The organism is Anaeromicropila populeti (genome assembly GCF_900112775.1).
GTDB classification, from domain to species: domain Bacteria; phylum Bacillota; class Clostridia; order Lachnospirales; family Lachnospiraceae; genus Anaeromicropila_A; species Anaeromicropila_A populeti.
This window is the reverse complement of the sequence record NZ_FOYZ01000009.1, coordinates 57672-102739: the sequence shown is the minus strand read 5'-3', so window position 1 is coordinate 102739 and position 45068 is coordinate 57672. Positions and strand designations below refer to the sequence as shown.

The window sequence follows — 45068 nt, the reverse complement described above, 5'->3', positions numbered from 1 at the left end:
GTAACACCAACACCAGTAGTAACACCAACACCAGTGGTAACACCAACACCAGCAGCTGGTGCAGTAAAACCAGTTGTTGAAGTGAAATCATCATTTGGATCAACAGTAAGCCAGACTTACAAAGTTACTTCAGCAGGAACAGAAGGTGTAGACTTATCTAAGCTGGTAATTCGTTACAACTATACAAAAGATGGAAATAAAGAGCAGAAATTCTGGTGTGATAATGCTGGAATCAGCTTAAATGTTGCTCCATGGTATGTGAGCTATACAACAAATGTGACAGGAACATTTGGAGATGGTTACTTAGAATTATCCTTTAAGGATGCTTATGTATTACAACCTAACACAGGTAACTTAACAATTGGTGCACGATTCAATCAGGCAGATTGGTCAAGTTATACTAATTTCCAGGAAGGTACTGTAGAAGTATACTATGATGGAGTGTTAATGAACTAGTTATCATTAAAATTTAAAAAGCCTTATACTTGCTGGAGATGGCAGGTATAAGGTTTTTTTATGGTGTGCATGTGGTAAGAAATATTGTGGCTAAAGGACAGCTGTACACTTTGTTGTATAGAATCATTGAGCAAATCAGAAAATTGTGGTATGATACTCTTTATGAAGTGATAACAATAAAGGGAGAACATGTTATGAAAAGAGTTCAGGTGCTGCTCTCCACATACAATGGGGAGCAATACATTCGAGAGCAGTTAGACAGTATTTTGCAGCAGGACTATGAAAATATTCAAATATTAATTAGGGATGATGGTTCTACCGATCGTACCGTATCTATTTTAGAAGAATACAGCAAGGAATATTCTAATGTAACATATTATGCGGGAAATAATGTAGGAGTAATTAATAGTTTTTTTGATTTAATCAAATGTGCAGATGAGACAGCAGATTACTATGCATTTTCTGATCAGGATGATGTATGGCTGAAAGAGAAAATCACCATGGCAGTAGATAAACTGGAAGAAAAGTTAAAGGCAGAAAAAAAAGTAATACCATTGTTGTACAGTAGTGTTACTACATTAGTAGACAAGGATTTGAAAATATTACCCTATGGAAGCATAAAACAAAATTATAAAGCCACATTTGGAAATGCACTGGTGGAAAATATCTGTGCAGGCTGCACCTGTGTAATCAATCATGTACTCTGGGAAATATTAAAAGACCGGCTGCCTCAATTTACTATGATGCATGATTGGTGGATCTATTTAACAGCAAGTTTTTATGGGAAGGTTATTTTTGATACAAAATCCTATATATTATACAGGCAGCATGGAAAAAATGTTCTTGGTGGAAGAAAAAGTTATTTGCAGGAATTATCCTTGAGATTAAAAAAATTCAAGAAAAGTCAGGGCAAGTTCAGCCGTCAGGCAGATGAATTCATTAGAGTGCATCAAATTTCATCAAAAGGAAAAGGTGCTCTTGCCTATTATGTAGCTGAATATAAAAAGAATTTAAAATACCGTTTGAAAGTAGTAACTTCAAATCAGATTATCCGGCAAAGGAAAATGGATGACCTTGTGTTTCGATTACTATTTTTGACGGGTATGCGGTAAAAATCAAATAGAAGAGGTAGAGATGATGGCTCAAAATAAAATATTAGTAATTGCAGAAAAACCATCTGTAGGAAGAGATATTGGGAGGGTGCTGAAATGCAGTAAAAAGCTGAATGGTGCATTGGAAGGCAACCAGTATATTGTGACATGGGCGTTAGGGCATTTGGTGACTTTATCCGATCCAGAACGATATGATAATAAATATAAAGAGTGGCGAATGACTGATTTGCCAATGATTCCAGATAAAATGCATTTGGAAGTAATCAGAGAAACGAGTAAGCAATACCAGGCAGTAAAGGCACTTATACAAAGAGGCGATGTGCAGGAGATTGTAATTGCAACAGATGCCGGACGAGAAGGAGAGCTAGTTGCAAGATGGATTTTATCGAAAGCAGGGAATCAGAAGCCAACAAAGCGTTTGTGGATATCATCTGTAACCGACAAAGCTATAAGAGATGGTTTTGCGAATTTGAAGCAAGGAAAAGATTATGACAATCTGTATTATGCTGCTGTGTCAAGAGCAGAAGCGGACTGGCTGGTAGGCATGAATGCAACCCGTGCACTCACTTGTAAATACAATGCACAATTATCTTGTGGAAGAGTTCAGACGCCTACTCTGGCAATGATTGCAAAGCGAGAAGAAGAAATTAGAAATTTTAAACCTCAGGCATTCTATGGAATTAAGTTATGTGCTGGTAAAAACAGTGGAAAGACCGATTCGATGACATTCACTTGGCAGGATAGGAAATCAAAAAGCAGCCGGTCATTTGAAAAAAGTAAGATAGAAAATTATATAAAGGATTGTACAGGGAAAAGAGCAATAGTGGAAAAGGTGGATAAGTCCTTTAAGAAAAAAGAGGCTCCCCTATTATATGATTTAACAGAACTTCAAAGAGATGCCAATAAATTATACAATTTTTCAGCAAAGGAAACCCTTACGATTATGCAGAGATTGTATGAGAACCATAAAATTGTAACCTATCCGCGGACAGATTCACGCTATCTCACAACAGATATGACAGATACTTTAAAAGAGCGTTTGCGGGCTTGTGGGACAGGACCTTACCAGAAGCTGGCTGCTGTCTTGTATCGTGGTAATATAAAGGCAAAAGCTTCTTTTGTAAATAATCAGAAGGTCACAGATCATCATGCTATTATTCCTACAGAGCAGTTTGTTCAGTTAGATCATTTAACGAATGAAGAGCGGAAGGTTTACGATTTAATTGTCAGACGTTTTATGGCTGTGTTATACCCTCCTTTTGAGTATGAACAGACAACAGTTACGCTTACGATAGGAGAGTATGCTTTTATAGCAAAGGGAAGAGTGATTAAAAATCCTGGCTGGAAGATGGTTTATGAGAGTCAGAGCATGGAAGAGGATGATTCCATGGCTTTGCAAAAGCTTACAGAAGTAAAAGAAGGGGAACAGCTAGAAGTATATTCTATCCAAATAACCGAAGGAAAAACAGCACCACCTGCTCCGTTCAATGAAGCAACATTGCTTTCAGCAATGGAAAATCCAGTGGCATATCTGGAGAATAAGAACAAGGAAGATATTAAGACACTGGGGGAAACAGGTGGCTTAGGAACAGTAGCTACAAGAGCAGATATTATAGAAAAGCTGTTTCATACATTTTTGTTAGAAAAACGAGGAAAAGATATTTTTATTACTTCAAAGGCTAAACAGCTTTTAGAACTAGTGCCAGATGACTTGAAGAAACCAGAAATGACAGCAGACTGGGAAAGAAAACTTTCAGGAATTGCTTCTGGAAAATTGAAGCGTACTATTTTCATGGAAGAAATTAAAGATTATACAAAGGAAATAATTGATGAAATTAAAACAGGAGATGGAAAGTTCCGTCACGAAAACCTGACTAGTCACAAGTGTCCAAACTGCGGAAAGCGATTGCTGCTAGTGAAAGGAAAGAATAGTACCATGCATGTTTGCCAAGATAGAGAATGCGGTTATCGGGAAACAATTTCAAAATTATCCAATGCACGCTGTCCAAAATGCCATAAGAAAATGGAACTAAAGGGAAAAGGAGATGCTCAGGTATTTATTTGCTCCTGCGGATATAAGGAAAAACTGAATTCGTTTAAAGAAAGAAGAAAGAATGAAGGGGCAGGTGTTTCTAAAAAAGATGTGCATCATTATATGAATCAGATGAAAAAGGAAGAAGAAAAGGGAACAACTGCATTTGCAGATGCACTTTCCAAGTTGAAGTTATAAAGCTGATACAAAAATAGCTAAATGATACGTAAATTTTCACTTAAATAAACAAATATACCGAAATGTAAACTATTTGTGCCGAGATGAATGAATAATATGGCTGAATATGGTATAATATAAAATATTTCATAGTATTTTAGAGTGGAGGTTTTTGTATGGAATTTAAGGAAATATTAAATACTAGTAAAATGTATGATGATATGTCAAAGAAGTCCAACGAGGTTAGAAATAGGGCATATATGTTGTCAAAACAGTACAATGCCTGCACAGATGACCACGAAAGAGAAAAAATACTGGATCAGCTTTTCTTTAAACATGGGAAAAATGTTCGGTTTGAAAATGGTTTTTTCTGTGAGTATGGAATTAATATCTCAATTGGAAATGATTTTTTTGGGAATTTTGATTGTTTAATTTTTGATTGTGCATCTGTTACCATTGGGAATAATGTTTTATTTGGACCGCGCGTTGGTATTTTTTGCGGTAATCATGCCACTCATCCAGAAGAGCGTTTGAAAAAGGGCTGTTATTCTAAACCAGTTGTCGTCGGAGATAATGTCTGGATTGGAGCAGGATCCATTGTTACTCAAGGAGTTACCATTGGTAATAATTCAATAATTGGAGCGGGCAGTGTAGTTACAAAAAGCATTCCGTGTGATGTAATCGCAGCGGGAAATCCATGTAAGGTAATACGCGCTATTACAGAGGCTGATCGAACGGGTTACAATGGAGAAGAGTATATGCTTTAAGGTAAAAATGCCAGTACTATTGGAAGTGCAGAATTTGTAATAGTACTGGCAGACAAATCTAACAGTCAGGAAATATTTCTTTGATTTTCTCTATCAACTGACGAGCGTCTTTCTGATGTGTAATGAGAGAAGGATGCCCAGAAGCAATTCCATCCTCCTGTACATTATGATAAGGCTGCTGGTAGAAGTAAATACCAGTCAAACCTCCAGACAAAGCAGTTTTACAAGCTTCCTCCACATATTCGTAGGACTGTGTACACAATGTTCCGCAAGTACACAGAATTTTAGCACCTGGGTAGTGTCCTTTTAGGAATTTTAAAAATGAAACGTAGGCTTTCACAAATCTTTCAGGTACACCGTCTTTATCCATATGTCCAGAATCATTTGTTCCAAGATTAATAACGATTAGTTCTGGAATAAAGTCTGAAAAATCATACAATGCTTCTTCATCAGCCCACCAATTAGTATAGGGATAAACGCGGGGAATAACGCCGTTTTCATCTCCTGTCCATTCTAAATAAACGCCATATCCAGAAACAGAAAAATAACGTGCGTTAAAATTCAGTTCCTTTGCTGTCAGATAAGCATAGGAAGCCATGCCATCTTCCTCGCGGATATGATACTCAGATTCTGGTTCTCCATATACCCCATACCCACAGGTGATAGAATCACCTATAAATTCAACTTTCATCCGTGTATCCTTTTCGTTGGGAAGAGGAAGCAGCGTGCCACCGCATACTTCTATACTTTGAAGCTTGGCATAAGACATAGAAGCTTCTGTAATTTTAATAAGAGAGATTTTATGTTCTTTCACATCATCAAAGGAAGCAAGGGTATAGACTGCTTCGGCTTTATTCAAAACAATTGGTTCTTCTGTTATTAAAACGTCATCCAGGAACACCCGCAAACGTGCTTCATTTACCTCACCATTTAAATTGGTTCCAATTTGGGCAGTAACGGTAGTCAGACCATTACCTTTTACAATGAAATCAACCTGTGAATTGGTATATCCTAAATATTCATATCCATCTTTTTCCAATATTCTTCCGTAATAACGGAAATAGTTTTTGTCTAAAATGTTAATCATAATAGCGAGCCTCCCTAATTTGTTAATACTTAAATTATAGTGTGTTTTCAGCAAAAATCAATATATGAAATGAACTATAGGATATGTTTTTTGTGTTTGACAAAGCAATTAATTAAACATATAATTAATATGATATTCTTAATAAATGGAATAAATTTATCTTGAAAGGATGTGGAACGTATGGAGCTTGAACCGAGTAGTTATAGGTATAGATATAAAGTAAAATACATTCGTAATCTACATAATGAGGGAATTTATTCCAGATAACCCTAGGATAAACTTACCCCTTATTGTGCAGTAGAAGGAGTAAGCATGATTAATATTTATAAGACTTTTGAGGATGGGTTACATCAAATTAAGAATTATGAGGATGGCTCATGGATTGCACTTACTAATCCAAATGCTACAGAGCTTTTAGAAATTGCAGAGGCCTATCAAATCGACGTGGATCATGTTAAGGCTGCCCTTGACGAGGAGGAGCGTTCACGTATCGAGACAGAAGATACCTATTCTGTGATTTTGGTAGATATCCCAAGTATTGAAGAGAAGAATGGAAAAGAGCGCTATGTTACGATTCCATTGGGTATTATTGTAACAGAAAAAGTACTTGTGACAATCTGTCTGGAAGAATCACCAATTCTAAAAAGCTTTATGGATGGCAGAGTCAGAGGGTTTTATACCTATAAGAAGACCAGATTTATTCTGCAAATCTTATACAGAAACGCCAGTGTATTTCTTCAATATTTAAGAAGTATTGATAGAAAAAGCGAAGAGATTGAAGAAAAACTTCATATTTCTACAAAAAACAGTGAATTAATTGAACTGCTGGAGTTGGAAAAATGTCTTGTCTATTTTACAACATCCTTACGTGCCAATGAAGTGGTTTTGGAGAAACTGTTAAAAAGTGATAGTATTAAGCAGTATCCCGAGGATACAGAACTTTTAGAGGATGTTATTATTGAAAATAAGCAGGCAATTGAGATGGCCAATATTTATAGCGGTATTTTAAGCGGCATGATGGATGCATTTGCTTCCGTTATTTCCAATAATCTTAATATTGTCATGAAAACTCTGGCAACCATTACAATTGTAATGTCAATACCGACCATGGTATTCAGCTTATTTGGAATGAACTTTAAAAACATTCCTCTTGGGTCAAATCCAAATGGTTTCTTGTATATAACACTTGGGACATTAGTGCTAACCCTAATTGTTGCATTTTCTTTTGGAAAAAAAGATTTGTTTTAGGTTAACAGGCAGAAAAGAAGAGAGGTTATGAAATGAAACTATTGAATAAACTTGAGCGGAAATTTGAAAAGTATGCGATACCAGATTTTATCCGTTATGTTATTTTTATTTACATTTTAGGAACAGTAATTGGAGTGCTAAATCCTAATTTATACTGGATGTATCTGCAATTTGATTTAAATCAAATCTTAAAAGGCCAAGTATGGAGAATTTTCACCTTTTTGCTGGCACCAGGAGGAGTATCCTTTTATTCTCCGTTGTCCATTATTTTCTTTGTGTTTTTTATTTATGCTTACTTGATGATAGGAAGGTCTTTAGAGCGGGCATGGGGATATTTTCGGTTTAATCTTTATTTTATCAGCGGGGTTTTATTCAATATAATAGCCGCTCTTATTTTACATTTTGGGTATAATCAGCCGTATGGAGTTGGTTTAGAATATGTATTCCAATCCATGTTTTTTGCCTTTGCTGTATTATTTCCAGAAGTAAGATTTTTAATTTTTTACATTATTCCAGTTAAGGTAAAATGGCTTGCAATTTTAGAAGGAATCTTTTATATTTGGTCAGTAATAGATTTTTACCAAAGAGGGGATTATGCATATGCTATTGCAATTATAATGGCAGTTGCAAACTTTTTAATTTTCTTTTTTGCCACAAGAAATTATAAGAAGATTTCTCCGAAACAGCAAAAAAGAAAAATTCAATACAAAAGGCAGGTCTACCAAGCTTCCATAGGTCCTAAACACAAGTGTGCTGTGTGTGGGAGAACAGAACTGGATGATGAGAATTTAGAATTTAGATACTGCTCAAAATGTAATGGGAATTATGAGTATTGTAAAGATCACCTGTTCACTCATGAACATGTGAAATAGTAATGTAGGGGGATTATTTATGAACAGCATAGTATTGGTATTAATTTGCTATACAATTATGTTAGCTTGGGGCTACCGGTATATTGCACAGAATATGAAGGGAAACTGGAAAAGCAGTAGTGCTTCAAAAGCAGAAACAGATGAAAAAGTAGCAATCGGCTTTTTGTTTGCAGCAGCATTTCTTGCACGTATCATTTTTGCTGTTGCAAATAAAGGGCATGAGCAGGATATGGGTTGTTTTATTGGATGGTCTGATATGGTTTTTCAAAATGGATTTGGTAAGTTTTATGAGCTGGATGCATTTACAGATTATCCACCAGGATATTTATACGTATTATACTTTATTGCATTTTTAAGAAAAATTTTTAACATTAATATTTATGGAACATTTGGATATGTACTAATAAAGATGCCGGCAATGCTCTGTGATTTGGCCATTGCATATTTTATTGTTAAAATTGCAAGACAAAAGTTTAAATTGACGCCGGTACTGATATGTGCAGCATTCTTTTTATTCAATCCAGCTATTATTTTAAATTCAGCAATCTGGGGACAGGTTGATTCGGTATATACAATATTTGTAGTTTTGGTTTGCTATTTTATTATGAAGGAGCAGCTTCCCAAAGCATATTTTGCATATGCGCTGGGAGTATTAATTAAACCACAGATATTGATTTTTACGCCAGTACTTCTTTTTGCCATTATTAATCAGGTATTTCTTAAAGATTTTAATTGGAAAAACTTTGGAAAACAGCTGGGGCTTGGATTGACTGCAATTGGTGTTTTAGTGCTGCTTTCCATGCCATTTGGGCTTAATAATGTTTTCTCACAATATACGGAAACACTTGGTTCCTATGAATATGCATCTGTCAATGCCTATAATTTCTGGACAACATTAGGGCTTAATTGGTCTCCACAAGATAATATGCTGGGACCACTGGCATATAAAACATGGGGAACCGTTGGTATTATTGCGGCTGTAGCAGTGGCTGCTGTGTACTTCTTCCGCAACAGGAAGGATAAAACAAGCTACATATACTCCGGTATTATTATATATGCCATGGTATTCACCTTTTCGGTAAGAATGCATGAGCGTTATATGTACCCTGTACTGGCATTATTAATTTTAGCATTTGTGATGCGTCCGCGGAAGGATATATACTATTCCTTTTTACTATTTTCAATTGCTCACTTTTTAAATGTTGCACATGTATACTATGTATATGATTACATGAATTTTAATGCAAAAGCTGCAGTACCGATTGTAACAGGTGTTATTACAATGGCGGCACTGGCATATTATATGGTTTGTATCTTTAGAAAAGGTTCTGGGGCAGAAAATGTGGAAGAAGAACAGCTGGCACTTAGTTTTATGCCGTTTTCTTCAGATAGCAGAAGGTCAGAAACAAGTTCATCTTATTCCCAACAACGGAAAAAGGAAATGACCATCGAAAAAACACAGCCAGTATCAAAGTTACTAAAGAAGGATTACCTTGCCATACTAATTATAACAGTAGTTTATGGGTGCTTTGCATTGTATGATTTGGGTTCTAGAGTTGCTCCAGAAACCTGTTGGAATCTTGAAAAATCACAGAACACAGAAATTGTTTTGGATATGGGAGATTCTGTTTATGTAGATAAAATAAGATTCTTTCTAGGTAATTACGATACCAGGACATTCAAGGTAGAGTATACCGACGACAAGAATGGCACATGGAATGCACTGGCAGATCTGACTATGAACAATGTTTTATACTGGGGTGAAAGCCAGATTGGAATGACTGCCAGGTATTTTCGTCTGACACCAAATGAAACCAAGTCAGAGGTGTTTGAAATTGCATTTCAGGATGCAGAGGGGAATTTTATAGTACCTGTCAATAAAGACGAGTATACGGAACTGTTTGATGAACAGGAAACAGTTCCAGCAAGAAGTTCCTTTAGAAATTCTACCTATTTCGATGAGATTTATCATGCCAGAACAGGGTATGAATTCCTTATTGGTTCAAAAGACTGCTATGAAAACACACATCCACCTCTAGGAAAAATATTTATTGCATTGGGAATGCTGATTTTTGGAATAAATCCATTTGGATGGAGAATTATGGGAACTTTGTTTGGGATTGCCATGCTTCCATTTCTCTATGTGTTTGCAAAACGCTTTTTTAAAGAAAGCTGGCTTGCAACTATTGCCACAGTATTGTTTGCATTTGATTTTATGCACTTTTCCCAGACGCGTATAGCAACTATTGATGTTTATGTTACATTTTTTATTATTTTAATGTATTATTTCATGTATCAATATACGCAAATGAGTTTTAATGACTCTTCCTTAAAAAGAACCTTTATACCACTTGGTTTATGCGGTTTCTGTATGGGGCTTGGAATTGCGTCAAAGTGGACTGGAGTGTATGCAGGAGTTGGTCTTGCTGTTATATTCTTTTATACATTGTATAAAAGGTTCCGGGAATATTTATATGCTAAAGAGAATTATAATGGTACTACTAATGGAATAAAACATAGTGATATTGCCAATAAGTTTTATAAAAATGCAGGATTTACTATTTTATTCTGTATAGCTGCTTTTATAGTTGTTCCAGCAATTATTTATACCTTGTCCTATATTCCATTTTATGATGGACAACAGGAAGGCTTAGTAGCTAGAATGCTTACCAATCAGGAAACAATGTATAGTTATCATTCTAATCTTGTTTCTACGCACCCGTTTTCCTCACGCTGGTATCAGTGGCCTATTATATCCCGGCCAATTTGGTACTACGATGGGTATATTTCAGAAACAATTCGAGAGGGAATTAGTTCTATGGGCAATCCTCTTGTTTGGTGGATGGGGATTCCAGCATTTTTCTATACGTTAATTAGTGGCTGGAGAAATAAGGATAAGAAAGCAGGCTTTTTGATTATTGCGTATCTAGCAGAATACCTGCCATGGACCCTTGTATCCAGAACAACTTATATTTATCACTATTTTACCAGTGTTCCATTTGTGGTACTGTTAAATGTTTATATGTTTCATGATTTGGTTAAGAAAAAGATTCTTATTAAACCGTTGATTTATTTTTATGTAGTGTGTGCAGTTGGTTTGTTTTTGTTGTATTATCCTGTTTTATCCGGTCATCCAGTAAACAGAGAATTTGTAAAACATATCTTATGCTGGTTTCAGAGCTGGGTATTAATTAGTTAACAGGTGGAAAAACAAATGATGAATTTGTAAAAATATAAATGAGGTGAAGGTATGGTACGATATTCTATTATTATTCCCGCGTATAATGAAGAAGAGGTTCTGGACGAGACGTATAAGAGACTTACAGAGGTTATGAAATCTACGGAAGAGGAATATGAACTGATTTTTATCAATGATGGCAGCAGGGATAACACATTTAAAATGTTACAGGATTATTGTAAGAAGGATTCCAGTATTAAGGTGGTTAATTTCTCCAGAAACTTTGGACACCAGATTGCAGTTACGGCTGGAATGGAGTATTCCAGCGGACAGGCAGTAGTGATTATTGATGCGGACTTACAAGATCCGCCAAGAGTTATTTTGGAAATGATTGCAAAATGGAAAGAAGGCTATGATGTAGTATATGGAAAACGTCTGGTACGGAAAGGGGAAACATTTTTTAAAAAGTTTACTGCCAAATGTTTTTATCGGATACTAGATCATATGACTACAGTGGATATTCCTGTAGATACAGGGGATTTCCGTTTAATGGATCGAAAGGTTGTAGATGTAATGAATTCTCTTTCAGAGAAAAACCGTTATGTCCGCGGTCTGGTAAGCTGGGTTGGATTTAAGCAGACAGCAGTAGAATATATGAGAGATGGCCGTTTTGCAGGGGAAACAAAATATCCATTGAAAAAAATGTTGAAGCTGGCAGCGGATGGTATTTTGTCCTTTTCCTATAAACCCCTTCATTTTGCAGGGGTGGTTGGCTCCATGCTTTCATTTGCTAGTTTTATTTATTTAATTATTGTAGTGATTCAGAAGCTATTTACAAGTACTACCCAGCCTGGATGGGCATCGCTAGTTGCAGTAATACTGTTTTTTAATGGTGTTTCTCTTATTCTTCACTGTATAACAGGAGAATATGTTGGAAGAATTTATGAAGAAACAAAAAACAGGCCATTATATATTGTTAGAGAAGCGATTAATTTTGACGAGAGTGTTGTGGCAGATATTAGGAGGAAATAATAGGTACAATGAATAATAATTTAAAACATGTGATTAAAGATATAAATAATGGAAAGAATTTAGAGGAAAATCTACCCCTATATTTCAATTCATTATTTGGGAAATATTATGAACAGTCTATTTTAAATGTTGCTATGGAGTACTATACAGTACTCCAGCAACAAGCAGATGGATTGTTTAATGGGACGGAAGAAAAGAGAACGGTTGACTTTATGAATGGAATTGTGAATCTGCTCTTTGTACAGTGTGCTACAGTGGATAAGTACCAGGAGGCAGCATTGCAGCTGGAAATGCACAGGGCAGAGGTTATCCGGAAAATGGAAGTATTAACTGCATATATCGATCAGGTATTACTTTACGAATATGTCTTAAACCGTTTAGAAAAAAAATATGTAGAGCAAGTTCCTGAGGTAAATGAGGAGATATTTGTTCAAAAATTAGTACAATACATTTTTGGTACAAAAGAAAACTTTATTATTAATGAAAGAATTAAGGAAACGATAGGTCAGCTGCCTGTAAGAATGGCACGTTCTAAATATTATGAACTGCTGAAGAATAGTTTAACATTGTATAAAGGTGCAGATAAGTCTTCTGTTAAAACTTATTTATATATGTTACGAACCAGTGCTAATTTATATAAGCCAGAAGGGATGGAACAGTATTTTACAGAGATAGGAGAAATGGTAAGTAAATTTCATCAGGTAGATTATGATACACTTAGCAAAGAGGAACATAAACAGTTATCTGAAACGGTTATAAAGGCTGCTGATATGCTGAAAGCAATGATGGAGGAATATGTCTGCCTGCAAACGCTGTTAAACGATTTATATGTGTATGTACTTGCATATCCCTATGGAGATTTTGCTGAAAATGACAAAACTGGTATCTGTAGAGATATTATAAAGGAAGCAGCAGAGTATATGCAAGGGGAAGCTGTTGAGGAGTCCGAAAGCATAGAAGAAAAGCTGGTACAGCTGGAAGGGTTACAAGAAACTCTGTTAGAAGATATTGTAGTTCTAGAAGGAATACTGCCTGTCATTGGGGAAAGCTATGGTTCTCTATTACAGGGAATGATGTTAGAGCATCAGTATAAAAGTTTAGAGAGAGTGCAGCAATTGATGTCTACAAGTTTGTTTATGGAATTTACAGAAGAGGCAGAAGAGACAGCAGACGAAGCGTATATTTCCGAGGTTACCAATGAACTGATTGAAGAGTTAACTCTCCTTTTTAAAAGCCGTCCGATTCGTTTTATTCGTGCAGTCATTGCTAACACCATTGATAAAATGCCTGTATTTTTTAATTCTGCTGATGAAGTGACGGAATATATCCAAAATAGTCTGCAATTATGTAATGATGTATCTGAGAAACAAGCAGCTATAGAAATTTTGAATGAGATTATCGAAGAGAGTGAATTGTATTAAAGCATATTGATGGGTGGTGCTTACATGATAAGATGGTGTCAGAAGCTTTATCTGGATTTTGCAGCGGAGAAAATAGAAAAAAAACTTCGGAAGCGAATCGAGAGAGGAAAATTAAATTTATTTGTGTATTGTATTACCCTTGCTCAGAATGAAAATAATCTGTTTGAGATTATCCGGACAGATGAACTGTTATTTCATTATTATAGAAAGAAAGATATATATATTATTGGTTTAGCTGTAAGCAGAGATAGTGCAGTAGAATTGGTTGCCGAAATAATTGATGAAATGTATCAGAGTACAGGAACTTTTCATCCTAGGGAATATTTCTCGTTTTCGTAATTCTGCGCAGTAAAAGGTTAGGATGTGAGAGTGTTTGCCTATAGTATTTCTGATATTAAAGATAGTAGGAATTGTTATTGGTTGTATATCAGGCTTAGCTGTTATGCTGATTCTTTTAATTCTGCTGGTTCCGGTACGATATCGAATTAAAATTAAAAAAATAGAACATGTGGAGAGTTATTTTACCGTATACTGGCTGTTTCATATTGTAAGTATGAGAGGTGAGCTGGAAAAGAATACCTGGAATTATTGTCTGCGTATATTTGGGATACCATTGAAACACAATAAGGATAGTAAGATAAGAAAATGTAAGGCTGCTGAAAAAAGTGACAATGGGAAAACAGAGAAGGAACAGGATGAGGTTGGTGAATCGGGGCAGAGTGAAGGAGCGGATGGAACAGAAAAAGCAGCTGTGGAGAGTGAAAACAAGGAAAAGAAGCCATTTTTTTTAAAGAGAATAAAAGATAAGTTTATGAACATTTATCAAAATATAAAAAATTCGATTAAGAATTTTTTTACTTTCTTTAAAAAGGTTTTAGATAAGAAAAAAAGCTTGTCTGATTTTCTAAAAGAGGAAATTAACCGATTGGGGATCAAAACATTTTTTGGGACACTATATGAAGTAATTCGATATGTAAGACCACAAAAAATGAAAGGAATTATTTATTTTGGAACAGGAGATCCATGTTCTACTGGACAGGCACTGGGGATATTTAGTATACTATATATCAGATATGGTAGTAAATATTTGAAAATTGTACCGGATTTTAACGAGAAAGTTTTAACAATGGATTTGTGCTTATTCGGTAAAATGAGAGTGCTTCGGTTTGCCAGGGTTCTTTGGAAACTATATCGAAATGAAGAATTTAAAAATTTTATAGGCAATGTAAAAACCTTAAAGGAGGAGTTTTAATGGCTGATCAAAATAATTTTAGTAGTACATTTGATTCACTATTCAAGGGAATGGACAGCTTTTTAACTACAAAAACAGTAGTTGGGGACGCAATTAAATTTGAGGATGGAACGATTATTCTGCCATTAGTTGATGTTAGTTTTGGCGCTGCAGCTGGAGCATTTACAGAAGAATCGAAAAAGAGTAATGGAGCCGGAGGTATGGGTGGAAAGATTACACCAAGCTCTGTATTAGTGATTCAAAATGGAATTACAAAATTAGTAAATGTAAAAAATCAAGATAGTATTACTAAAATACTGGATATGGTTCCTGATTTCGTGAATAAATTTACAAAAGGTGGAAAAGATGAAGAAACACCTGTGGAAGAAGTCGAGAATTTTGAAGATATTATAGAAGAGTAATGAACATTTTTTAAAAATTGCTTGCATTATTCCTGCTATTTTGATAAAATGATTTTGTTTGATGTGTAGCAACTGGAAAGTTACACTTAGGAAACGTAAGGAGGTGCTTTGGTAATGGCTAAATGTGCAGTTTGTGGAAAGGGAGCTCATTTTGGAATTAAAGTGAGTCATTCACATAGAAGAAGCAATAAAATGTGGAAATCAAATGTTAAATCTGTTAAAATTAATGTTAATGGCGCAACAAAAAAATTGTATGTATGTACATCTTGTTTGAGATCAGGGTTAGTTGAGCGTGCTTAATGAGAAATTAGACAGGAGGTGTCATAAATAGCGATTTAATCACTATTTTGACACCTTTTTCTGTTTAATAAGCCCATTAGCTTAATCCTTTCTTGTTTTAGATTTCATGTTTAACAGGAAAACAGATTATATCCAAGTAATAAACATAGAATAATAATGCAGATAGCTAATAAACCATTGGTGATGAACAGCATCATAGTCATTCCAATGGCCATCCAGAAGAGGATGAATCCCAGCATACGTCTCATATTAACCTCAACGGAAAATATTTGTTAGTTTATTATATATAAGATACAGAAAAATATGATTTGAAATTTCGTGAAAATAAATTCGTGTGTTCTATATTTCTTTTTTTAAATAAAAAGGGTATAATGTAGTTAGAGAATAAAATTGTAGAAGTGGAGGGTTTGCCATGAAAAGTCATATTAGTACAGATATGGGTGAGATCATCATTGACAATGAGGTAATTGCTAAATATGCTGGTTCGGCAGCGGTGGAGTGTTTTGGTATTGTTGGTATGGCTTCTGTCAATATGAAGGAGGGCTTGGTAAAACTTTTGAAAAAAGAGAGCATCCGTCATGGGGTAAATGTTTATGTGGAAGATAATTCTATTTTTATAGATCTGCACATTATTGTTGTTTATGGGGTGAGTATTGCAGCAGTTGCAGAAAATCTGATCGAAAATGTAAAATATAAAGTGGAAGAATTTACTGGTATGAGTGTAATGAAAATAAATGTTCTTGTGGAAGGCGTAAGGATTTTAGACTAATTGAATAGAAAGTGATCATTAAGGAGGATTTAAAAAAGTGGCTATGAAATCAATAGATGCAGAACTGCTTCAAAAAATGTTTCTTGCTGGGGCAAAGAGCATCGAGCTTAAGAAAGACTATATTAATGAGTTGAATGTTTTTCCAGTACCTGATGGGGATACTGGTACAAATATGACATTAACGATTATGTCAGCCGCAAAAGAAGTAAATAGTATTGATAATCCTACCATGGGAAAAATAGCAAAAGCAATTTCTAGTGGATCATTAAGAGGTGCAAGAGGAAATTCAGGTGTAATTCTATCTCAATTATTTCGTGGATTTACAAAAGAAATTGTTGATAAACAGGTTATTACAGTTCCAGTTATGGCAGATGCTTTTGAACGTGCAGTGGAAACTGCTTATAAGGCAGTAATGAAACCGAAAGAGGGAACGATATTAACGGTTGCAAAGTCTGGTGCACAAAAGGCAAGAGAGTTATCAGGTAATACGACAGATTTAATTACTTTTTGCACAGATGTTCTGAAGGAAATGGAAAGAGTTTTATCTCTTACACCAGAGATGCTTCCAGTACTAAAAGAGGCTGGTGTTGTAGATTCAGGAGGTCAGGGTCTGATTACCATTCTGTCAGGTGCCGTTGACGTATTAACAGGGAAAGTTACGGCGGTTGATTTTGATTCTAAAGCACAAAGTATATCTGTCCAGAATAGAATAGATAGTTCTAAAATTTCAACATCAGATATTAAATTTGGATATTGTACTGAGTTTATTATCATGTTGGAAAAAGAGTATAACATGAGCAGCGAAGCAGAGTTCAAAAACTATTTGGAAGGAATAGGTGATTCTATAGTTGTTGTTTCTGACGACGAGGTTGTAAAGGTTCATGTACATACTAATGATCCGGGACTGGCAATTCAAAAGGCGTTAACCTATGGTTCCCTCACTAGTATGAAGATTGATAATATGCGGGAAGAGCATCAAGAAAAGGTGATTAAGGAAGCGGATAAAACTAAAAATGAGATTCAGTCAGCAGAGATGAAACAAGAACCAAGGAAAGACGTTGGTTTTATTAGTATTTCAGCTGGAAAAGGGTTGAATGAAATATTTAAAGGACTTGGTGTTGACTATCTCATAGAAGGTGGACAGACTATGAATCCAAGTACAGAGGATATGCTGAATGCCATTGAGAAGGTAAATGCAGATACAATTTTTATCTTACCAAATAACAAAAATATTATCTTGGCAGCAGAACAGGCAAAAGAACTGACGGAAGATAAAAATATTATTGTTATTCCATCTAAGACAATACCACAGGGAATTGCAGCAATTATTAATTTTGTTTTTGATAAAACGCCTGATGAAAATGCAGTTCATATGACGGAAGAAATGAAAAAGGTTAAATCTGGGCAGGTTACTTATGCAGTCAGAGATACCACAATTGATGGTAAGATGATAAAGCAGGGGAATATTATGGGGATTGATGACAATTCTATTGCTGCGGTGGGTGATGAAATACAAGCCACCTCACTTGAACTTATAAATTCCATGATGGATGAGGATTCAGAACTGATTAGTCTGTATTACGGAGAAGAAATATCGGAGGAATCAGCAAATAGTTTAGCAGAAGCAATTATGGAACAGCATCCAGAGGTAGATGTAGAGGTTCATAGTGGTGGGCAGCCAATTTATTATTATATGCTTTCTGTGGAATAATGAAATGTTTGATATCACTATGTCTAATAGATTAATTAAAGGAGAAATGCAGGGAAACTTGTATTTCTCTTATTTCATTTGATAGAACAGTAAGAGGTGAGGATATGAAACAGGAAGACCGGATTTCAGTGATAAAGGGAATTGGAGAGAAAACAGAAACAGGAATGGCCAAGCTTGGAATTTTTAAGGTAGGTGACCTTTTAGAACACTATCCCCGAAATTATGATGTGTATGGGGAAATAAAGGAAATTGAAGCACTAGAAGAAGGAGAAACAGCAGTGATTGAAGTGGCTGTTGCCAATTTGCCACAGCGTAAAAAAGTGAGAAACCTGCAAATGATCCAATGCTGGGTAAGCGATTATTCTGGAAGATTATTAGTGACGTGGTTTAATATGCCATTTCTTCAAAATAAAATAAGGATGGGCAATCATTATTTATTTAGAGGAAAGGTAATTCGAAAAAATGGTATGCTGGGAATGGATCAGCCGGTTATTTTGTCAAAAGAAGAATATGTTAATCAAAAAGATGTATTACAGCCTGTATATGCATTAACAGCGGGAATAACGAATAATATGGTGAAGAAAGCCATGAGCATAGCAATAAAGGAAACATTATTAGATAAAGATTATCTTCCTGCTGAGATTCGTAAGGAATGTAATTTAATAGAAGAAAAAAGTGCGCTTCGGAAAATTCATTTCCCCAATCATTTGGAGGAACTGATGGAAGCACGAAAAAGAATTGTTTTTGATGAATTTTTCTTATTTACATTGGCACTTAATTATTTGAAGAAGCAAAAAGAGCAGAAATCCAGCAATTTCAAAATGCTTTCAACGGAAGCATGTGAGGAGTTAATGAAACGACTTCCATTTTCTCTGACAGAGGCACAAAGGAAAGTGTGGGAAACGATAAGGAATGAATTGCAAGGGGATAGCCAGATGAATCGCTTGGTTCAGGGAGATGTTGGTTCAGGAAAAACCATTGTGGCTGAGCTGGCGCTGCTGATGACTGCAAAGAACGGTTTTCAGGGGTGTATCATGGTTCCAACAGAGGTTTTGGCAAAACAGCATTTTCAATCCCTTTCTCAAGACTTAAATGGTTTTGGTGTACGAATTGTATTGCTGATTGGTTCCATGACTGCAAAAGAAAAAAGAGAGGTATACAGCTGTATTAAAAATCACGAGGCAGATGTGATTGTTGGAACCCATGCTTTAATACAGGAAACAGTGGAATATGCCTGCCTTGGACTGGTTGTTACAGATGAACAGCACCGGTTTGGAGTAAAGCAAAGAGAGGCACTATTTAATAAAGGTCTAGAGCCGCATATTCTGGTAATGAGCGCAACACCGATTCCAAGGACATTAGCGCTTATTTTGTATGGTGATCTGGATGTCTCCACCATTGACCAGCTGCCCAAAAACAGACTGGCAATTAAAAATTGTGTGGTAGCTACAGATTACCGGGAAAAAGCATACCGTTTCATTGAAGAACAGGTAAAAGCAGGGCATCAGGCATATGTGATTTGTCCGATGGTGGAAGAGAGCGAAGTGATGGATGCAGAAAATGTTATTGAGTACACAGAAAAGTTACAAAGCGTTATGCCATCCTATCAAATCTCATTTTTGCATGGGAAAATGAAGGCAAAAGAAAAGAATCAGCTGATGGAGCAATTTTCAAAAGGTGAGATACAGGTGCTTGTTGCTACAACGGTGGTAGAGGTTGGAGTAAATGTTCCCAATGCGACAGTAATGATGATTGAAAATGCGGAGCGGTTCGGACTGGCACAATTGCATCAGTTAAGAGGACGTGTTGGCAGGGGAGGATTTCAGTCCTATTGTATTTTTGTAAATGGTTCTCAGAGCAAGGAAAGCAAAAAGAGGCTGGAGGTTTTGAATTCTTCTAACGACGGTTTTGTAATTGCTAAAGAGGATTTAAAATTAAGAGGACCAGGTGATTTATTTGGAATCCGTCAAAGTGGAATGGTAGAATTTAAAATGGCAGATGTTTATCAAGATGCAGAAATTTTATTAAAAGCAAATGAAATAGCAAAGCGGTTTACAGAGGATGAGGTTAAACTACTATGCAAAAAATATGAGGGAATAAGATCAAAGCTTCAGTTGTATACCAGTGATTTGTTTTTGTAGGTAAATTTTACTAAGGACTCTATTGTTAAATTTCATGGGTATGAGTTGTCAAGTACTTTTATTTTGGATATAATAAGGATAGAATTGTGGAAAGGAGAAGTAAATATGGTCCAGCTTTCATTTTCAAATCAACAACTATATGAAATAGGCAGGCTTAATTATGGAAAGCTTATTGATTTTTGTACACTTTTACAAGAACGGGACTACTGGGAAAAGCCACAATCTATTTTGAACATGCCGATACAAGCTATGTTAGATGCGTATTTACAAGCTGTTCTAATTAAGATTTCCATAGATGCAGGTCGTTTTAACGAAGAAGAAAAGAACTTTATTTGTTCCCTTACCAAAACTAATCCTTTTAAAATAGATTTAAAAGCAGAAATTGATGGAAAATCCAAACAGTCTGTGGACAGATTGACAGCTACTCCTCCAATTTTTTTACAATTGTGCGATCTTATGGATAAGGAGCAGGGAACAAAGATAGCAGGACAGGCATTTGACTGCATTTTAAATATTATTCTGGCACTGGCCTATCTCAATAATGGCAAGACGACAAGTGTACTAAAGCTGGTGGAGGAATACTACAAGAAGGTTTGTGTATTTCTAAATTCAGAATTAATACGAAAAGTACTAACACAAAAGTATATTTTTCGGAAAATATGCAATGACAGACTGGATTGTCAGTATTATCAGGAATTCTTTATTGGATGTCAGGAAAAAGAATGTGATTTTTCAGTATTAAAGGAAAAGCAGAAACGTAGAATTGAAAAAATTAAAGAAGAAATGCAGCATGAAAAAGAAGAGAATTTACTAGAACGCTGGATGGAAGAATTAAATGAACTGATTGGTCTAGAAAAGGTTAAGCAGGAGATGAATTCTTTAATTAATTTAATTAAAGTAAAAAAAATGCGTGAACAATATGGACTGCCTTCTACAGAAATGTCTTATCATATGGTTTTTACTGGAAATCCAGGAACAGGAAAAACTACAGTGGCAAGGTTGGTTGCTAAAATATACAAGGAATTAGGGATTTTGACAAAGGGTAATCTTGTTGAAACAGACCGCTCAGGTTTGGTGGCTGGATATGTAGGACAGACCGCCTTAAAAGTGAAAGAGGTTGTGGAGAGTGCAGTTGGCGGTGTATTATTTATCGACGAAGCATATTCTTTATCGAATCAAGGGATTGGTAATGATTTTGGTGGTGAAGCAATAGATGCACTGGTAAAGCTGATGGAAGATAACAGAAATGATTTAGTTGTTATCGTTGCAGGATATTCAAATGAAATGAAGCAGTTTATTCATTCAAATCCAGGACTAGTTTCCAGGTTTAATAAATATATTGATTTTGTCGATTATTCAAGTGAGGAGTTAGGAGAAATACTTGCCTTTTTTGCAAAGAAAAGCGCAATTACGTTTGATGCAGATGCTGTTCAATGTGTAGAAGAACAATTTGAAAGATTAGCAGGTGAAAGCAAGCAGGCTTTTGGCAATGGTCGTGGAGTTCGAAATACATTTGAACGAATTCTTGTAAATCAAGCCAATCGGATTGTGTTATGCAAGAATCCTACACAGGAGCAGTTAAGCACTATTATAAAGGAAGATGTACAGGGAATAATCGTTTAGAGAGGGGAAGTACAATGAGAAAAAAATATATTTTTATGTTTTCGGGACAGGGATCACAGTTTTACCATATGGGAGAAGATTTATATGAGAACAATTTGGATTTTCGAGAGAATATGCTTGAACTGGATAAATACGCCAGGGAGCTGACAGGAAAATCTGTTGTAGAATGTATGTTTCAAAAGGAAAAAAGAAAATCAGATTCCTTTGATGATTTACCCATGACACATCTTGCTATTTTTATGGTGGAATATTCCATGGCACAGATTATGCAAAAGCAAGGAATTCAGCCAGATTATGTGCTTGGTATGAGCCTGGGAGAATTTGCTTCGCTGGCAGTGTCCAAAGTAATAACTGCTGTTGAGGCAATGCATTATATCCACACCCAGGCAGAAGTAATCATAAAAAATTGTGGATATGGTGGTATGATTACTATTATTGATGATTATCATATTTTTGAACAATATCCGGAACTTTATAATAACAGTGAGCTTGCTGCTGTTAATTTTGCTACTCATTTCGTAATCTCCTGTAATGAGGAAAATATTCATTTTATAGCAAAGTTTCTAAAGGAAAAATCAATTCTTCATGTGGTTCTTCCAGTCAAATATGGGTTCCATTCCTATTACATGGACGAAGCAAAGTGGGATTACATAGAATTTTTAAAGGATAAAAAATTTGGAGAACCAGTTGTTAAAGTTGCATCTTGTTATTACGGAGGTTGGCTGGATCAAATTAGTCAAAGTTTTTTGTGGGATGTTGTACGTGGAAAAATGAATATAGGAAGTGTGGTTAAACTGTTAGAAGATAATACTAGTGAGGGTGAAAATGTCTATTTGGATTTGGGACCGAGTGGAACCATGGCGACAATTGTGAAAAACTGTCTTTCTAAAGATTCACAATCAAAGGTCGAAGGTATTATTACACTATTTGGGAAGGAAACAGATCGATTTAATAAAATAATTGAAATCTATGGACAATAGTACTCCCATTTTTTAAAAATCGAACTTGAAATTACCAGTTTATTATTTATCACGCTACATATACTATTCCTGTAACAAACAACAACAAAGAATTATTTCATTATAGTACGAGCAACAAGTACTGAAATAAGGAAATGGAGGAGTTTATTATGTCATCAGGAAGAAACAGAGTAGAAGTACCAGAAGCTATGGAGGCCTTAGACCGCTTTAAGTATGAGGTGGCAAACGAAATAGGTGTTCCATTAAAACACGGCTACAACGGTGATTTAACTTCCTATCAGAATGGTAGTGTAGGTGGTATGATGGTGAAGAAAATGATCGCTGAGCAAGAGAAAAGAATGGCAGGGAAATAAACAAAACCCATTCATAAGGTAGTTGTAAAGAGTAGGTAAGGAGATTTATAGGACTCCTTACCTATTCTTTTCTTAAGATTGGGTATTGAAAAGTGTTACAATATGATATAAACTATTATTATTGTTAAATTTAGTGAACTAAGGAGTTTAAGATGCGAGTAATAGCCGGCTTAGCCAAAAGAATACCATTGATTACACCTGTTGGCCTAGATACAAGACCTACTACAGATCGAACAAAGGAAACTTTATTTAATATGTTACAGCCTTATATAGTGGATTGTAATTTTTTGGATTTGTTTAGTGGGAGTGGTGCAATTGGAATTGAAGCGTTAAGCAGAGGTGCAGAAGAAGCTGTTTTTGTTGAAAATGGACAAGAAGCTTTAAATTGCATTCGGACAAACCTTACCAAAACAAAACTAATGGACAAGGGGAGAATTTTAAATCTTGATGTTTTATCAGCATTGATAAAGCTTGAACATCAAGGAGGAAAATTTGATATCGTTTTTATGGATCCGCCTTATCTGAAAGGTGAGGAAGAGAAAGTGCTGACTTACCTGAAGGATTCCTGTCTGATTGACAAGAATACTTTAATTGTAGTGGAAGCAGCATTAGAAACAGATTTTACTTATTTGGAAGAGTTACATTTTTATATAGATAAAATAAAAAAATACAAAACAAATATGCATGTCTTTATTTATCCGGAGGCATCAGACTGAGAGACTAGCTGGCCTGAAAGATGATATGACATAAGGAGATTATTATGAAAATTGGAATTTATCCTGGAAGCTTTGATCCAATTACATTAGGACATCTGGACGTAATAAAACGGTCATCTAAAATTGTAGATAAATTAATTATTGGAGTATTAAACAATAGTGCGAAGAAGTGTCTGTTTACTCCAGAGGAACGGGTTGAAATTATTAGAAGAGTTACGAAGGATATGGATAATGTAGAGGTAGAGTCATTTCAGGGACTGCTGGTGGATTTTGCTGAATTGAAAAAGGCATGTGTACTTGTCAGAGGATTAAGAGCAATTACGGATTTTGAATATGAATTGCAAATTGCACAGATTAATCATAAGGCTAATCCAAATGTGGACACCATTTTTTTTACCACTAATGTGGAATTTTCTTATATTAGTTCAAGTCTTGTAAAAGAGTTTGCCAGTTATGGGTCGGATATTAGTCCGTTTGTACCCGAATTAGTAGTAGATGAGTTAGAAAAGAAGTTTAACAAAATATCAGATTAAAGGAGCGTTACATATGGGAGTAAGTAAGATTGAACAGTTAATCGAGGATATTTACGAATTTGTAGAGAGCTGTAAAATGCAGCCATTATCATCTACAAAAGTAATAGTTCCTAAAGATGAATTGTATGACTTATTAGATGAGTTAAGACTAAGAACTCCAGATGAAATAAAAAGATATCAGAAAATCATTTCAAATAGAGATGCTATTTTATCAGATGCAGAAGAAAAGGCGACAAAAATGCTGGCAGAAGCGGAAGCCCAAACTAATGCATTAATTAATGAACATGAGATAATGCAGCAAGCTTATTATCAAGCTAACCAAGTCGTACATGAGGCGGAAGAAGAAGGGAGCAGGATGATACAGCAGGCTAATATGGATGCAGAGGCAATACGTCAGGGCGCAATTGCGTATACCTCTGATATGCTTACGCAACTGGAAAATGTTTTGAATAATGCCTATGAAAGTACAAAAAATAAGTATGAGGGTGTTTTGAATTCTCTTAAGGGAAATCTTGAAATTGTAATAAATAACAAAAAGGAATTGTATCTGGAGTCAGAGCCAGCTGGTTCCTATGAAGAAAATACTACTAATTATGATACAATTCCAAAGGATGAATTTGATTTTGATGAAAATACGTTTCTAGAAGATATTGATTAATAAAAATGTGAGAGTTCCGCTTAAGAACCCACAAAAAAGCTTTGCGGCTGAATATTGTTTTATAGATAGTCCTGAATCTGAAATAACACTGTTGGTTTGTGCAATACTGGATAAGCCTCCAAAGCCTGTTATGAAATTGATGAGGACTATTTTTTTTGTAAAGGAAAGACTACTTATACTGATGAGGGCAATACCGTTGGTAATCTCCAGGAAACCAGTAAACAATAATCTCATAGCAAAGGGCAGTATGGTCATGGAAATGAGTAGCTGGGCCAGAATGGAGAATAAGATAATATATCCTCCTATTTTTACTAGTACTTCAAATGCTTCTTGAATAGCACTGTCTATTGTTTTAAAAATTCCACCTTGCATCGTTTGGTTACAGGACAAAGGAGTAGATAGGATCGGACAAGGAATGTGTTGATTGGATTTCTTGCAAAATAGATTATGGAAAAAACGAAAGAATAGCGCACCTGCCAGAGTACTGCCTAACAGCACTCCTAAAATGAGGTAGGCGCTTTTTTCACAGTTAAGACATTCTATGGCTATAAAGCTGATTACAAACATAGGGCTTACATTATTGCAGAAGCAAAGCAAAAATTGTCCTTCCTGTAAGCTGATTTCGTTGTTTTTAACCATTTCCGCACAGATTTTTGCACCAACGGGATAGCCAGAGAGCATTCCAACAATAATAGGATAACAACCTTGTCTGCTTACTCCTAGTATTTTTCCAAGTATAGGATAGAAAAGCTTTGTCAGGCAGTTTGTTACTTGAAATTTCAACATTAGGTTTGCGATAATCATAAAAGGCAATAAGGTAGGAAAAATGGTATTAAACCAGAGCAGAAGGCCATTTTTTGCACCAATAAGTGATGTCCCTGGATTTAGTACCAGCAAAAGGAAGAGCAAAATAGTAAGTAATGTTACACTGTGTTTTTTTATCATAAACAAAATCCTTAGAAGTTTTATGCTTGCTTTCATTTTATGAAAATAAATTACATCCTAGCACTAGTTTAGAATTTCTCATTAGTAAAAATTAACATGCTGTGGTATACTATTTTAAATGCTTTAGTAAGTATGATAAATTAGGAAGTATAGAGAGGATGGATAAGGAATGTCAGTGGGTTTAAAAAAAAGAAGTCAAATGGATAAGGAGTTTCAATGGAGAATAGAAGATTTATTTGAAACAGATTCCTTATGGCAGGAAGAATACGAAAAGATTAAGGAACTGAATGCAAAAGTAAGAGAGTTTCAAGGACATCTGGGAGATTCTGCGGAGAAACTGTATCAGTATCTTAGATTGTGTGATGAAATAAATAGGTTGCTGGAGAGAGTTTATGTATATGCAAATCAGAAATCCCATGAAGATACTACCAACACTACTTATCAGGATTTGGCAGAAAAGGCTTCCAACCTGATGATGGTAGTGAATAGTACAGGCTCATTTGCCATTCCAGAAATTCTGGTTATTTCAGAGGAGAAAATGGAGTCGTTTTATAAAGAAAACCAACAACTTCTTCTATATAGGCGCAAAATAGAACAGATTTTTTTGGATAAGCCACATGTTTTGCCAAAAGAAATGGAGTTGCTGCTGGCTGAGGCAAGTGAGATGGGAAATGTACCACAAAATACATTTTCTATGTTTAATAATGCCGATTTAAAATTTCCTGTAATAAAAGATGAAGAGGGAAAAGATATTGAAATTACGCATGGACGTTATATTCGTTTATTAGAAAGTCCAGATAGAAGAGTACGCAGGGAGGCGTTTTTGGGATTATATCAGACGTATGAAAAATTCAAAAATACTCTGGCTGGTTTATATAGTGGAAATGTAAAAAAGGAAATTTTTTATGCAAAGGCACGGAAATATAATAGTACATTAGAAATGGCACTGGATGGCAGCAGAATTCCTTTATCCGTATATGAAAACTTAATTGAAGCGGTGCATGAGTCACTTCCTTCTATGTATCAGTATATGAAGCTTCGTAAGAGAGCGCTTGCTTTAGAGGAATTGCATATGTACGATATTAATACTCCTATTGTTACGGACTTTAATATGAAGGTACCCTTTGAGGAAGCAAAGAAATTAGTAGCTGAGGGATTAAAGCCTTTGGGAGAAGAGTATTTGAACATACTTACTGAGGGATATGCAGATGGATGGATAGATGTTTATGAAAATGAGGGAAAAAGAAGTGGCGCCTATTCATGGGGAGCCTACGGAACACATCCGTTTGTTTTATTAAACTATCAAGATAATCTGAACAATGTGTTTACTCTTGCCCACGAGATGGGTCATGCCATTCATTCTTATTATTCAGACGCCACTCAGCCATATCCCTATGCGGGATACCGCATTTTTGTGGCAGAAGTTGCATCTACCTGTAATGAAGCTTTGCTTATGGCGCATCTGATAAAGAATGCAAAGGAGGAGAGAGAAAAAGCATATTTAATTAACTATCATCTAGATCAATTTAGAAGTACCCTGTTTCGTCAGACCATGTTTGCTGAGTTTGAAATGATTACTCACAAAATGGCAGAGGATGGCCAGCCCCTTACGGTAGATACACTTTGTTCGCTTTACTATGATTTGAATAAAAAATACTTTGGTGAAGCCGTTATGATTGACAAAGATATTGAAATGGAGTGGGCGAGAATCCCTCATTTTTACAATTCGTTTTATGTTTATCAGTATGCTACTGGCTATTCAGCTGCCATTGCACTTTCTGAAAAGATTCTTACAGAAGGTCAGGAGGCGGTAGAAAAATACGTGAAAAACTTCCTCAAGGGCGGAAGTTCCAAGGATCCTATTGACTTATTAAAGGGTGCGGGGGTAGATATGAGTACAAAGGAACCTGTGAAGGAAGCTCTTAACGTATTTGCAGGTTTGGTAGAACAATTAGACCAGCTTATAAAATAACTGGAGACTGCAAAAATTCATTGGGCAGCTTCGTATTAAACTTAGAATAAACAACCTGATTATAGATGTCTGATGCAAAAATATCTTCTTCTAGCAAAGAATAAGCTTCTTTAGAAAGAATTTTTTTTGCATCAGCCATTTTTGTAATAATAGGAAAATTACTGGATTTTGCTTCTTTCAAAATGGCTGATGAAGATTTTTTCAGACCAAGAACACGTAAATATGGAGAAAAAGCCCTGGAATCGGAAGGATTAAATTGGTTTTGTTTGATTCCCAGTAAAATATGCATAAATGTTCGATATATTCTTGTCAAAGTATATCGTTTTGATTTCAAACAGAAAGCAAAATCTGTGTAATTCTGGTAATTAACCAGTTCCTTTTTGATTCCTCTTGCCAAATCTTCCGACACATCTAAGAATTCAATTAGCTGGCTGGTTTCCAACATTCTTAATTTATAGTATAGCATTTGAGAAAAATCCTGCTCATGGACAGGGTATGTTTTACCTTCTGATTCAGAAAGTATTTCATAAACAAAACCAGGCAGACTGGTTTTTAGCTTGTAAAGTGTTTCAGTTTTAAAATATTCTTGACGAATGGCTGTTGCAGAATTGATGGAAGTTTCTTGCATATCTTGTAATAGCTCTGCATCATGATAGTGATTGGCAATGCGTTTCATGGTAAATGGTTTGATTGTACTATTAAAAATTTTTAATGCTTTTAAATATTCAATACCCAAAATATTATTTGGCTGTTCAAGCATTGTATTTAATGGAATGTCATCTGATTGGCCCAGGCAGGTAAGGAGTGCCTTTTTTCTTGCTACTGGATAAGAAAAGCCATCTTTTACGGACTCTGCAATTAGTTGATGGTATTGCTTATCGTCAGATACAATAAATTCAGCAACTTTATTTAGTTTGTCCAGTGCTCCAGTTTCACTGCCAAAGCAAAGAGAGGATACATTCCCAAGATTATTTAATATGGCTACGGAGCCTTTGGCAAAATTTTCTGCACTGCTTGTTGCGTAACGGACGGGAAGTTCAAGTACTAAATCAGCACCAGCCTTCAGTGCCATCCTAGTTCTAGAATATTTATCAATAAACGCAGGGCCACCTCTCTGAATAAAATTACCACTCATTACGACAACAACATAGTCAGCACCTGTGAGACGTCTGGTTTCTTGCAAATGATATAAATGACCATTATGAAATGGATTATATTCTGTAACAATTCCAGTAATTTTCATGTGATATCCCTTCTTCAAATATGTTTTTTTCTTATATTATAATCGGAATTATGAGAATCTACAAGTTGAACATGTAATTGACAGATTGATACAAAATGCTTATAATGGTAATGATTACTAGATATTATGGTATTATATCTACATGACAGGGGGAAGAGTCTATGAGTTTTGCAATTATGACAGATAGTGCAGCAAATTTGCCAGAGGAAATGATTGATAAATATAGCATTGAAGTGTTGCCACTTTCATTCTTTGTGGATGAAGAAGAGTATTCTGGATATGTAAAAGGGCAGAATACAGATTTAAGTCAATTTTATCAAATGATGAGGGAAAAAGTCCATGTAAAGACATCGCTGGTGAATATCGAAAGTGCAGGATTAGCATTTGAAGAAGTGCTGAAGTCTGGAAAGGATGTACTATATCTGGGCTTTTCTTCTGGGCTTAGTGGAACCTACCAGGCCGTTTCTATTGTACTAGAGGAGTTGAAGGAAGCATATCCAAACAATAAAATTTTTTATATCGATACATTAAGTGCCGCATTAGGTGAAGGACTTCTGGTGCGGTATGTGATTGATTTACGAGAAAATGGGAAGACTATTGAAGAAGCATATCAATGGGTGGCAGATAATCGCCTAAAGCTTTGCCATTGGTTTACAGTAGAAGATCTGTTCTTTCTAAAAAGAGGAGGACGTCTTTCTACAGCAGCAGCTATTTTTGGTTCCGCACTGAGCATAAAACCAGTTATGCATGTGGACAATGAGGGACACCTGATTGTAATTGAAAAAGCAAGAGGACGGAAAAAGTCATTAGACAGTTTATATAGGTATTTGGAAGAGAATATTGTAAATCCAGAACTCCAATATGTGGCAATTAGCCACGGAGATTGTTTAGAGGATGCAGAGTATCTTGCAGATAAAGTGAAAAATAGATTTCATGTCAAGGAAATGATTGTGAATATACTAGATCCTGTTATTGGAGCACATTCTGGACCAGGTACAGTTGCTCTTTTTTTTCTTGCAGAGCGTCGGTAAATTGGTTAGAGTTTGAGAGTTTTTTAACAATAAATTGAGAATAATTTAACAAGCGCAATTGTACTTAATTTAGTACCAAAATTAGCTTCTGGACATCTTGTATGCAATAAACAATTGGTATATAATGAACCCGAAAAGTAAGTTACTTATACAAGTACACAATATAAATCAGTTTGCAATGCGAGGATAAGTAGTTGCAAAAGAAGTGCGTTATAGAAGGTGCATTTTTTGAAAGGAGCTAATTAAATGAATTTTATTGAAACAATAAAAGAGAGAGCAAGAAAAGACAGAAAGACAATTGTTTTACCTGAAACGAATGATATAAGAACGATTCAGGCAGCAGTGAAAATAATGGAGGAAGATATTGCAGAACTGGTTTTACTGGGAAACAGGGATAAGGTTCTGGGGAAGGCCGCAAAATATGGATATGACTTGTCGGAGGTTACAATTGTAGATCCAGAGAAAACTGCTAAATTGGATGAATATATAGAGGTTTTAGTGGAAGCCCGTAAAAGCAAGGGCATGACATATGAAGAGGCAAAAAAGATTTTATTATCAGATTACTTGTACTTTGGTGTTGTAATGGTTAAGGCAGGAGATGCTGATGGAATGGTTGCTGGTGCTTGTCATGCAACTGCCGATGTGTTAAGACCATCTTTACAAATATTAAAAACAGCTCCAGGAACAAAGTTAGTTTCGGCGATTTTTGTTATGGTAGTTCCTAATTGTGAGTACGGATCAAATGGTATCTTTATTTTTGGTGATGCAGGGTTGAATCAAAATCCAAATGCAGAAGAGTTGGCTCATATTGCTGGTACTACTGCATACAGTTTTGAGTTATTGGTACAGCAGGATCCATATGTAGCAATGATTTCTCACTCTACAAAAGGAAGTGCTAAGCATCCTGATGTGGATAAGGTTGTAGAAGCAACCAGACTGGCTAAGGAAATGTATCCAGAAATTAAACTGGATGGAGAATATCAGGTGGATGCGGCAATTGTTCCTAGTATTGGTCAGTTTAAGGCACCAGGAAGTGAAATTGCTGGAAATGCAAATGTGTTGATTTTCCCAACTCTGGATGCTGGAAATAATGGTTATAAGCTGGTTCAAAGATTAGCAAAGGCAGAGGCGTATGGTCCGCTTACTCAAGGAATTGCAAAGCCAGTGAATGATTTGTCCCGTGGATGTTCAGCAGAAGATATTGTTGGTGTTGTAGCGATTACAGCAGTTCAAGCCAGTGCACAGCGTTAAGCTAGAGAAGGAAAGAGGTTTTATAGGTTATGAAAGTATTAGTAATAAATTGTGGAAGTTCATCGTTAAAGTACCAGTTAATTGATTCTGTGACAGAGGCTGCTGTGGCATCTGGAATTTGCGAGCGTGTAGGAATTGATGGAAGGTTTACGTATAAACCTGGTGATGGAGAAAAAATAATTACAGATGTGGAAATGAAAGATCATTCAGCTGCCATTCAATGTGTCTTAGATGCTCTGATTCATGAGTCTTATGGGGTAATAAAAAGCTTACAGGAGATTGGGGCAGTAGGCCACAGAGTGGTTCATGGTGGAGAAAAATTTGCTTCCTCTGTTGTAATTACGGATGAGGTAGTAAAAGCAATTGAAGAATGTAATGAGTTGGCTCCACTTCACAATCCAGCAAATCTTATTGGAATAGATGCCTGCAAAAAGGCGTTATCAGAAGTACCAATGGTAGCTGTATTTGATACGGCGTTTCATCAGACAATGACAGAAGAGGCATATATGTATGGACTGCCAGTTAAATATTATGAAGAATATAAAATAAGAAGATATGGTTTTCACGGTACAAGTCACAGTTTTGTATCAAAAAGACTGGTTGAAGTTGCGGGTTTGGATTTAAATGATTCAAAGGTTATTGTGTGCCATTTGGGAAATGGTTCCAGCGTATCTGCGGTGAAAAATGGTAAGTCTGTTGATACCAGTATGGGATTGACACCATTAGAAGGATTGATTATGGGAACCAGAAGCGGAGATTTAGATCCCGCAATTATTGAATTTATTGCAAAAAAAGAGGATAAAACTATTTCAGAGGTTATGAATGTATTAAATAAGGAATCTGGTGTTTATGGCATGTCAAACAGACTTTCCAGTGATTTCAGAGACTTAGATAAGGCATCTAATGAGGGAGATGTTTATGCAAAACGTGCGGTAAAGGTATTTTCCTATCATGTTGCAAAATATATCGGTTCTTATGTTGCCGCTATGAATGGTGTAGATGCCATTGCGTTTACAGCAGGTGTTGGTGAAAATGATCATGTGGTTCGTGCCCAGACAATTTCCTATTTGGGATACTTGGGAATACAGCTAAATCCAGAGAACAATAAAGCCAGAGGAAAGGAAATAATGATTTCTACTCCTGATTCAAAAGTAAAAGCATACATTATACCAACTAATGAAGAATTGGCTATTGCACGGGAAACAGTAGCTTTAGTTTAGACTTTGTATAAAAAGAGCAGAATTAAATGTAATTTGGTTGACTTTTGCTTATCGGTGTGGTATAACTAAGAAAGTGTGGAAAAATCCTTGTGGAAAACCTAAATAAACAGGGTTATGGAGATAATTTATGTTAATTAGTTTATCAGAGATTATGTCAGTGAAGGGCAAAGTCCTACACATCACAGTTCCGATTGAAATGGAATATTTTAAACTGGATGGAGCTGAGTATTCTTTTGCGAAGAAAAATCCAATTGATTTAAAAATCTCTTGTGAAGGGGAACGAATGATTTCACTTGAGTGCAGCACAGAGATTTCACTTATGCTTCCATGTAGTAGATGCCTTGAAGAAGTTGAAACGAAGTTTGACATTCACGTTTCAAAGAATTTGGATTTTCATGAAACTGAAAAGGATAGAATTGAAGAATTAGATGAAACCAACTATGTGATTGGTTATGATCTGGATACAGAGTTATTATTATATAATGAAATATTAATTCAGTTCCCTTTAAAAGTTTTATGCTCAGAAGATTGTAAAGGCATTTGTTTTGTTTGCGGAACAAATTTGAATAAAGAGAATTGCCAGTGCGATAAAGCTGTAGGTGATCCGAGAATGTCGGCATTTCAAGATGTCTTCAAGAATTTTAAGGAGGTGTAAATATGTCAATCTGTCCAAAGAATAAATCTTCAAAAGCAAGAAGGGATAGTCGTAGAGCAAATTGGAAAATGGCTGCTCCAAATCTTGTGAAATGTAGTAAATGTGGAGAGTTAATGATGCCACACAGGGTTTGTAAAGCTTGTGGTTCATATAATAAGAAGGAAATTATCTCTGCAGAATAATTTCCAGTTTTATAATTATAAAATGAGATTCTCACAGAGTCCTCACGCATGTGCGTGAGGATTTTTTAATTAATATTGATTTTATGTTCATTTTCATGTACAATAAACTGGAAGGATTATGTAAAGTTAGTGCATATAGAATAGTTAAAAGTGGTTATGAGACTTAGGAGGATGGGTATGAAGGGCCTTGGAAAGAAGAAATTTTCAAAAATTCTTACTGTTATGTTGGTTATTTTATTAACAGTCAATCTATTCAAGAATGATTTTTTATTAAGTTCGTTTTCGTTGAAAACGCAGGTTGCATATGCGGAAGGTGAGGGAGGAACAGAGCCGACAGCAACACCGGAAGCCAGCGAAGAACCAGAAAGCTCAGAAGAGCCGACAGCAACACCGGAAGCCAGTGAAGAGCCAGAAAGCTCGGAAGAGCCGACAGCAACACCAGAGGCCAGTGAAGAGCCAAGCAGTTCAGAAGAGCCGACAGCAACACCAGAGGCCAGCGAAGAACCAGGTAGTTCAGAAGAGCCGGCAGCAACACCGGAAGCCAGCGAAGAACCACAGGCTTTGAGTTTTGAGGACGAACTGGATGATTATCACTATGTTAGTGGTCAAACTATTAATATTACATTTGTAGAACCAGAAAAGGAGATTGAACTTACATCCAGTGACTCAGATTTAGCAGATATTAATGGAGTGGATGGAACAGAAGGAAGTTTTAATGTGACTTTTGGCGAAGTAGAAGGGGAGTCAGAGGAGGTAACCTTATATGCAAAGTATGTGGGTGAGGACGATTCTACAAAAGCAGAAGTTACTTTAATGGTTGTTACAAATAAGATTATTGTAGGTATGGGTGATGTCAGCCGTACGTTAGGAGGTTCAACAAAACAAGCAATTGTTGATTACATAGAGGGAAGATTAGAGAACACAGAGTATTCTGTGGAATATGATGCAGATAATAATATAATTGTACTAAAAGATAAAACGGGAAGTATTGTATTTGACACAAAGATTTTCCCAAATATTTTTTATTCAGATGTTGTCAACGAACCTTGCACTGTACAAAAAGTTAAATTTCGTGGTATGCAGGGAGGACTTCCACAGCAGACATTATCAATGGAGCTGGGCGTTTTCAACTTGCAGTTGGGTGTTGTAGGCTCTTATTTATCCGTTAATACTCCAGAACCGTGTTTTACAACTAATTTAGATGGAAGCAATGTAGCAGAAAATAAACTTACTATTACGCCAGTGGAAGGATGTAAAATTCTATCTACCAGTGAAATGATAGAGGATATTCCCATTAAAGATAGTGCAAATAATACGTTAGTTAGTAATGGAAAACAAATAAAAGCCACGAATGACAATGGCGATTCTCTTACCTGTGCAACGGTGCTAAATGGAGGATATTTATATTTTGAAATTCAAGATATAGAAATAACTTCTTTATTAATAGAATGTGCAGTTGAGAATTTTTCTGTTGAGAACGCGCAAATGATAGAAGTATTATATGGAGAAACAGAAACATGTTTTGAAAAGGATATAAATGGTAATAATTTCTATGAATATGATGATGCCAACGAAGCAGAGGCATCAAATGAAACGAGATTAGTGGTGAAGGTAAAGGATAAGAATGCTCAGTTTTCAACTGAATCAGTTCTAAATAATAATTTGAGGTTATCTTGGGAAAATAATAATATAGATATGAAGTTAGATAATCTGGAATGGCAAGTAGAATCAGTTGTCAGTGAAAAAGAAATAATAGTTTCTACTCATATTCCAGATGGTTACTATAAGACAATAAGTGTCCGATATTATAAAAATGGCTATGAAACGGAAGAATACTGTGAAAGTGACACTTTGAAGAGTAATGATTCTAGTACGATTACTACATTAAAGGTTGATACAGAGCCTCCTAAAATTACTGTAGAAGCTGATAGAAGTGATTTTTCAGAGACAGATAACCGATATTTAAGTGCAGATATAACCGTTACGGTTGAGGACACTACTGTTTCTAAGGCGATCAGTGAAGTGTTTCAATATTATAATGAAACGGTTGATGACGTGATTTTATTAAATAATGTGCAAAGGGAAAATATTAGTGAGAAATTTGAAAACAATAAGAGGTTTATCAGTTTTGAGGTAAATTATGATGATACAGCAAAGGATTTGCAAAGATTCTTAGTAAAGGTAACAGAAGATACGAACAAATGGGGCGAAAGCAGATATTGTGCCAGTAAAAGCTGTATTATAAATTATGTTACTATTGAGCCTTCAATTGGTATTTCTTTAAATGACAGTGATATTGATGAAGAAGAATTGAAAGACGAAATTGGAAGAATAACAATTTATACAAAAAGTAACTCACCTAAAGTAAAAATAAAGGTTACGGATGATGACCTATTAAAGGATTCAGAAAATTCCTATGTTAAGATATATAAGTGTACGGGAAGTGCTGACAACTTACCTGACACTTTGGATGGTCTTATCTATGAACAGACACTTGGTTTTGGAGAAGGAGTAGATCTGAATTCCCCTTATAAAATGTATTCATCTGACGAAGTAGCGTTGGATAATAATGCAAATTATCTAATAAGCGTAAGCTGCGATGATGAAAAAAATGATTTTCATACAACAAAGGTTTACCAGATTATTTGTGATTCCAGTGCTCCTGAAAGTGTATACGTATCGTATCCTTTTAAGACTACGTACAAAGAATTATTAAACAATATTCCAATTAATCCTATTATTGAGGAGTCGGTTGTCAACCAAATGATAGTTGTTGCTTATGACAGCCAGTCAGGAATAGCAGATATTACGGCTTCTTATAATAAGGTGAATGGAAATGGTACTTTTAGTGAAGGTATTACTTCCTCTGGTGTAGACGCAAATGGAATGAGCTATACTACGAAAGCGTTTACTATGACAGAATACCAAACTGGTACGCTTACAGTTACAGTTACAGATAAGGCAGGGAATAAAACATCAGAGCTTGTAGACAACGAGACAATTATAGATAATACAAAACCAGTTGTGTGGGTAAATAATACGGCATTAGATGAAGAGAATGTTGAAAAAACCAAACAGCATTTCATTGGTGACAGTTCTGAAATAATGATTCAGGTACGCGATTATTGTATTAAAAATATTGAAGATAATCCTAAGGTTACTCTTTATAAGACAGGAGATGGGACACCACATGTATTAGAGGATTTGGACTGGACATCTGGAACAGGTGGTACATATGTGCAGTATTTAGAGACAACTATTTCTGGAGAGGAACTAACAGAATTAGGAGATGGTGAGTTTGAACTGGTTATAGATGCATCAGATGAAGCTGGAAATGTTATAACTGATAGGAACAGATGGTATTATAATATAGACCAGACTGCTCCTGTTGCAGTACTGGAGTATGAAAGCTTTCAAAAAACAGAAGGCGGATCGGTAATCGCCAGTGAGGATGTTGAGAGTGGCGCATTTTATCATACCTGTAAATTTAAAGTGACTGTGACAGAAGAACATTTTAGTTCTGATGATTTTAGCTCTTTTGAGGTTTATGACAGCAGTAATCATAAACTTACAATACCAGATGATTGTTGGGCAATTGAAAGTAAAAATGGAAATGAGTATGTGTACATATTAACGTTATCTGATGGTATGTATGAAGGGGTAAAGGTGGTTTGTGCTGACCAGGCAGGAAATAAAGGAGAGAGTAACCTGAACAGCCTCATCTTTGGAGTAGATACAGTAGCACCAGTAATTGAAGAAATACAAGTATCTTCTGCGCAGGGAACGACAAGTGGATTTTATGCAAGTGCTGTTACGGCTAAAGTGACCATTGTAGAAGCTAACATTTCTGAAGCAAAAGTAACGATAAAGTCTAAAACAGGAACTGCCAAGGAAGTTGTATTAGGAGCGTCCTCTTATGAAGAGAAGAACAGCATGGATACTACTATTTTTACTGTTAGTCCGTTAGAAGAGGATGAAAATGATGTAAATATAAAAACCTGTGAAATCAAATTACAAATGGATGGAGCCTATACAATTACTGTTTTCTGTGCAGATAAGAGAGAACCAGATGCCACAGTCAACAGAAGTAAAGAGATATCCATTGATACAGGGAAACCAGAGGTAAGCGCACAGTTCACCAGTGCAGAAACCCCAGTGAACGATAAGTATTTTAAGGAAGTACGGATTGCAGATATCACATTTAAAGATGTTAATTTGCCTGAAGAACTAACAGGAGAAAATACCTGGCTGGATTATGTGAAACAGCATGTTAAAAATGCAAATGGAAATCCGGCAATTGATTTTTCTGGTGCAACATGTGAAAAAAGCATATCTGCTGACACCAATCAAACGACAGTAACGATTCATAATGTGGCATTTCCAGGTGCTGTAGAGAATGAGACCAGTGGAGAGTATCGTTTAATTGTAAGTTGCACGGATCAAGCGACTAGACCTGCAATAAATTTAGAGGTTACTTTTATTGTTGACCAGATTCAGCCGGAGGTGCAGAATGTTGACTACCTTTATGCGGATAATGGAGCTGTGACGGAGACTGGAACAGGTGATGAAAGAAAAATTTTATTGCGGAAGGACGCTGCTGTTTCGTTTCATGCAAAGGATAACATGCTTTTGGATTCGGTGAAATATGGAATAGTAAGTTCTGTGACTCCTACAGTAGAAGAATTAGAGTCATTAAGCACTAAGGCGTTAGATGTTAATGAGGATGCAATCGAATTAGATATTAAGGAACGTGCTGACAAAACACCATATACTGGTTATTTATATGTAGAAGTTGCAGATAAATCTGGAAATATTTTAAGGTGGACAGATAGTGTTATTTATTTTGATGGTACAGAACCAGAAATAGGAATTGAATTTGATTTAAACAATACCGATCTGGGTGTTATCGGGTATAATAAATCTCGTACTGCTAATATTACAATTACAGAGGACAATATAGATTTAGATGCGCTTCATGTAAAAGTAAAGAAAAATGGTACGACAATGGATCTTATGGATGGGGATGTATTACAGGGTAATGCGGAATTTGCAGAGTTTTCTAAGCCAAGTTGGGTCAAGACAGGTAATCAGTACAAAGCAGCAGTCATATTTTCAGAAGAAGGAGACTATCAACTAACTGTTGAATGTGCAGATATTTGTGAAAATAGTAAAGAAAATATATCTGAAAGCTTTAATATTGATATGACAGCACCTCCAGCTGATGCTTGCTGGATTCAATATGCTTATAAAAATGGTTCAGGCCAACCGTCTGATCATGAACAGCGGGCATTATATAAGACAACAGATAATAAAATGATTAAGCTGGACAATTCGGCAACAATTACCATTCATTTTGAAGACAACGTAGGGCTTGATCGAATTCGCTATGTATTTTCAAATACCGTACTGGATAGTACAGTTAAGCTTTCAGAACTTCAAAACTGTCAGGAACAAGATGTGACAGAAACAAATATAAAGAATAAGAATTTTGAAATTACTCTGGATTCTGTATTTGGTGGTTATTTATATGTGGAAGCATATGATAATGCACAGAATGCTACAAGAGTAGTGGATGGAAAAATATTGTTTGATAATCTGGTACCTACTGTTGATATCACATTTGATGCAACCAATTCAACCAACTTTTATAATAAAAGCAGAACGGCAACGATTACAATTTTTGAGCATAATTTTATTCCAGAGCAGACTAAGGTTATAACAGGAGGACCAACTGCATCAGGATGGACAAAATCAAAGGACAATACATATACTGCGTCAGTGAATTTTAGTACAGATGGAAAGTATAAGATACAGGTAGAATGTATAGATGCCTGTGGCAATACGGGAACAAAACAGTCAGAAGAATTCACAATTGATACGTTAAAACCAGAAATTAAAGTTAATTTTGATAATGTATCGGCAGAGAATGGAAATTGCTACAAGCAGGCCAGAACAGCTTCGGTTGTAATTGAAGAGGTGAACTATATTGCGTCTAATACGACCATTTCAGTGGAGGCGCGTGATATGAATGGTAAAACGATTTCCGCTCCAGTTCCAGGTACGGAAATTACCAATAATGCGATCCACTCTCAGAATATAGCTTTTGACACAAACGGTGAATATACTCTAAAAATAACCTGCGTGGATGCAGCAGGAAATAGTGAAAGCTGGGAATTAAGTGATCCGAGTACATTTATTATTGATAAAGATGCACCAGTGCTGGAAAAGACAGATATTGTTTATAAAGAGAAAAATTCTGGTGCAGTTGCAAAATTTATTAATTTTATTTCATTTGGCTATTTTGCAAAGGAAGCAATTTCAGTAAATATTTCAACAGAGGATGGAATGAGTGGTATTCATACAATTGAATATTATACAGAAGATGAAACAGCAGGAAAGCAAAATGAGAAGAAAATAGTTGTGGATAATAAGAAAACAAGTACAAAAGAAGTGAGTTTTACACTTTCGCCTGACTTTAAAGGTACTGTGTATGCCAAGGCAACAGACTATTCAGGGAATGTATCGGGTGAAGGTAATTATACAAAGGCAACTTCTCTGATACTGAAGAATAAAAAAGCAGCCCAAACACTACAAGATACAATTTCCATTGAACCTATGTCAAAACCGAATGAAAATGGCATCTATAGTGGTGATGTAAAAGTGAAGCTGGCAGTAAAAGAAGATTACGATGGAATAAACAGCTTATCATACTCAGCTGGTTCAGCGGTTTCTGGAGATGTAGAGTTCTCTAATTCAAAAGATATTACGTACCAGTGGGGTGAAACGGTTACCTTGACGGCAAAAGAGAATAACAATAATGAAGTTCGGGTTCAGGTTTCGTATTTCGATAATGTAGGAAATGTTGCTGTTACGAAGACAGAAACATACAAAATCGACATTACAAAACCAGTACTTAAGATTACTTATGATAATAATTCAAATGTAAATGATAAGTATTTTAAAGAAGTTCGGACAGCAAAAATTGAGATTGATGAATTAAATTTTAATCCAGAAGATGTGGTAATCTCGATTAAACGAAATGGTACGGAAGTAACCAATATGAAACCATCTGCGGGCAGTTGGAAGGAAGATGGAATTAAGCATACGGCTAGTATTCCTTTTGCAGAAGATGGTGAGTATGAATTTACAGTTACATATACAGATATGGCTGGAAACAAGGCTGATTATGAGCACAAGGATGAATTTATCATTGATAAAACAGTGCCAGTAGTAGCAATCCAGTACAGCAATAATAATGCTGAAAATACTGCTTACTATAGAAATGCACGTTTGGCTACAGTTGAAATTGATGAACATAACTTTTACGTTTCCGATGTGAAAATTGATGTTACCCGCCGGTTAGATGGTGCGGTTGTAAGTGCTCCAGGTGTTGGCGGATGGTCAGCAAATGGAGATCATCATCAGGCTACGATTGATTGCGGGGAAGATGGTGAGTACTCTATTACTGTCAGCTATGTTGATATGGCAGGAAATCAGAGTGAAGTAATCAGTAAGCAGGAGTTTATTGTGGATCAGTCTGAGCCAGAATTGAAAATAGAGGGCGTAGAGGCAAAGCACGCGTATAACAGTAAGGTGGTACCAACGGTAACCTTTACAGACACAAATCTGGATACAAACCGTTCTGTTATTACACTGACAGGGAAAAAACGTGGAAAAGTGAGAGATGGATTTACGCGAGCAGCGATTGGAAAAGGGCAGAAGGTTACGTTAGACATTTTTGAGGAAACAAAGGAAATAGATGATATCTATACTTTGGACGCTGTTATTTATGATAAAGCGGGAAATTCTATTAAAGAAAGTGTAGAATTCAGTGTAAACCGCTTTGGTTCTACTTATGACATATCAGAAGAGACAGAAGGAATATTAAATAAATATAATAAAGAGGTTCCAGATTTACAAGTTAGAGAGGTAAATGTAGATGTGCTTACAGAATATGCCGTAAGCTATGTAAAAGATGGAAGCGTCCAGCTGCTGACAGAAAATGAAGATTATGCAGTTACAAAATCAGAAGATACAGCAAACTGGAAAGAGTATACGTATACAATATTTGCAGATAACTTTGAAAAAGAAGGAAATTATTCAGTTATTATTACATCAACTGATGCAGCAGAAAATCAATCGGATAATACAGTAAATAACAAGGAAATAAAATTTACAATTGACAAAACAAGTCCAGTAATAACGGTTTCTGGTATAGAAGACAATAAGATTTATAACGCAGAGACCCAATTGGTTTATGTTGTTGTAAAGGATAATATTTACGTAGAAGAGGTTGAAGTCAGACTGAATGATACGGTTTATCACACATGGGATGTAGAAGCCATTTCAGATGTTCAAGGTGATCTTAGTTTTAATATTGATGGTCTTGATAAACGTCAGGATTTAAGTATTCTGGTAAAGGATGCTGCGGGCAATACGACGGCAAAAGAGATAAAAGATTTCCTGATTACACAAAATAGATGGGTACAATACTACAACAACAGACGTGCGGTAATTGGAACCATTGGAGGAATGGGGTCATTAATAGGAACAGGACTATTTATTTTCTATCGTAGAAGACGATTATAAAATTACTTAATCAATAAGGGGCAGATGATTTCTGCCCCTTACTTTCGTTGTATATTTCTAGTTTTGCATTGACATAAATAAGTAAGGATGGAAAATGCATATTGATTACGAACATATTCTTTTTCCATCAACGAAGAATTCATTTCAATAAAACTTTGTTTATCTTTATAAGCATATTTAAATTTAGGTTCAAGTGTTCCGTTATACTGTGGTGCAAACAGTCCAGCTTTTCTAGTATAGCAGTTAGATGCTTTGGCTTTTATCCTGTGTGCCTTATCAACAAATTCAGCAACACTTTTATGAATAGCAGTGTCCTCTTCGGGCAAATAATAATACTCTTTATAATTTGAAAAGAAATATTTTAGTTCACCCTGGATTAAAGAAATCTCTAATTGAAAGCTGGTATCATGGGCAGTAAATGTAACAGCGTCCATTTGAACGAAAAGTGGATGAGGAAGAGGATAATTTGTGCTGCCAGTTAGATATAAGATATTATTAACCAATCTATATGTGGTGTGGGGAATCGTTTCAAATAAATGACTGTAGGATAAAACCTGAGTAAGTAAAATCAAATTTGAAACATCTTCTTCATTGTGGAGTAGAAGGAGATGTAAGTGTTCATTTTCTTCAGGGAGTTTCATAAAATGCTCTTTTATAAAGGAAACATAAGCTGAAATTAAATCACCTCCAGAATATAAATCCTTACGTGGGACAGACAAGAATTCCTCAATAGATTTTTGCTTTAAACTGGAGAAGGGAAGCAGCCATTTATAAGGACATATTTTTTTATATAAATCTATGCTGACAAGATTGCTGAAATCATAGTCGATGTCATGTTGAATAAACTTTTTTTTCAGATAAGGTAAGTCAAATCCCGTTCCATTATAATGTAGCAAAACAGATAAGGATTTTGCCTTTTTAACAAATTCCTCCAAAATATTTTTTTCACTGATATAATCATCTGCAAACCACTGGATAAGTTGCCAATGGTTATTCTGAAAAAAGCAGCAGCCAATCAAATATACGTTAGAAATATCAGCTTGAAAGCCAGTTGTTTCAATATCGAAGAAGAGGCAGTCTTCACAGGAAACAGAGTATTGGCGGTGAAAGGGATAAGGGTTTGAAATCTGTAGGGTTTTTTGAATTGTAATCATAGTTCGACCTCCTTTTACAAATTATAATCGAAAAAGCAGAGGAAGTCAAAACCAATTAAAATTTGTATTATAGTCATTTTCATGGTATAATGCTAGTTACTTTAAAATAAATGTGTAGGGAGTAAACGATGAACGAGAGAGATAATAGAGAATCTTGGTTTTCGGAGCATCCTGGTAATTTAAAGGATGAACTAAAAGGAAGAATAGAGAATAGTTTAAGTGGATTTCTAAGAGGGTGTTTAGTAGGATTATTAGTTCTCCTACAATTTGCGATTATTATTATTTTGCCTTTCATTTTACAAAACGTAACAATATATTTTTATATCGTTCTGGAGATTTTTAGTATCATCCTGGTCCTAAACCTAGTCAATGATAATCGGAGCCCATCCTATAAGATTGCGTGGATTTGCATTGCACTGGCACTACCTATTTCTGGACATATCATGTACCTGCTTTGGGGAAAACCAGACTCTAAGAAAAAAATTGAAAGAGACATATTACGGATTATGAGACATGGTTTTTCCTATGCCATACATGATAAGCAGACGGAGGAAGAATTTTATCTTGAAAATCCATCACAGAGAAGGATTTCTAGATATATGTCTAATGAAGGGTTTCCATTATACAAAAATAATCAAATTGATTATTATCCAATGGCAGAAGATGTGTTTCGGGTTATATTCGAGGAATTAGAGAAAGCAGAGCACTTTATTCTAATTGACTTCTTTATTGTTGCAGAGGGTGGAATTTGGGATAAGCTTTATGAAATATTAGTAAGAAAAATTAAAAGTGGTGTAGAAGTAAAGTTTCTGTATGACGATTTTGGGGCAATGATCCGAACTGAAAAACATTTCAAAAGAAAATTAGAACAGGATGGCTTTCAAGTCAGGGTATTTAATCCCATTCATAAGTATACAGACAAGTTATATATGAATTACCGCAGCCATCAGAAAATTATTGTGATTGATGGAAATATAGGCTTTACAGGGGGATTTAATATTGCAGATGAATATGCTAATTTGGTAGAGCGATTTGGCATCTGGAAGGATAATGCGATACGGCTGAAAGGAGAAGCAGTTTGGGGGCTTACTATTACTTTCTTTCAAATGTGGGAAGTTTGTGGGGGATATACTATGGTTGATTATAATAAATACCGTCCAACTGCCCAGTTCCCAGAGAGTAAGGTGTATTGCCAGGTGATTTCCGATGGACCAGCGAATAATCCTAATAATCCGATTGAAAATATTTATAAACAGATGATTTATTACGCAGCAGAATTTCTTTATATTACAACCCCCTATCTGATCATTGAAGACGATATGAAGGAGGCACTGATTGCTGCCGCAAAAGGCGGAGTGGATGTCAGAATTCTTACACCGTATATTCCGGACAAACCCCATGTAAAATTGATTACAAACTACAATTATGGTTATCTGCTGAAAAATGGTGTGAGGATTTATGAGTATACCCCTGGATTTCTTCACGCAAAAACAATTATCAATGAAAATAGTGGAGTGGTAGGCACTATCAATATGGACTATAGAAGCTTCTATCTTCATTATGAAAACGGTGTATGGATTTGCAATAATGAAGTAATACAGACAGTGAAAGAAGATCTGGTAAGTGCAATGGAAGAAAGTCATGAAATTACGTATGAAGAGTGGCGCAGCCGTCCATTTTTTATGAAAGTAAAACAAGCAGTACTTAATATGTTTTCTACTTTAATGTAAAATAGAAATGGATCAGGACAGGAAGGATATAGCGATGAAAATAGTAAATTTAAATGGTATTTGGCAGATAAAGATTATTGGTGAAAATGTTTTTGATATTGGTGGGGAATATATGGAGGCAGAAGTTCCTGGATCAGTTTATGGCACATTGTTAAAATTAAACAAGATTCCAGATCCTTTTTATCGTGATAATGAATTAAATGCTCTAAAACTAATGGAAAATGATTTTGAATATAAAACAGAATTCATGGTAGAGGAAGAACTGCTAGAAGATGAG

The 45068-nt window shown here is 35.6% G+C and carries 35 protein-coding genes (1 of these 35 only partly in view); 31 read left to right on the top strand and 4 right to left on the bottom strand.

Annotation, left to right across the window (positions count from 1 at the left end):
- From BM305_RS12180 to BM305_RS12165, 4 genes are all read left to right on the top strand, one after another.
- Positions 1-456: cellulose binding domain-containing protein (locus tag BM305_RS12180; RefSeq protein ID WP_272481961.1), on the top strand; the 456-nt coding region annotated here is incomplete at its 5' end.
- Between the two features lie 194 nt (positions 457-650).
- Positions 651-1568 carry a glycosyltransferase family 2 protein gene (locus BM305_RS12175; RefSeq protein ID WP_177214710.1) on the top strand — a complete coding sequence of 306 codons (918 nt, stop codon included), beginning with the start codon at positions 651-653 and terminating at the stop codon, positions 1566-1568.
- Between the two features lie 25 nt (positions 1569-1593).
- The gene (locus tag BM305_RS12170) at positions 1594-3798 is read left to right on the top strand and encodes a DNA topoisomerase III (protein ID WP_092561202.1); all 2205 of its coding nucleotides are present in this window, start codon (positions 1594-1596) and stop codon (positions 3796-3798) included.
- Positions 3799-3953: 155 nt separating this feature from the next.
- Positions 3954-4544 (top strand): sugar O-acetyltransferase, encoded by a 591-nt coding sequence (locus BM305_RS12165; protein WP_092561200.1) that lies wholly within the window; start codon positions 3954-3956, stop codon positions 4542-4544.
- Between the two features lie 58 nt (positions 4545-4602).
- On the opposite strand, the gene BM305_RS12160 is transcribed toward BM305_RS12165, so the two are convergent.
- Positions 4603-5631, bottom strand: a complete 1029-nt coding sequence (locus BM305_RS12160) for an SGNH/GDSL hydrolase family protein (RefSeq protein WP_092561198.1) — start codon at positions 5629-5631, stop codon at positions 4603-4605.
- Positions 5632-5943: 312 nt separating this feature from the next.
- Here BM305_RS12160 and BM305_RS12155 point away from each other — a divergent pair, with 312 nt between their 5' ends.
- From BM305_RS12155 to BM305_RS12070, 18 genes are all read left to right on the top strand, one after another.
- Positions 5944-6879 carry a magnesium transporter CorA family protein gene (locus BM305_RS12155; protein WP_092561196.1) on the top strand — a complete coding sequence of 312 codons (936 nt, stop codon included), beginning with the start codon at positions 5944-5946 and terminating at the stop codon, positions 6877-6879.
- Between the two features lie 32 nt (positions 6880-6911).
- The gene (locus BM305_RS12150; RefSeq protein ID WP_092561194.1) at positions 6912-7751 is read left to right on the top strand and encodes a rhomboid family protein; all 840 of its coding nucleotides are present in this window, start codon (positions 6912-6914) and stop codon (positions 7749-7751) included.
- Between the two features lie 19 nt (positions 7752-7770).
- Positions 7771-10950 (top strand): glycosyltransferase family 39 protein, encoded by a 3180-nt coding sequence (locus BM305_RS12145; protein WP_092561192.1) that lies wholly within the window; start codon positions 7771-7773, stop codon positions 10948-10950.
- A gap of 51 nt (positions 10951-11001) precedes the next feature.
- The gene (locus tag BM305_RS12140) at positions 11002-11961 is read left to right on the top strand and encodes a glycosyltransferase family 2 protein (protein WP_092561190.1); all 960 of its coding nucleotides are present in this window, start codon (positions 11002-11004) and stop codon (positions 11959-11961) included.
- Positions 11962-11969: 8 nt separating this feature from the next.
- Positions 11970-13382, top strand: coding sequence for a hypothetical protein (locus tag BM305_RS12135; RefSeq protein ID WP_092561188.1), 1413 nt, complete (start codon positions 11970-11972; stop codon positions 13380-13382).
- A gap of 24 nt (positions 13383-13406) precedes the next feature.
- Positions 13407-13721: a hypothetical protein gene (locus BM305_RS12130; RefSeq protein ID WP_092561185.1), complete on the top strand. Its 315-nt coding sequence runs from the start codon at positions 13407-13409 to the stop codon at positions 13719-13721.
- 34 nt (positions 13722-13755) lie between these two features.
- A complete protein-coding gene (locus BM305_RS12125; protein WP_092561183.1) occupies positions 13756-14634 on the top strand; it encodes a DUF2953 domain-containing protein in 879 nt (292 codons plus the stop codon).
- Positions 14634-15035, top strand: a complete 402-nt coding sequence (locus tag BM305_RS12120; protein ID WP_092561181.1) for a GerW family sporulation protein — start codon at positions 14634-14636, stop codon at positions 15033-15035. Before BM305_RS12125 ends, BM305_RS12120 begins: the two co-directional genes overlap by 1 nt.
- A gap of 114 nt (positions 15036-15149) precedes the next feature.
- The gene (gene rpmB / locus BM305_RS12115; RefSeq protein ID WP_092561179.1) at positions 15150-15335 is read left to right on the top strand and encodes a 50S ribosomal protein L28; all 186 of its coding nucleotides are present in this window, start codon (positions 15150-15152) and stop codon (positions 15333-15335) included.
- Positions 15336-15747: 412 nt separating this feature from the next.
- Complete coding sequence (locus BM305_RS12110; RefSeq protein WP_092561177.1) at positions 15748-16104, top strand: Asp23/Gls24 family envelope stress response protein; 357 nt, start codon at positions 15748-15750, stop codon at positions 16102-16104.
- Between the two features lie 37 nt (positions 16105-16141).
- Positions 16142-17815 carry a DAK2 domain-containing protein gene (locus tag BM305_RS12105; RefSeq protein ID WP_092561175.1) on the top strand — a complete coding sequence of 558 codons (1674 nt, stop codon included), beginning with the start codon at positions 16142-16144 and terminating at the stop codon, positions 17813-17815.
- A gap of 104 nt (positions 17816-17919) precedes the next feature.
- Complete coding sequence (gene recG, locus BM305_RS12100; protein ID WP_092561173.1) at positions 17920-19956, top strand: ATP-dependent DNA helicase RecG; 2037 nt, start codon at positions 17920-17922, stop codon at positions 19954-19956.
- A 105-nt stretch (positions 19957-20061) separates the two neighbouring features.
- Complete coding sequence (locus BM305_RS12095) at positions 20062-21579, top strand: AAA family ATPase (RefSeq protein ID WP_092561171.1); 1518 nt, start codon at positions 20062-20064, stop codon at positions 21577-21579.
- 14 nt (positions 21580-21593) lie between these two features.
- Entirely contained in the window at positions 21594-22559 is a 966-nt protein-coding gene (locus BM305_RS12090) for an acyltransferase domain-containing protein (RefSeq protein WP_177214708.1), read from the top strand.
- A gap of 149 nt (positions 22560-22708) precedes the next feature.
- Entirely contained in the window at positions 22709-22912 is a 204-nt protein-coding gene (locus tag BM305_RS12085; protein WP_092561167.1) for an alpha/beta-type small acid-soluble spore protein, read from the top strand.
- Positions 22913-23064: 152 nt separating this feature from the next.
- Positions 23065-23628, top strand: a complete 564-nt coding sequence (gene rsmD, locus BM305_RS12080; protein WP_092561165.1) for a 16S rRNA (guanine(966)-N(2))-methyltransferase RsmD — start codon at positions 23065-23067, stop codon at positions 23626-23628.
- Positions 23629-23672: 44 nt separating this feature from the next.
- Positions 23673-24161 carry a pantetheine-phosphate adenylyltransferase gene (coaD, locus tag BM305_RS12075; protein ID WP_092561163.1) on the top strand — a complete coding sequence of 163 codons (489 nt, stop codon included), beginning with the start codon at positions 23673-23675 and terminating at the stop codon, positions 24159-24161.
- Between the two features lie 13 nt (positions 24162-24174).
- Entirely contained in the window at positions 24175-24819 is a 645-nt protein-coding gene (locus BM305_RS12070) for an ATPase (RefSeq protein ID WP_092561161.1), read from the top strand.
- Here the strand turns inward: BM305_RS12070 and BM305_RS12065 are convergent.
- Entirely contained in the window at positions 24802-25764 is a 963-nt protein-coding gene (locus BM305_RS12065; protein WP_143099175.1) for a hypothetical protein, read from the bottom strand. The two genes, BM305_RS12070 and BM305_RS12065, sit on opposite strands and share 18 nt — an antisense overlap.
- A gap of 169 nt (positions 25765-25933) precedes the next feature.
- Here BM305_RS12065 and pepF point away from each other — a divergent pair, with 169 nt between their 5' ends.
- Positions 25934-27736, top strand: coding sequence for an oligoendopeptidase F (gene pepF / locus BM305_RS12060; protein ID WP_092561157.1), 1803 nt, complete (start codon positions 25934-25936; stop codon positions 27734-27736).
- On the opposite strand, the gene BM305_RS12055 is transcribed toward pepF, so the two are convergent.
- Positions 27726-28979, bottom strand: a complete 1254-nt coding sequence (locus BM305_RS12055) for a nucleotidyltransferase (protein ID WP_092561155.1) — start codon at positions 28977-28979, stop codon at positions 27726-27728. The genes pepF and BM305_RS12055 overlap by 11 nt on opposite strands.
- A 161-nt stretch (positions 28980-29140) precedes the next feature.
- Between BM305_RS12055 and BM305_RS12050 the strand changes: the two genes are divergently transcribed.
- From BM305_RS12050 to BM305_RS12025, 6 genes are all read left to right on the top strand, one after another.
- Positions 29141-30010 carry a DegV family protein gene (locus BM305_RS12050; RefSeq protein WP_092561153.1) on the top strand — a complete coding sequence of 290 codons (870 nt, stop codon included), beginning with the start codon at positions 29141-29143 and terminating at the stop codon, positions 30008-30010.
- A 246-nt stretch (positions 30011-30256) separates the two neighbouring features.
- Positions 30257-31261, top strand: a complete 1005-nt coding sequence (pta, locus tag BM305_RS12045; RefSeq protein ID WP_092561151.1) for a phosphate acetyltransferase — start codon at positions 30257-30259, stop codon at positions 31259-31261.
- Between the two features lie 29 nt (positions 31262-31290).
- Positions 31291-32481 (top strand): acetate/propionate family kinase, encoded by a 1191-nt coding sequence (locus BM305_RS12040; protein WP_092561149.1) that lies wholly within the window; start codon positions 31291-31293, stop codon positions 32479-32481.
- Positions 32482-32608: 127 nt separating this feature from the next.
- The gene (locus BM305_RS12035) at positions 32609-33136 is read left to right on the top strand and encodes a YceD family protein (RefSeq protein ID WP_092561147.1); all 528 of its coding nucleotides are present in this window, start codon (positions 32609-32611) and stop codon (positions 33134-33136) included.
- A gap of 2 nt (positions 33137-33138) precedes the next feature.
- Positions 33139-33318, top strand: coding sequence for a 50S ribosomal protein L32 (gene rpmF / locus BM305_RS12030; protein WP_092561145.1), 180 nt, complete (start codon positions 33139-33141; stop codon positions 33316-33318).
- A 177-nt stretch (positions 33319-33495) separates the two neighbouring features.
- The gene (locus tag BM305_RS12025) at positions 33496-41907 is read left to right on the top strand and encodes an Ig-like domain-containing protein (RefSeq protein WP_092561143.1); all 8412 of its coding nucleotides are present in this window, start codon (positions 33496-33498) and stop codon (positions 41905-41907) included.
- 38 nt (positions 41908-41945) lie between these two features.
- Here BM305_RS12025 and BM305_RS12020 read toward each other — a convergent pair whose 3' ends face one another.
- Positions 41946-43061, bottom strand: a complete 1116-nt coding sequence (locus BM305_RS12020; protein ID WP_092561141.1) for a ribonuclease H-like domain-containing protein — start codon at positions 43059-43061, stop codon at positions 41946-41948.
- A gap of 128 nt (positions 43062-43189) precedes the next feature.
- Between BM305_RS12020 and cls the strand changes: the two genes are divergently transcribed.
- Positions 43190-44791: a cardiolipin synthase gene (cls, locus tag BM305_RS12015; protein WP_092561139.1), complete on the top strand. Its 1602-nt coding sequence runs from the start codon at positions 43190-43192 to the stop codon at positions 44789-44791.
- 34 nt (positions 44792-44825) lie between these two features.
- Positions 44826-45068, top strand: partial view of a beta-mannosidase gene (locus tag BM305_RS19940; protein WP_092561137.1) — the start only. It continues 2205 nt past the right edge of the window; the window shows 243 of its 2448 coding nt (coding positions 1-243); its start codon is at positions 44826-44828; its stop codon lies beyond the right edge, outside the window.

Coding starts and splice junctions, on each gene's coding strand:
- BM305_RS12175 (WP_177214710.1), top strand. CDS start 651: ATGAAAAGAGTTCAGGTGCTGCTCTCCACATACAATGGGGAGCAATAC.
- BM305_RS12170 (WP_092561202.1), top strand. CDS start 1,594: ATGGCTCAAAATAAAATATTAGTAATTGCAGAAAAACCATCTGTAGGA.
- BM305_RS12165 (WP_092561200.1), top strand. CDS start 3,954: ATGGAATTTAAGGAAATATTAAATACTAGTAAAATGTATGATGATATG.
- BM305_RS12160 (WP_092561198.1), bottom strand. CDS start 5,631: ATGATTAACATTTTAGACAAAAACTATTTCCGTTATTACGGAAGAATA.
- BM305_RS12155 (WP_092561196.1), top strand. CDS start 5,944: ATGATTAATATTTATAAGACTTTTGAGGATGGGTTACATCAAATTAAG.
- BM305_RS12150 (WP_092561194.1), top strand. CDS start 6,912: ATGAAACTATTGAATAAACTTGAGCGGAAATTTGAAAAGTATGCGATA.
- BM305_RS12145 (WP_092561192.1), top strand. CDS start 7,771: ATGAACAGCATAGTATTGGTATTAATTTGCTATACAATTATGTTAGCT.
- BM305_RS12140 (WP_092561190.1), top strand. CDS start 11,002: ATGGTACGATATTCTATTATTATTCCCGCGTATAATGAAGAAGAGGTT.
- BM305_RS12135 (WP_092561188.1), top strand. CDS start 11,970: ATGAATAATAATTTAAAACATGTGATTAAAGATATAAATAATGGAAAG.
- BM305_RS12130 (WP_092561185.1), top strand. CDS start 13,407: ATGATAAGATGGTGTCAGAAGCTTTATCTGGATTTTGCAGCGGAGAAA.
- BM305_RS12120 (WP_092561181.1), top strand. CDS start 14,634: ATGGCTGATCAAAATAATTTTAGTAGTACATTTGATTCACTATTCAAG.
- rpmB (WP_092561179.1), top strand. CDS start 15,150: ATGGCTAAATGTGCAGTTTGTGGAAAGGGAGCTCATTTTGGAATTAAA.
- BM305_RS12110 (WP_092561177.1), top strand. CDS start 15,748: ATGAAAAGTCATATTAGTACAGATATGGGTGAGATCATCATTGACAAT.
- recG (WP_092561173.1), top strand. CDS start 17,920: ATGAAACAGGAAGACCGGATTTCAGTGATAAAGGGAATTGGAGAGAAA.
- BM305_RS12095 (WP_092561171.1), top strand. CDS start 20,062: ATGGTCCAGCTTTCATTTTCAAATCAACAACTATATGAAATAGGCAGG.
- BM305_RS12090 (WP_177214708.1), top strand. CDS start 21,594: ATGAGAAAAAAATATATTTTTATGTTTTCGGGACAGGGATCACAGTTT.
- BM305_RS12085 (WP_092561167.1), top strand. CDS start 22,709: ATGTCATCAGGAAGAAACAGAGTAGAAGTACCAGAAGCTATGGAGGCC.
- rsmD (WP_092561165.1), top strand. CDS start 23,065: ATGCGAGTAATAGCCGGCTTAGCCAAAAGAATACCATTGATTACACCT.
- coaD (WP_092561163.1), top strand. CDS start 23,673: ATGAAAATTGGAATTTATCCTGGAAGCTTTGATCCAATTACATTAGGA.
- BM305_RS12070 (WP_092561161.1), top strand. CDS start 24,175: ATGGGAGTAAGTAAGATTGAACAGTTAATCGAGGATATTTACGAATTT.
- BM305_RS12065 (WP_143099175.1), bottom strand. CDS start 25,764: ATGATAAAAAAACACAGTGTAACATTACTTACTATTTTGCTCTTCCTT.
- pepF (WP_092561157.1), top strand. CDS start 25,934: ATGTCAGTGGGTTTAAAAAAAAGAAGTCAAATGGATAAGGAGTTTCAA.
- BM305_RS12055 (WP_092561155.1), bottom strand. CDS start 28,979: ATGAAAATTACTGGAATTGTTACAGAATATAATCCATTTCATAATGGT.
- BM305_RS12050 (WP_092561153.1), top strand. CDS start 29,141: ATGAGTTTTGCAATTATGACAGATAGTGCAGCAAATTTGCCAGAGGAA.
- pta (WP_092561151.1), top strand. CDS start 30,257: ATGAATTTTATTGAAACAATAAAAGAGAGAGCAAGAAAAGACAGAAAG.
- BM305_RS12040 (WP_092561149.1), top strand. CDS start 31,291: ATGAAAGTATTAGTAATAAATTGTGGAAGTTCATCGTTAAAGTACCAG.
- BM305_RS12035 (WP_092561147.1), top strand. CDS start 32,609: ATGTTAATTAGTTTATCAGAGATTATGTCAGTGAAGGGCAAAGTCCTA.
- rpmF (WP_092561145.1), top strand. CDS start 33,139: ATGTCAATCTGTCCAAAGAATAAATCTTCAAAAGCAAGAAGGGATAGT.
- BM305_RS12025 (WP_092561143.1), top strand. CDS start 33,496: ATGAAGGGCCTTGGAAAGAAGAAATTTTCAAAAATTCTTACTGTTATG.
- BM305_RS12020 (WP_092561141.1), bottom strand. CDS start 43,061: ATGATTACAATTCAAAAAACCCTACAGATTTCAAACCCTTATCCCTTT.
- cls (WP_092561139.1), top strand. CDS start 43,190: ATGAACGAGAGAGATAATAGAGAATCTTGGTTTTCGGAGCATCCTGGT.